The organism is Niveispirillum sp. SYP-B3756, from assembly GCF_009495745.1.
Taxonomy (GTDB): domain Bacteria; phylum Pseudomonadota; class Alphaproteobacteria; order Azospirillales; family Azospirillaceae; genus Niveispirillum.
Window position 1 is genome coordinate 230,687 of the sequence record NZ_WIDQ01000002.1, and the last position, 54,608, is coordinate 285,294.

Sequence of the window (54,608 nt, forward strand, 5' to 3'; positions counted from 1 at the left end):
GTGCTGAAGGCCCAGGCGGCGGCCCTGTCGCACAAAAGCGATGTCGGCGGCGTGGTGCTGAACCTGGACGGGCCGCAGGCGCTGGCCGCCGGTTGGGCCCGGCTGACCGGTGCCCTGGCCCAGGCCCGGCCGGGCCTGGTGCTGGATGGGGTGCTGGTGGAAAAGATGGGGCCGCGCGGCACCGAACTGATCGTCGGGGCCCATAATGATCCCGAATGGGGGCCGGTGCTGCTGGTCGGGCTGGGCGGCGTGATGGCGGAGGCGCTGCACGATGTCCGCCTGCTGCCGCCTGACCTGTCACGCGACGCCATTGAGGCGGAATTGCTGCGGCTGAAAGGTGCAGCATTGCTGCGCGGCTTCCGGGGGGCGCCGCCGGTCGATCTGCCGGCGGTGGCGGATATTGTCACCAAGCTGGGGGCGCTGATGCTGGCCCATCCGGATGTGGCCGCGGTGGATATCAACCCCGTCGTCGCCTATCCGCAGGGCCAGGGGGCGCTCGCCCTGGACGCGCTGATCGTGGTGCGGTGAGGGGGCGTTTGCGCCCTCACCTCCCTATTCTCCCCCGTCACCCCGGCGCAGGCCGGGGTCCAGTCTCGTAGAGCAAAGTGCCTGTGGCCCCTGGACCCCGGCCTGCGCCGGGGTGACGGGGGAGAGAGACTGAGGCTGGAGCCGAAAGCTCCACTTCCTTTCACCCCTCCTCACGCCTCCACAATCGCCAGTTCGCGCAGTTCGGCCAGTTGGTTGCGCAGGATGGGCAGGATCAGGCGGGCGGGGCCGGATTGCGGAGGATCGCGGGAAATGATGCCGCCGGAACGCCGTGTCCCCTGGACCGGAATGGCAAGGGGGCAGAACAGGCCCCGGCGGATTTCATCGGCCACCAGCATGGCCGGCACCGCCACCACGAAATCGGTGGTGCTGGCCAGTTCCCGCGCCAGGCTCATCGAACTGATGCGCAACTGCCGGGCGGGGTTCAGTCGGGCGGCCTGGATGGCGGATTGCACATCCTGTTCAATCCGCTGCGTCAGCGTCGGCAGTACCAGCCCATAACGGGAAATGCCCTCCGGCGACAGGTCACTGTCCGTCAGCAACGGATGCCCTTTGCGCACGATGAAGGAGACGGCTTCATGATAGAGCACCGTGCGGATCAGCCCATCGGGCAGATCGGGCGGATAGAGCCGGCCGATGATCAGATCAATATCACCGGCCCACAGCCGGGGCAGCAGCTCTTCCGTCCGGCCCTGCAGCACATTGACATTCAGGTCCGGTGCCCGGTCGCACAATTCGCGCAGCACGGCGGGCAGCAGACCGGCCGCCGCCACCGGCAGGGCACCAACGGTGATCGACGCACTGCGCGTATCGGCCAGCCGGCTCATATCATTCTGCAACCGCCGGATCTGGCCCAGCACGCCGCGCGCGGTTTCGCACAGCATGGATCCCATCGCCGTGGCTTGCACCCCGCGGGCATGGCGGGTGAACAGCTCCCCGCCCATCAGGCTTTCCACCTCATGCAGGGTGCGGGTCAAGGACGGCTGGCTGACATGCAGCGACCGGGCGGCACCCAGCAGGCTGCCATGCCGGTCAATGGCGTCGATGGCGCGCAAGTGCCTGATCTTCAAGCGTTGTTCCAGATAGTTCGGCGTGGGGCCGCCACTGCCGCTTACCGGGGCCAGCATCATGATGCACCTCCGGGGCAGGCATGGCCGAAACCCTTGGCAAAACCCGTCACCAGCACAGGCGAGATACCGATGCCATTGAGACCTGACGTCACCATCGCCTCCCGTAAGCGCATATTGTTATTTCTCAGAACTATATGGCTTTGGATCCAAACAGGTCAATACGTCCCGTTCATATCGCTGAAAAATGCTGCTCTGGATCCAGTATGGATCCCGGATTCCGGTTTGCCGGGTTTTGTGAAGGGCGATATGATGCAACCGTTCAGCATCCGCCGGCCGGTCAGTGCCGGCGGTTTGCGTTTTTCCGGGGTAGTTGCATGACCAGCCTGACCGTTCCGCCCGTGCCGGCCGGCCCCGCCACCTCGGCCAAGCAGTTGGCCACCGTGGTGTTGCGCATCCGGGAAATGATCCTGCGCGGAGAACTGGCCCCCGGCGAACGGGTGCGGGAGACGGAGATTGCCGACCGTCTCAACCTGTCGCGCACGCCGGTGCGTCAGGCGCTGCCGGCCCTGGCCCAGGAAGGGCTGCTGGTGGCATCGGGCCGGCGCGGCTATGCCGTGCGCACCTTTACCGCGCAGGAAACGGTGGAGGCGATAGAGCTGCGCGCGGTGATGGAGGGGCTGGCCGCCCGCACCCTGGCCGAACGCGGCGCGCCGGAACTGTTGCTCTCAGCCCTGCGCACCTGTCTGGCCCAGGGCGATGCCATCTTCGCCAAGCGCATGATCGAGGAAGAGGACGAGGCGCGCTATGGCGTGATGAATGACCGGTTCCACCGGCTGATCCTGGAAGGGGCGGGGCGGCCGCTGCTGGTCAGCTTTGCTCAGCGCTGCAATATCGTGCCCTTCGTTTCCCCGCTCAGCCTGGCCTTCCAGCAGCGCGGCGGGGAGGGCATGTATAATATCCTGTTTTATGCCCACCAGCAGCATCATGCCATTGTCGACGCCATTGCCAGCCGCGATGGCGCCCGCGCGGAATTCCTGTTCCGCGAACATGCGCTGACCCAGAAGAACAGCATCGATCTGGACCTGACCTGGGCGGATTGGCGGCCAGCCTGAACGGGGTTGGTGGATAACCCAAGCTCAGGCGCGGCGGTTTTCCTGATGGACCAGTCGCACCAGTTCCACGCCGGTGACCTTGGGCCCTGCCACCTCCTGCGCCAGCCGCAGCAGATCGGCCTTGAAGCGGGCGGGTTGGATGCCGCTGGGGGCCAGTTGGCCCTTGGCGCCCTGTTCATAAAGGCTGCTCAACAGCCGGTCGCGCACGGGGGGCAGGATGGTGTCCGGGCTGTTGCCGGGGGCCAGTTCCAGGCGTAGTTCCGTCGCCAGGAAAGCCACCACCTTGCCATGCTGCCAGATCGGCACGATCAACGTGCCCAGATCGCCCATGGCCGGTTTGGCATCGGCATCGGCAACCGTCACGGCGACCTTCTCCGACGGGGCGGTGAGATAGCCGCCAGCAGCCCCGGCAACAAACAGGGACAGCCCGGCCAGGGCGGGAAGGGCAAGCTTTGGCAGGGGCATGGTTTGGCCTGTGGATGGGGGGTGTTGACGATAAGCCTTTAACCGTCATTCCCGCGAAGGCGGGAATCCAAAACCCGCGCTGTCGTATGGATTCCCGCCTTCGCGGGAATGACGGTGGTAAATTGCAGGGAATATCGGTGCGGAAGGGGCCAGGCTTCGGAAGCCGCTCAACCGTAAAACGACCCTAAAACGGCAGCACCGCGTCCAGCACCTGCTGGCCGATGCGCGGCTGCTGCAGGTCGGTCAGCTGGCCGCGACCGCCATAGGCGATGCGGGCTTCGGCGATCTTTTCGTAACTGACGGTGTTGGTGGTGGTGATGTCCTGTGGGCGGATCACCCCGGCGATGCGTAGTTCGCGCAGTTCGTAATTCACCCGCATTTCCTGCCGCCCGGCAATCACCAGATTGCCGTTGGGCAGCACGTTGGTGACAACGGCCGCCACCTGCAACGAGATATTTTCCTGCCGGTTCACCGCACCGGAGCCGCTGGAACTGCCGCTGGAATTCAGGTTCACCAGATTCTGCGGGTCCACCGCGTCGGGCAGCACCGATTTCAGCTTGCTTTCCAGGCCCAGGAAATTGGGCACGCCGGTCTTCTCGCTGCCGGCGCGCGACCGGGTGGTCTGGTTGCTGATCTTGGCCTGCTCGGCCATGTTCACCACCACGGTGACGATATCGCCCACCTTGGTGGCACGCAGGTCGCGCAGGAAGCCGCGCGCATCCGCCTCCCACAAGGAGGCCGGCTGCCGTAATTGGGTGGAGCGTTGCGGCATCGGCATACTGACGCCGGTGGCTTCGGCCTGTTGGCCTGGATTTTCGATCGGCGTCATGCTGGGGGCCTTGCCCAGATGGTCCAGCCGATCGGCACAGCCGGCCAGCAGCAGCGGACCCAGCAGCAGGATGGCCGCCTTTGTCTTCACGTCATGCATCGACTTGCTCCTCAATCCCCTGCGCTGACCGTGCCAGGACCGGTGACGGTGGCGGTGACGGTGCGGTTGCTGTCCAGATTCTGCACCCGCACCAGATCGCCCAAGCCGGCATTGGCCAGGGCGCGGCCACGGGCCGTTACGAGCAGCGGACCCTGGCGGAATTCCACCGTCACCGGCTTGTTGCGCTGGATGATCACCGGCTGGCTGATCGAACTGGCCTGCACCGGTCGGCCGGGGGAGAGCAGGCGCTTGGCCTCCATCCCCACCATGGACTGGGCGCTGGTCAGGGTGCGGCCGCTCACCTGATCGTTGCGCATGGGGATCAGGGTCAGGTCGCCGGCCGCAATCACCTCACCGGCGCTGATGCGGCGGGTCGGAACGGGCACCTGGATTTCCGTCCAGACCTCCCCATCCACGCGGAACCGAACCTCCTGTTCGCCCATTTTGCTGCGCAGCATGGCTGCAAAACGGCGGGTGGCGGGATCGAAATTCATCTGCTCCACCCCGCTGACGGGGCGGGTCACCGGGTCTTTCAGACGCAGGCGCAATTCCCCTTCCCCCAGCGCCTCGCCATAGCGGGCCTGGATTTCCGCCAGCAACAGGCGGGTGGCGCTGTCGGCCTGTTCGGTGCCGGTGGCGGGCTGGGCCAGCACCGGGGCGATGGGGGCCGACAGCAGCAGAAGGGCCAGCAGGGCGGGGGCGATGCGCTTCATCCGGCCCATCCTCAGCGCATCTGGGTCAGGGTGGTCAGCATCTGGTCGCCGGCTTCCACCGTGCGGCTGTTCATCTCATAGGCGCGCTGGGCCGAAATCAGATTGGTGATTTCCGAGACGATGTTGACGTTGGAGGATTCGATATAGCCCTGGCGGATATTGGCAAAACCCTGCTGGCCCGGAATGCCCAGGATCGGCACGCCCGAGGCCGGGGTTTCCAGATAGAGATTATTGCCGATCGTTTCCAGCCCCGCCTCGTTGACGAACATGGCGACCTCAAACTGGCCGACATTCTCCGGATCCTTCTGTCCGTCAATATAGGCCAGCACTTCGCCATTCTTGTTGATGGTCACGCTTTTGGTGTTTTCCGGCACGGTGATGCCGGGGTTCACCTGATTGCCATCCATGGTGACGATGCTGCCTTCGGCGGAAAGTTGGAAATTCCCGGCGCGGGTATAGGCCGTCTCCCCCGACGGCAGGGTGACCAGGAAGAAACCGCGCCCGTCCAGCGCCACGTCATAGGTGTTTTCCGTCTGGCTCAACGTGCCCTGGGCGTGCAGGCGGGACACGGCGGCCGGCTTCACCCCCAGCCCCAGCTGGATGCCCGCCGGCACGATCTGCCCCTGGTCCGACGCGCTGGAACCGGCGCGCAGTTGGGACTGGTACATCAGATCCTGGAATTCGGCGCGGGAGCGTTTGAAGCCGACGGTATTGATGTTGGCGATGTTGTTGGAGATTACCTCCACATTCATCTGCTGGGCCATCATGCCGCTGGCGGCGATATCGAGCGTGCGCATGGGTCGCTATCCTTTATGGGAAGGGGCGGGGGTGGCCGGTCAGGAGGTGGCCGTCCCGCCCAGCTTGTCGATGGCGTTGCTCTGCCGCCGGTTTTCAGAGTCGGTCATGTTGCTGGCCAGGGCATAGGCGCGGTTGATATCGATCAGCCGGACCATTTCCATGATCGGCTGCACGTTCGATCCTTCCAGCGCACCCTGCACGATGCTGGCGCCGACGGCGGGCAACGCCTCGCCTTCGGCCTTCACCAGACCATTGCCATCGCGCTGCAGGCCGGCCGGGTTGGGCAGGGTGAACAGGCCGATGCGGCCCAGCTCCACCGACTGGATCTGTTCCCCCTGGCCACCAACCATATAGGAGAGGGTGCCGTCGGCCCCGATGCTGATCGGGCCGACATCTTCCGGCACCTCCACCGTATTGCCATCGGCATCCAGCACATTATGGCCATCCACCGTCACCAGCATCCCCTCTTGCGAGCGCTGCAGGCGGCCATCGCGGGTGTAGCGGATGCCGCCCGGTGTTTCCACCTGCAGCCAGGCATCGCCCCGGATGGCAATATCCAGCGGGTTGCCGGTCACCGATACCGTGCCTTCGCGCAGGTCGGTATAGGTGGCGCGATCCACCACAAAGGCGGTGGGATCGCCCTGGCTGACACGGGTGACGTAATCGTCAAAGACCGGGCGTTCGGCGCGGTAGGCCGTGGTGTTCATGTTGGCGATATTGTTCGCCGTCACATCCAGCATCCGGCGCAGCGCCATCTGTTGCGACAGCGCGACATAGAGCGCGTTTTCCACGGGCGGACCAGCCTCCGGCAAGGGCCCGCCGGGCCGGTTTCTCCGGCAGGCGGGATGGGCGGTGCGGGATGTGCGGCTTCGGCGCATCCCGGTTTTGAACGGGCTTTAATGTGCAGCGGCTAGGTTAAAGCCACGTTCAAGATGGCTTTGGGGCCTGTCCGATGAAAAAACGCACCGCCTGCCTGCTGGCCTGTCTGCCTGCGGTCGCCCTGCTGGCCCCCGTCGCATGGGCGGCAGTGCCGGTGGCATTGCGGGAAACGGCGGCCGGTACCGAATTGCTGATTGCCAGCGGCGACCGCCGCCCCGTCCGCTTCCAGCGCGGCCAATGCCATGTGGTGCTGGGCTTCGCGCTGGAGGAGGAGATGGAGCTGGGCGCGGTGGCGCGCGGGGCGGGCCATATCAAGGGGGTGGGCCTGCTGGACCCGCACACATTGACCGTGGCAACCGAATGCGGCAGCCGCATCTTGTATCGCCGCGAGGGCGATCACAGCATCCTGACCATCGCCGCCCCGCTGCTGCCGGGACAGAAGCCGACCCCGCCGGAGAAACCCGAGAAGCAGCAGGCCAGGGCGGAGAAAGCAGAGAAGAAAGCGGCGGCCGTCACGCCGGCACCCGCACTGGAAAGCGCGTCCCCCCCGGCCCCGCCACAGCCTTTGGCCCCCCCTAATGCCGCCCGGGATGCGGAATTCGCCCGCAGCGCCATTGCCGAAGGCTTGAAGGAAGCCGCCAAACCGCCGGCGCCCGATCCGGCGGAAAAGGCGGCGGCGCTGATGGCCCCGCGTCCCAGCCAGACCGAATGGGGCACCGAAGGCCCGCTGCTGGACCTGGCCGCCTGGCGCCGCCAGCCCTTCCGCGCCGAACGCGACCGGCTGCGCCAGGCCGAGGCGGCGGGGGAGGCCGTTGCCCCCACGGCGCGGCGGGACATGCTGCGCTTCCTGCTGGCCTGGGGGCTGGCATCAGAGGTGCGGGCCGCCATCAATCCGCAAGGGATGACGGACGACGAACAGCCCTTGCTGGCCGTGGCTGCCGTGCTGGCCGATCCGCGCGATCCGGTGGCTGACTTTCTGTTGACGCCGGCGGCCTTGCGCGCCGCCGATGGCCCGCTCTGGGCTGCCACCCTGCTGCGCCGGCGGGGGGAGATGGCGGATGCGCTGCACTATCTGCCGCTGGCCAACCGCGCCCTGCCGGCGCTGCCCGCCGATCTGGCCCGCCCGGTGGGGCTGGACCTGCTGTCGCTGGCGACGGGCCGGGGGCTGGATGGCATGGCGCGGGAAATCGCCCGCACGGTGGAGGCGACCAAACCGCAAGGGGCCGATCTGGCCCGGCTTTATTATGAGATCGGGCGGCTGCACGCCGCCAACAAACGTGCCGCCCTGGCGCTGACCCAGTGGGACAAGGCGGCCGATCTGCCCGGTCCCCATGCCGCCCTGGCGGCCATGGCCGCCACGGAGCTGCGGCTGGGCAATGGCGCCAGCGATGCGGCCAGCCTGGAACAGGTGCTGAAACGCGCTGTCCGCGACTGGCCGGGGACAGAGGTGGAGATGCAGGCGCTGCGCCGGCTGGCCACGCTGGCGGGTGAGGCCGGGCGGGTGGCGGAGGGGCTGGAATGGCTGCGCCTGCTGCGGCTGCGCTTCCCCGACCGCACGCCGGCTGAACGCGTGGCCGATGATGATCTGGCGGGTCGGCTGCTGCTGGCGCTGACCGGGCCGGATTTCGCCAGCCAGCCGCTGCCGGAGCGGGTGGCGCTTTATGAACGCAACCGCGATCTGATCCCCGATGGCCCCGCCGGCTGGGCGGTACGCCGCCACCATGCCGGCAATCTGGCCGATGCCGGCATGACCACCGGGGCGGAACAGGAATTGTCGGCCTTGCTGGCCCTGGTGCCGGCAGAAGAGAAACTGGCGATCCGGCTGGATATGGCCCGGCTGCAGCTTGCCGGCGGCGATGCCGGTGCCACCCTGGTCACGCTGGACGAGTTGGGTGACAAGCTGGGCAAGCAGGCCCCGCAGGCCGCCTTGCTGCGCGCCCAGGCCCTGTTGCTGACCGGCGATCTGAATGGCGCGCTGGAACAGGTGGCCGATCAGGGCGATGCGGCCAGCCTGCGGGCGCGGGCCAGTGCGCTCTGGCGTCAACAGCGCTGGGCCGACGTGGCCCGCACCCTGCAGGCCCTGGAAAAGCGCGACAGCCTGAGCGGGGAGGAGGCTACCAAGCTGGCCCTGTCCGGCATCCTGTCCGGTGACCGCGATCTGGCCAGCCGCACCCTGGAGCGCCATGGCGCGCAGCTGGGCAAGCGCCCCTGGCTGGCCGGGCTGGGCACGCTGGCCAAACCGGTACCGGGGGAAGAGGCCGGCGATGCCGACCTGCGTGCCCTGGTGGAGGATGCCAGGGTGCTGGGCGGCATCGTCCGGCGCTGAATGTCTGTCCGGAATTTGATGGCGAATTTCGAAACCTTACCCCTTCAACCCCGTCATTCCCGCGCAGGCGGGAATCCATACAACAGCGCGGGTTTTGGATTCCCGCCTGCGCGGGAATGACGGGTAAATGGCTGAAAAAGCGTAAACCTTACCGACGGGCACTCCCCGCACCCGGTATTCTGTTCCTCAATCGCCGGCACCGTTCCCGGTGATCCGGAAACAGCGCGACCCCCCGCAATCGAAAAGCTGGTTTAACCCGAAGCGGGCAGGATGGGCGCAGTCAGGCCCCGCGGCCGAAGCCCGGAGATTCTCGGATGAACTTACTGATCGGCGCTGTCATCGTCTTTGCTTCCGTCCTGGGCGGCTTCATGGCCCTGGGCGGCCATCTGACTGTCCTGTGGCAACCGTTCGAGGCCATCATCATCTGCGGTGCCGCCTTCGGCGCCTTCGTCATCGCCAACCCGTGGGAGGTGATCAAGGATACCGGCGGTTCCGTCGTCGCCATTTTCAAGGGCACACGGCATAAGCGGTCCGATTATCTCGACCTGCTGTCCCTGCTCTACGCAATCCTGCGCACGGCCCGCACCAAGGGCCTGCTGGGGCTGGAAAAGGATATCGAACGTCCCCAGGACAGTGCCCTGTTCCAGCAATTTCCCAAGGTGTTGGACCATAAACGGGCGCTGCGTTTCATCACCGATTATCTGCGCCTGATGTCGCTGGGCGGCGACAAGGCGATGGAACTGGAAGTGCTGATGGACGAGGAACTGCACACCATGTCCAAGGAATTTGGCCGCGCGCCCCGCGCCCTGCACACCATGGCAGAGGCGATGCCGGCGCTGGGCATCGTGGCGGCCGTGCTGGGCATGATCAAGGCCATGGGCGCCATTTCCGAACCGCCGGAATATCTGGGCAAGCTGATCGGCGGGGCCATGGTGGGCACCTTTCTGGGTGTGCTGCTCTCCTATGGGCTGGTCGGGCCGCTGGCCGCAGCCCTGAACCGGATGCGGGAAGATGAGCTGCGCTATTTCCACTGCATCAAGGCGGCGCTGGTGGCCCATGTCGGCGGCTCCGCCCCGGCGGTGGCCATCGAACATGCCCGCAAGATGCTGCATAGCGAAGTGCAGCCGACCTTCCACGAGGTGGAGGAAGTGACCAGCAACGCCACCCAGCGCCTGGGTGGCGAGCGCAAGGCGGCCTGATCATGGCAAGCCCCGGCAAGCGCGGAAGCGGCAATCATCACCCTGTCATTGTGCGCCGTAAATTCATGCATAGCGATTATGAGCCGCATAATGGCGGCTGGAAAATCGCCTATGCCGACTATGCCACCATGCTGATGGCCTTCTTCATGATGATGTGGCTGGTGAATATCACCACCGAATCCCAGCGGGAGGGCATCGCCGATTATTTCAGCCCGATCAATGTCTCGGACAGCAATTCCGGCGCCGATGGCCAGCTTTCCGGCCGCAGCGTCTCGGAAAAGGGCAACCTGACCAGCTCGGTCGCCAGCGCCTGGGAAACCATCCCGGCCGCCCGCGTGCCCGCCCTGTCGCCCCCCGGCCCCTCGCCGCAGATTGTGGAAGAAGGGGTGGGGGATGAAAAGGTGCGCAAGCCCGGTCTGGCCGGTGCCACCGGCGACATGACTTTGGGCGAAATCCCCGCCGGCAGCATCCCGGAAGGGGAGGTGATGGACCCGCTGCTGCGCGAACAGCTGGCCAATGTGGCGGCCGAACAGGCCGCCTTTCAGCGGATTGAAGCGGAGGTGCGCACCGCCATGGCGGCGGCCGGCGATCTGGCCGGGCTGTCGGATAATCTGCTGTTCGAAATGACACCGGAGGGCCTGCGCATCCAGATCACCGATCAGCCGCATTTCGCCATGTTCGAGGTGGGGTCGACCCGCCTGAATGACCGGGCGGACGCGCTGCTGCGCGTGGTGGCGGCGGCGCTGGTGCCCGTCCCCAACCGGATTGCCGTTTCCGGCCATACCGATGGTCGTGGCTTTTCCACCACGGCGCGCTATGGCAATTGGGAATTGTCCTCCGATCGGGCCAATGCCGCCCGGCGTATCCTGTTCGCCGGCGGCATCCCCTCTACCCGCATGGCGCGGGTGGAAGGAATGGCCGACACGCTGCACCTGATCCCGGACAATCCCGGTGATCCCCGTAACCGTCGTATCAGCATCACTGTGCTGCGCCGCGTGCCGCTGCCGATGGGCATGAAGCCCGGCGCGGTGCCGGCCTCCCCATAATACCCACCCATCACCGCTCCGGGCAGAAGTCTGGTTGAACGGGGCTCTCCCCGTGGCGCGTCTCCGGCTCCGGCCGATCCATCGCCGCCATCATCCGCAATACAGGCCGCTTCAACCGTATCCACGCAGACTGGAGAAGAAAGATGACCATTTACAGCGCCATGAATTCCGGTGTGTCCGGTCTGGCGGCACAGAGCACCAAGTTCAGCACCATTTCCGACAATATCTCCAACTCCTCCACGATCGGCTACAAGCGCACGGATGTGCAGTTCTCCACCATGGTGACGGGGGCGTCGATCCCCGGATCTTACTCCGCAGGTGGCCTGCAGAGCGATGTGCGTTCGGAAACGACCATCCAGGGCACGGTGCAGAGCACGGCGACATCCACCGACCTGGCCATTTCCGGCAGTGGCTTCTTTGTTGTCAGCGACACTGTTGCGCGCGACGCTGTCAAGTCGCCGGACATGCTGCTGACGCGTGCCGGCTCGTTCCGGGTGGATGACGAAGGAAATCTGGTCAATGCCGCCGGCTATTATCTCCAGGGCTGGCCGTTGAATAATGACGGGACGGTTGCGGGTGGTGAACCGTCGCGGACCAGCTTCACCAACCTGCAGACCGTCACCCTCACCAGCATCACCGGCATGGCCCAGGCCACCACACAGATTGATCTGGCCGCCAACCTTCCAGCCAGCAAGACGGGGGAAATTCCGGCCACGGCGTTCTCCACATCGGTGGATTATTTCACGCCGCTGGGGTTCACCAGCAAACTGGAGCTGGAATGGGTGCCAACGGCACCGGCGGCACCGCCGGCGGGGGGCACTGCGACACCCACCAACAATTGGACGCTGAATATCAAGGACAATGGCGTTGTCCGGCAAAGCGTCAGCATCAAATTCAATGATGGTATCACCGCCTTGCCGGCGGGCAGGATCGCCAGCATTACCCCAGCGACAGACGGGGTCATCTCCTTGACCACCTCCTCCGGCCAGCCGCTGAAGATCAATATCGGGCAGGGCGGCAACGGCCTGACCCAGTTCGGCAGTCAGTATGTGCCGTCGAAAATATCGAAAGATGGTGCCGCCTATGCCGCCCTTGATCGGATTGAGGTGGGGAAGGATGGCATTGTTACCGCCATCTATGGCAATGGCCTGCGTCAGTCCATTTACAAATTGCCGCTGGCGACCGTCATCAATGCCGATGGTCTGACCGGGGTGGGTGGTAATGCCTATCAGTTGAGCCGCGACTCTGGCGATGTGTATTTGTGGGATGCTGGTGCCGGCTCCACGGGAACGATCAGTGGTGGTGCCCTGGAAGCATCCAATGTGGATATCGCCAAGGAACTGACCAGCATTATTGAGACACAGCGCGCCTATTCTTCCTGCGCCAAGATCATCCAGACGGCGGACGAGATGATGACCGAGATCAGCAACCTGATGCGCTGATCTTGCGTAGCCTTGCTCCATCACCGCCGGACTTTACAGGGGAGCCATCATCATGACGATCAGCGTGGCCTTGCAGAACGCGCTCAGCGGTATGCAGGCGAACCAGTCCAGATCCGCCGTCATCGCCCGCAATATCGCCAATGCCAGCACCGAGGGCTATACGCGCAAGCAGGCGGTATTGACTTCGCTCACCATCGCCGGCGAAGGGCGTGGTGTGACGGTGGCCAGCGTGGAGCGTCAGCTCAACGCGTCGCTGGTGCGTGAAACGCGGGTCCAGTCCTCTGCCTATCAGGCGCAGTCCGCCAAGGCGGATATGCTGACCCTCTATACGGACAGCATCGGCCAGCCAGCCGATGCGCGCAGCATCAGCAGCAAACTGTCCAAGCTGGAACAGGCGCTGGTCGGGCTGGAGGAGTTGCCCGACAGCGCCACCCAGCAACGCGCTGTGGTGGATGCCGCCGTTACGCTGGCCAATGGCCTGAACAGCACCAGCGCGACCATTGCCGATGTGCGCCAGCAGGCCGATTCTGGCATCAATGATGCTGTCAATCAGGTCAATACCGCCCTGAAGCAGATGGAGGATCTGAATCGCCAGATCGCTGTGCGCACCGGCACCGGCCAGGATACCAGCGAGATGGAGGACCAGCGTGACCGGCTGCTGGACCAGATGGCCTCCCTGATCGACATCCAGTATTTTACCCGCAGCGGCAACGAGGTCGTGGTGATGACCGGCAATGGCATCACTTTGCTGGACGATCAGGCACGCACGCTGGAATTCGTGCCCACCGCTGTTATCGGGCCGCAGGCTGCCTATCCGGGCAGCCTGTCGGGTTTGACGGTGGAAGGGGTGGATATCGCACCCGGCGGCAATTCTGCCCAGCCCATCAGCGGCGGGCGCATCGCCGGCCTGTTCGCCGCCCGCGACCAATCCATGCCGGAGGCGCAGCGCCAGATGGACGAGGTCGCCCGTGCGCTGGTCAGCCTGTTCCAGTCGGCCGATGCCTCTGTCACCGGCACCGGCACCAGTACCACTGGCCTGTTCACGTTGGCCAGTGGCGGTTCGCCCCCCGGTGCGGCTGTCGGCATGGCGGATCGCATCCGGGTGAATGACCGCGTATTGCTGTCGGCCGGCGGCGATCCTGCGCGCGTGGTGACGGGGATCCACGCCAGCGGCGGGGATGTCGGTGACACTAAGCAGATCGCGGCCTTCATCGGCATCTTCAGCACCAAGGTCAGCTTTTCCGCCGCCGCCGGGCTGAGCACCAGCAACACCATCAAGAATTTCACCAATGCCGCCATCAGCCAGCAGCATACGGACCGCGCTGCCGCAAAAAACAGTGCCACCACGCTGAATGTGAAGCTGGAAACGGTGAAGGCCAGCCGGGAGGCGGCCGAGGGCGTGAATATTGAAGAAGAGCTGCAGGACTTGATGCTGCTGGAACGCAGCTTCGCCGCCAACGCCCAGATCATGCAGGCCGCCGGTCGCATGTTGGACAAGCTGCTGGAGATCTGACCCATGACCATGATCCGTGTTTCTACCCTCTCCATGGCCCGCCAGACGCGCAATAATGTGGCGCAGATGCAGGGCGAAATGATGAAGCTGCAGCAGGAGCAGGCTTCTGGAACCAAGATGGACGTGGCCGGGGAGAATGGCAGCCGCACCGCCACCCTGATCAGTCTGCGCAACACGATCGACGAGATTAATCAGTTCGACACCAACATGACCGGACAGGCGGCCCGCTTGTCCACCATGCAGGAGGCCCTGACCCAGGCGCGCGCATCGGCACAGACAATTCGTGACCTGGCGCTGGCCGCGTCGGGCAGCCAGTCGCAGACCAGCAATGCCACCATCAAGGGGGCGGCAACTGACGCGATCAAGGCGATTACCAATATGCTGAACAGCAGCCAGTCTGGCCGTTTTCTGTTTGGTGGTACCCGCTTTGACCAGCAGCCCTTGCAGCAGCCCGATGCGGTTGCGGCGTCGGGTCTGTCGCCCAACGCCGCTGTCACCCAGGTGATCAACGCCTTTGGCGGCACCGCCGCACTGACCAGCCCCGCCCAGGTGGATGCGTTGATCGATGGTCCCAACGGTATTGGCGCCCTGTTCAATGATACGCGCGTGCCGGCGGCCGGCAATTATGCCAACACCTTCTTCAATGGCTCCACCGCGCCCGTGGTGGGTCGGGTGGAAGGCAGTGTCACCATCACCTATAACGCCACAGCCGGCGACCAGAGCGTGCGTGACATGATGCAGGGTCTGTACATGCTCTCCGCTGTCCGGGCTGAGGATGTGCCGGACGAGGCCTACCAGCAGCTGGCCGGGCGGGCCATGAAGCTGATCAATTCCGGGCTGGAGAAGCTGACCCAGACGCAGAGCCTGCTGGGCCTGAACGAACAGACCGTGTCGACGACCCAGGAAAATCTGCGGGTTCAGAAGGGGCTGGTGAATAACCAGATCGTCAAGCTGGAGGAAGCAGACCCTTATGAGTCCTCTCTGCGACTGACCGTCTTGAAGACGCAGCTGGAAGCCACCTTCTCCGTCACGGCCAGCCTGGGCAAGCTGTCGCTGATGAATTATCTGTAAGTGTCGGTCTGGAAGGTTATCGCGTCTTTCGAACCCTTGACCTTTCTCCGCCGTCATTCCCGCGAAGGCGGGAATCCAAAATCCGCGCTGTCGTATGGATTCCCGCCTTCGCGGGAATGACGGTTAAGAGATTGGAAAAGAAGTGAAAGTTCTTGGACGGACTCTAAGGGGCCGCAACGCCCCGGCTTTTCATCAGTGACGTAAAAAGGCCGCCCCCGGCAATCGCGGGGGCGGCGGCGCATATAGCAAGGGCCTTGAACCTGCCAACAGGCGGGGAGAGGTGCTGCCGGCCCGTCAGGCCGCCGCACCCCCCATCAGGGCCATGGGAAAATCCTTGGCGGAGGCGGGCGTCAGCTCGCGTTCCTCATCGACCGGGGCTTCGAACTTGTAACCGCGACCATAGACGGTCTCGATATACTTGTCGCCGCCGGTCGCCTCGGCGATCTTCTTGCGCAACTTGCAAATATAAACGTCGATCACCTTGTCCAGCGGATCGGAGCCAGACAGGGTATAGACCGATTCGTAAATCTTCTCCTTGGAAACGACGCGGCCGACATTCAGCGCCAATACACTGAAAATGGCATGTTCGCGGTGGGAGAGGCGCAGGCGCTGGCCATCGACGCAAGGATCGCGCCCGTCCAGATAGACGGTCAGGCGTCCCACGGTCAGTTCCGGTGAACTATGGCCATGGGTGCGGCGGCGCACGGCGTGCAGCCGGGCCTCAATCTCCTGTGGGTTGATCGGTTTCACCAGCACATCGTCGGCCCCCGCCCGCAGATGCTGGATAGTGGAATTGACGCAGCGATGGTCCAGCAGGCTGACGATGATCACTTGGCCCACCAGGGCCCGCAGCCGGGCGATGAAGCCATCCGCATCGCCGATGCCCCCGACCAGGATGGCATCATGGTTTTCCATACTGCCATCGCGTTCGGCCAGGAAACCCTCTGCCTCCGCCTGGGTCTGATGTTCGCAACGGACCCCAACCCGCCCGATGGCCCGGGAGATAGCTCCCGCGATGGTTCGATCGTTCTCGATCAACAAGACGCGCATTACCCCACTCCTGCTTTCAAGTCCAAGCCCAAGGGAAGACTCAGTAGATTCTATTCGAGGAAAATTTATTATGATTTTTGTAGCGTTTTTGATTTGCTCTACACTCAGAAACTCACCTGAAAGAGCAATGACTACCCACAAGGTCGTAGTCAAGTCGGGAATCAAAAATGTCTTAAAGCACCATTAACGCGAAGCCGACCTGAAAACCCGCTTTAACCCTGCGGGCCTATGGTTGGCATCCGATCGGGAATTTGCAGGGGAAGGCCATGGCAGAGCGCCATTACGTCCGCCGTTTCATGGCCATGGCGGCCTGTCTGTGGGCGCTGGCCCTGCCCATGGCGGCATCGGCCCAGATGCGCATCAAGGATCTGGTGGAGGTGGAAGGGGTGCGCGGCAACCAGCTGCTGGGCTATGGCCTGGTGGTGGGGCTGAACGGCACTGGCGATCGGTTGCAGAACTCCCCCTTCACCCAGCAGAGCCTGGAAGGCATGTTGGAACGGCTGGGCGTGAATATCACGGGACTGAACGTGAAGACGCGCAATGTCGCCGCCGTGATGGTGACGGCGACATTGCCGCCCTTCCCCCGCCAAGGCACACGGCTGGATGTGTCGATCTCCACCATGGGGGACGCCAAAAGCCTGTCGGGTGGCAACCTGATTGCCACACCGCTGATGGGGGCCGATGGCAAGATCTATGCGGTGGCGCAGGGGCCGGTGGCCACGGCGGGCTATGCGGTGGAGGGGGCGGCGGCCAGCGTCACCAAGGGGGTGCCAACCTCCGGCCGCATCGCCAATGGCGCCATCGTGGAACGGGAAGTGGATTTCGATCTGGACAGTCTCAGCCGGGTACGGCTGACTCTGCGCAACCCCGATTTCTCCACCGCCAACCGCATCGCGGCGGCGGTGAACCAGACGCTGGGCGGCGGGACGGCGCGTTCCACCGATCCGGCCACCGTGGATATAACTGTGCCCGACAATTATCAGGGCAATGTCGCCGGGCTGATGACCCGCATCGAAACCCTGCCCATCAAGCCCGATCAAGTGGCCCGCGTGGTGATCGACGAACAGTCGGGCACCATTGTGATGGGTGAGAATGTGCGGATCAGTACGGTGGCCATCGCCCAGGGCAATCTGACGGTACGGGTGGAGGAAACGCCGCAGGTTTCCCAGCCGGCACCCTTTGCCACCCAGGGCCAGACAACCGTGGTGCCGCGTACCCAGATCCAGGTGGATGAAGGCCAGGGCCAGCGGGTGAATGTGCTGGAAGGCGGGGCGTCGTTACGCGATCTGGTCAATGGTCTCAACAAGCTGGGTGCCACGCCGCGCGACATCATCACCATGTTGCAGGCCATCAAGGCGGCGGGCGCCCTTCATGCGGAACTGGAGGTGATGTGATGCTGGATGCCGTAACCACCACCGCCTTGCCGCCGGCGACCCCGCCAGTCCCCCCGACCGGGGCGGCGGGGGCCGACAAGGTGGACAGCGTTGCCCGCGAATTCGAGGCGATGATGCTGAATCAGGCGCTGCAATCCATGTTCGAAGGCGTGTCCACCGAGGGTGCCTTCGGTGGCGGTTATGCCGAAGAGGTTTATCGCGGGATGATGCTGGACGCCGTGGCCCGCTCCATCGCCGATGGGGGCGGGCTGGGCATTGCCCCCCAGGTGGCCGCCCAGATCGAGGCCTATAACAAAGCCAAGGAGTCCTGAGCCATGCGCGCTGAGGAGATGTCGCCCGATCTGCGCCTGCATCTGCTGGAGGCGCTAGAGCTGCTGTCTCAGGTGCTGGAGGAGGAGACGGAGAAGGTCGCCCGAAGCCAGACCGATGGGCTGGACCTCTATCTGGCGGCCAAGCGCCAGTTGTTCGAACGGCTGGGCCTGCTGCTGCGGCAGGCTCACCGGCCGGCACCGGCGGCTTCTATGTCAGCAGACGCGGATGGGGAAGATGAAGCGGCCGACGATCCGGCCCCGCCGGCGGCGCTGCGCGCGGCGGGTGACCGGCTGCGTGCGGCCATCGCCGCCAACCTGCGCACCCTGACGGCGGCGCAGGAGGCGGTGGCGGCGATCACGGGTCACATGGCCCGCATCGCTGCCCGCCAGCAGGCCGATGGTGTCTATGGCCGTCGCGGCGACGAGACCCGCCGCGCGCTTCCCGGCTATGGACGGGTGGAGCACCAGTTGTGATGCTCCCGGTCAAAATCATCCTTGCTGGATGGGGAAAGGGTCGTTCCGTGTCAGTCCGGTAAAACCGTTCCGGCGATCAGCGCTTCACATCCAGCCCGCCGCCCGCCATCACCGCCTGTACGTCGGCGATGGAGACCAGATTGGCGTCACCCGGCACGGAATGTTTCAGCACGGCGGCGCAGACGGCGAAATCCAGCGCCGTGGCATCCTCCATGCCGCTGGTGATGCCATGCAGCAGGCCGGCGGCAAAGGCGTCGCCGCCGCCGATCCGGTCCACAATGCCGGACATGCCGCGCACCGGTGTGCGCACCAAGGTGCCGCCGCGGCTGATCATCTGGCCGGCCAGATCCTGGCAATCGACCGAATCATGGGACCGGATGGTGCAGGCCAGCCGTTGCAGCCGGGGGAAGGCCTGGAAGGCGGTTTCGGCGGCGGCCAGGAACTTCTCTTCCGTGCTGGGCTGGTTGAAGCTGGTTTGCAGCATCAAGGCGATATCCCGATGATTGCCCAGCAGCAGATCGGCATGACCCGCCAGTTCCAGCAGGGTGGCGCGGCCATCGGTGCCGCGCGCTTCCCACAGCTTCTGCCGATAATTACAGTCGAAGGAGACCTTCACCCCCGCCTCCACGGCGGCCTTGGCGGCGGCCAGGGCGGCGCGCCCCGCCGTCTCGCTCACCGCCGGGGTGACACCGGACAGGTGCAGCCTGTCGGCCCCCTGCACCAGGGCGGCCCAGTCATAATGGTCGGCATCGGCCAGGGCAAAGGCCGTATCCACCCGATCATAGATGATTTCCGATGGGCGGGACAAAGCCCCGGTGGCCAGGAAATACAGCCCCATCCGCCCCGGCACCCGGCGCACCGCCCGCGTTTCCACGCCCTGGCGGCGCAATTCGCCAATGGCCGCCTCGCCCAGCGCATGGTCAGGCACGGTGCCCACCATGGCGCATTCATGCCCGAAGCGGGACAGCGAAACGGCGACATTGGCCTCTGCCCCGCCGACATTCACCTCAAAGCCGGGGGTTTGCAGAAACATCTGCCGGCCCGGTGCGGACAGGCGCAACAGCAATTCACCGAAAAACACAAAGCGTGCGGCCATATCCTGTTTCCTTACCCTTTGCTTTTGCTGGTTTTTCCCCCTATTCAGGGGGCTGGGTCCGGCGGGGGTGTCAAGCTTCCCGCTACCCTGTTTCTACTCTGCTTAATCGTCACTGTTACCGGTGTCAATTGAGGGTTTCCGCCATTCACGGCGCTCCATACCCCCCGTCCCGGCGGCTTTATCCTGTATCTTTCTCCCCTCCCACCGGCATGGCATTATTTTGTTCCATAAATTGGGAGAATATACCATATTGTGGCGGAATTTAAGGGGGTGGTTGCGATCGCACCCCAGCCCCGCGCCGCATTGGGAGAGTATCTTATGTTTGAGAAGACGTTCCACGCCACGCATCCGGACAGCCTGGAAGCGGCGAATACGGGTGACCTGCGTAACCGTTATCTGGTGACCGGCATTTTCCAGCCGGGCCGGGTGGTGCTGAACTATTCCCATAATGAGCGGTTTGTCATCGGCGGGGCCGCCCCAGTGGATGGCGCGTTGGAGCTGCCCACCCAGACCGAACCCGCCGCTGCTGTCGGCCGCCCCTTCCTGGAGCGGCGTGAACTGGGCATCGTCAATGTCGGCGGGCCTGGCCGGATTGTGGTGGATGGCCAGAGCTTCACCATGGGGCCGCGCGACGGGCTTTATGTGCCGATGGGCTCCGTCTCGGTCAGCTTTGCCTCCGACGATGCCGCCAACCCGGCTTTGTTCTATCTGGCCTCCACGCCGGCCCATGCCGCCCTGCCGATCCAGCATCTGCCGATCGAAAAGGCCAACCCGCTGCAGCGCGGTGCGCTGGAAACCTCCAACGAGCGCACGATCTATCAATATATCGTGCCGGGTGTCTGTGCCTCGGCCCAGTTGCTGCTGGGCGTGACGATCCTGAAGGAAGGTTCGGTGTGGAATACCATGCCACCGCATCTGCATGAACGCCGCTCGGAGATTTACTTCTATTTCGACCTGCCAGAGCAGGACCGTGTGTTCCATTACATGGGCCATCCGGATGCCATGCGCCATATTGTGGTGAAGAACCATGAGGCGGTGATCTCCCCGCCCTGGTCCATCCATATGGGATCGGGCACCCGCGCCTATGGCTTCATCTGGGCCATGGGCGGTGAGAACCTGGATTATACCGACATGAAGGTGCTGGATATCTGCCAGTTGGCGTAAGGGGCAGGGGGCTGCATGGGCCCCCGCCGTCCATCCTGCGGCCTATCTTCCAGAGGAACAAGCCGATGAACCCGTTTGATTTGACCGGCCGGGTGGCGATGGTGACGGGGGCCAATACCGGCCTGGGCCAGTCACTCGCCATCGCGCTGGCCCGCGCTGGTGCCGATATTGTCACCGTGGCCCGCCGCGATGCCGGCGAAACGGCGGCGGCGGTGGAGGCCGCTGGCCGGCGCTGCCTGCAACTGACCGCTGACCTGTCGAAGATGGATGGGCTGCCGGGGTTGGTGGCCGACACGCTGGCCCATTTCGGCCAGTTGGACATTCTGGTCAATAATGCCGGCATCATCCGCCGGGCCGACGCGGTGGATTTCACCGAGGCCGATTGGGATGATGTGATCGATACCAACCTGAAAAGCGTCTTCTTCCTGTCGCAGGCGGCGGCCAGGCACATGCTGGAACGCCGCAGCGGCAAGATCATCAACATCGCCTCGATGTTGAGCTTTCAGGGGGGCATCCGGGTGCCCAGCTATACGGCGTCCAAGTCCGGTGTGGCTGGGTTGACCAAGCTGCTGGCCAATGAATGGGCCGGCAAGGGCATCAATGTGAATGCCATCGCACCCGGCTATTTCGCCACCAACAATACCGAGGCCCTGCGCGCGGATGAAAACCGCAACCGTGACATCCTGGCCCGCATCCCCGCCGGCCGTTGGGGTGAGCCGGACGATCTGGGCGGGGCCGCCGTGTTCCTGGCCAGCCGTGCTGCCGACTATGTCCAGGGCCATATCCTGGCGGTCGATGGCGGCTGGCTGGCGCGTTGATCGATAGACCGGCGGGGGGCGGTGCCCCCCGCCACCGCTTTACGCCGCTGATGCGCGCCGAAAAGTTTGATCGCTCAGGACATAAAACATGATCGCTGAAACCTGTATCGGCGAACCCCCATAAAACCCCCTTCGAAGCCCCTTCAAACGGGGTTCGAAGGGGCCGTGGTTCGGGGCGTTTCAGCCTCAAGGCTGAAGGTTAATCCCTCACTCTTCCCGAGTGAATGTTCCACCTTGGTGATGCTCCACTCCCCATCCGCCGCCGCATCGCATCCGGCCAGCACCACGCGGCCTTCTGCAAACAGGTCCAGCCGGCCCGGCCCTGTCAGTGACAGGGTGGCCGTCCCCCTGGTCAGGGCCGCCAGCTTTCCGGCCGCCGCAGCCCTTGCGGCGGCTTCATTCGGGAAGCTGTTGGGCAGGGTCATTGAGGGCTCTTCCCCACCCGCAATTACCACTTTGCGTTCACCCGCCCCCTGGTCATGCCAGTGCGCCTTCACCGCGCCATACCGCCCCCGGTCTGCGATGGTGGTGCGCCAGCTGCTGATATCCCCAGCCGCATAGGACATGGACACCGTGGCCATCTGCCTGCCGCTGGCCGCCTTGGCCTGCCCGCGCGGAACGAAGATCAGCTTCCCATAGGCGGGCTTGGCTACAGCGTCATATTGCCGGGCAATCCGGGACAGGAAGGCCATATCGCTTTCCCCCGTCTGATCCATATGCGGGATCTGCACCCCGGCCAGTTCGGGCGCGACCACAGGGGCAAGGCCATGTGCGGCCCCGATAGTGGCCACAATGGCCCCAATTGTGGTGTCGTGCCATGACGTGGTTTTCTGCGCCTTGAACGACCGCCGCATATCGGCTGCGTTGGCCGAAATCACCATCGTGCGCGGCATCCCCGATGTGCGGATTTCGTCCACCACATACAGGCCCATATCCACCAGCGCGCCGCCCCGCCACCCCAGAAACACCTGCAGTTCGGCCCCGGTGCGTGGCAGGGCAAGCGCCCCATCCCGGTTATCCAGTTCAATCTCGGCCGTATCGCTTTCGATCCCGGCTTCATCGCTGACGCGCAACCGCAACAGGCGATCCCGCATCTTTGCCGTGGCGTCCACGCCATCGGCCACGATCCGCCAATCCGGGTTCTTCACCGTCACCATTTTCAATCCCACAGCCGGACGGTTGCCGCCGCAACCACTGCCGGCGCAGCCGGCAGCATAACCAACAGCCCGGCCGGCAGCACCGCGCCCACGGCCGCTAAACCCTTATTGGCCGCCAGCACGGCCAGCACCATGTCGTTGCGCCCGTAATGGCGCAAACACACATCGTCCAGCACATCCCCCGCCTTGGTCCGGTACGATGCAGCCATTACGCATCCTCCCCATAGGCCGCCAGTTCGACCTGAAATTCGATGCGCAGCGGCGCGCCATTGCCCATCAAATTACTGTCGCGCTCCCGTACCGAGCGGATCACCCAGACCCCCCAGACGCGCCCCCAGCCATCCACCAAATCCAGCGGCTGACCCTTGGCAGCCTCTGCCCGCATGGCGTCCACCTGCCCCAGGCCACCCCTGTAATGCGGGTAAATCACCCCGGCCAGGGTAATGGTATCGGCCCCCAAACCCACGAACTGATAGGCCGGCCCGCGCCCCAACCGATCCTGTTCAGCCCAACGAAATTCGGTGGACCGTTCCAGGGTCTGATAGGCCGCAGTCCCCAGGCTGAACCGAAAGCCCCCCAGGGCCATCATCACTTCCATCGCGCACCCTTAGTCGTTCAACGCGCGCCGCTGGCGCCGCTGCAGTTCGGCCAGCACCATGTCCGCCAGTTGGCGCGGGTCGGTCACAGTCGCGCCATGGATATGGATATGGATTTCTTCCCTGTGTTCGATCCGGCTCGCTGCCTGCTGGCGCCGTTCTGCCACCGGCTGGCCGGTCGGCACAGACTGCCCGGCTGGCGCCGTCACGTTCACGCGCGGGGCCGGAACTGGTACCACCGTCGCCCCAACCGGGGCTGGGGCTGCCGGCACATTCACCACGGGCGACGGTGCTGCCGGGGCGGGCTGCCCGGCCGGGGCCGTCACGCTCACGCGCGGGGCCGGCAGGGGCACCACCGTTGCCCCAACCGGGGCCGGGGCCGGCGACACATTCACCACGGGCGGAACTGCCGGGATCAACTGCCCGGCCGGGGCTGCCACGCTCACGCGCGGAGCCGGCAGGGGTACCACCGTTGCCCCAACCGGGGCCGGGGCCGGCGACACATTCACCACGGGCGGAACTGCCGGGATCAACTGCCCGGCCGGGGCTGCCACGCTCACGCGCGGTGCCGGCAGGGGCGCCACCGTTGCCCCAACCGGGGCCTGGGCCGGCGGCACATTCACCACGGGCGGGACCGCCGGGATCAGCTGCCCGGCCGGGGCCGCCACGTTCACGCGCGGAGCCGGCAGAGGCACCACCGTTGCCCCAACCGGGGCCGGTGCCGGCGGCACATTCACCACAGGCGGAACGGCCGGGATCAGCTGCCCGGCCGGGGCCGTCACGCTCACGCGCGGGGCCGGCAGGGGCAGAACCGTTGCCCCAAACGGGGTCGGAGCCGGCGGCACATTCACCACAGGCGGAACGGCCGGGATCAGCTGCCCGGCCGGGGCCGTCACGTTCACGCGCGGGGCCGGCATAGGCAGAACCGTTGCCCCAACCGGGGCCTGGGCCGGCGGCACATTCACCACGGGCGGAACGGCCGGGATCAGCTGCCCGGCCGGGGCCGTCACGCTCACACGCGGTGCCGGCATAGGCAGAACCGTCGCCCCAACCGGGGCTGGGGCCGGCGGCACATTCACCACAGGCGGAACCGTCGGGATCAGCTGCCCGGCCGGTGCCGTCACGTTCACGCGCGGGGCCGGCAGGGGTAGAACCGTTCTCCCAACCGGGGCCGGCACTGGTACCGCCGTCGCCCCAACCGGGGCCGGCTGGCCGGCGACGGGTGCGGCACCATTTTCATTCGCGGCCACAGGTACCGGCGCGGGACTGGCGCCGCCGGTCACCCACCGCCATGCATCACCGATCCAGGCCAGCTTGCCAGCCATCCAATCGATGACGCCGCTGATCTTCGCCTTGATCCCGTCCCACAGGTTGCCGATCCATGTTGCGACGGGCTCCCAGGCACGGATTACCAAGCCCAGCGGGGTCCAGCCGGCCAGCGTCTTCAGGCCATCCCAAACCCACGCGGCCCCCCGGCCGATGCCATCCCACAGCCCGGAAAAGAACGGCCCCACCTTGTCCCAATTGCTGATCAGTAGCCCGGCTGCCAGGGCGATGCCGCCCACGACCAAACCAACCGGGTTGGTCATCACCGCCACCGTCAGGGCGCGTATGCCGCCGATCACCATGGGGATGGCCACCCGCGCCATGGACATCAGGGCACTCCCCACGCTGGTGATGCCGCTCAACAAGGCGCCTCCCACCATCGGGGCCTGGGCGGCGACCATGCTGGTCCCCAATCGCATCCAACCGAACGATGTAACAGCCAGGGAACGGGCCTGCGTCCATAAGCCGGCAATTGTGGCGGGGATGGCCACCCGCGCCATGGATAGCAGGGCGCCCCCCACACTGGTGATGCCACTCAACAAGGCGCCCCCAACCATCGGGGCCTGGGCGGCGGCCATGCTGATCCCCAGCCGGACCCAGCCAAACGATGCGGCGGCGGCGGCACGGGCCTGCGCCCATAGGCCGACGCTGGCGGCGGTATTGGCGGCACCACTGGCGGTGGCCGCTGCTGTCATCCCCGTCAAGCGAGCAATCACCGCCGGGATGCCACCCGCAAAGAAGGTGCTGGCATAGCTGGCCACAGTGGCACCCGTGCGAAAGGCGGTCCACCCGACCACCCCCAGAGTTAATGCCTGCACAAGTCCCGGCATTTCGGCGGCAACCCAGGCCACGCCATCAGCAACCTTGGCAACGACTGCACCCACGACATCCAACATGGGTAGCAGCGCTTCACCGATCTTTTCGGCAGCGGCGAACACGCTGTTATTCATCAGCGTGATGCCATTCCCCGTCGTCCCGGCCTTGGCATCAAATTCCTTTTGCATGGAACCGGCATATTTGGCCTTGTCGCCAACCAACCCCAGCGACTTTTCATAGGTGCCCAGGCTCCCCACCAGCTTGGCCATGTCGTCGGCATATTCGGCACCGAACAACTCGGCCAAAACGGTCATCTTGTCGTCGGCCCCTTCCACCGCCTTCAGGAAGGTCATCAGCGCGCCTTGCGCGTCCCGGCCAATCGCGGCCTTCAAATCCGTTGCATCCAGGCCGATGCCGCGCAGCGCCTTCTGAAATTCCTTTGGCTGGGTGGTGGCCGTGGCCAGCTTGCCAAGCAATGCATTGATGCCAGTCGCCGCCACTTCCGGCGGGGTCTTCAACGCCAGAAAGCTGGCACCCAGCGCCGCAACCTGTTCCCCCGTCAGGCCGAACAGCTTGCCCATGCTGCCGACGCGGTTTTCGATGTTCAGGATATCGGCGGCCCGCGCATCCATATTGTTGGAAATATGGTTGATCGCATCACCCAACCCGGTAACGCCATCCTGGGTCAGGCCGAAAATGGTCCGCAGGCCCGTCATCGCCGCACCGGCCTCCTTGCCGGTCAGGTCGAACGCCACGCCCATTTTCGCCGCGTCTTCGGTGAACCGCAGCAACTCCTTGCGCGCGATGCCTGCCTGCCCCGCCGCCGCCGTGATATCGGCCAGCCCCGTGGCCGCCATCGGGATACGGCGCGACAGGTTCAGGATATCGTCGCCCATCTGGCGGAATTCGGCGGGGCTTTCGAAATCGATCACCTTTTTGACGTCCGCCATGGCGCTTTCAAAGGCGATGGCGGGCTTCGTTGCCATGGAAATGGCGGCGGCGGTCGCACCAATCTGCACCGCTTGGCGCTGCAAGGTGGCACCAATTTCCATCCGCTTGCCGGCCCGCTCCGCAGCCGTCCCCAACTGGTCCAGTTCTGCCTGTGCGCGGTCGGCCTGTTGGGCGGTCTGCTGCAATTCGCTGGCCAGCGTCCGCTGTTGGCGGGCAAGGTTGGCCGTATCCACGCCAGCCGCTTGCAGGGCTGTACGCAGTTCCACCACCCGCTGCCGCTTGCGGTCGGCCTCTGCCGCCGCCCGTGCGGTGGCAGCCCGTGCCTGTTCCAGGGCGGCGGCCTGTTCACTGCTGCGCGCGGTGCCGGCGGCAACGGCGGCGGCCAGTTCGCTTTCCCGCGCCTTCAGGGCAGCCAAGGCGCTGGCGGCATCTCGCGCTTCTGCCCCGGCCTGATCCAGCGCCGCACTTTGTTCGGCCAGCCGCTGGCGCGATTGTGCCAGGGTCGCTGCTACCTGCTGTTCAGCGGTGCGCTTCTTTTCCAGCGCCTCGGTCGCCCGTGCCAGGGCGGCCCGCGTCTGGTCAAGGTCGCGTCGCTGTTCGCGCGATGGCGGGGCACCCGCCGCAACGGCAGCCGATGCCTGCTGTTCAGCGGTGCGCTTCTTTTCCAGGGCGTCGGCTGCCTTCCGGGCGGCGTCTGCCGCTTCTGCCAAGGCGGTGGCGGCTTGGTTCTGGGGGATGCGTCCGGCAGCAACGGCATCAGCAACCTTGCGCTCTGCGGCTTGCCGCCTTTCCAGTGAGGCGGCGGCACGGGCCGTGGCGGTGCGTGCCCGTTCCAGTGCTGCAACCTGTTGCGCCGTGGCCGGTCCCCCGGCCGCCACGACACTGGCCAAGGCCCGTTCCCGTTCCGCCAACGCAGCAACCTGCGTTTCGGCGGCTTGCCGGGCACTGGCGGCACCACGCAGGGCCGCTTCACCCGCTTGCACTTCCGCCGTGGTGCGGGCCTGTGCAGCGGCCAAGGTACGTTCCGCCGCTGCTGCTTCCTTGGCCACATTGGCGGCCCCTGTCAGGGCTGTACGGGTCTGTTGCAGCGCTTGGGCCTGCTGCCCAACGCTGGCGCGTGTGGCCTCAACCTGCCGGGCAAGGGTGCCCACCTGTTCAGATGCGGCCCGATATGCCCGCCCGGCGGCCAGCGCATCCTGTCCGGCCCGGCGGTACGTGTCGATTTGCCCCATCTGCTGTTGCAGGCTGGCCGTGCGGGAAATCGCCTCTTGGCTTTCGCGTTGCGCGCGTTTTGTGGCTTCCCCGATGCGCCCGACCTGCGATACGGTTCGCCCTACGGCGGCGGCCATTGTTCCGGCGACGGTCGCGCCGATAATGAGCGAAAGCGAAAGGCTACGGTCCATGTCTGTTCTTTCCGCTGGAGCGCCAGCGAAGAAGCGCCCCCATAAATTCGTTCTCGGGCTGACCGCGTTCTTGACGATTGTGATTGCTTTCGCCGTTCCCGGTATTCCCTGGTGGTACTACCCGTTTTTGGGCCTTCTGGCGGGTACGGCGACAATGATCGTTGTTGTCATCCTGCTATGGATGTTTGGTGTGGGTGGCTTTCTTGTATTTGCCACCACCATCATAGGGGCCATCTGCTGGGTAACGCTCGGCCCCGTGGCCACCATCGCGTTGACAGCAGGGGCGGGTTATCTGCTGTGGCGTTTCCGCTTCGATATCGCCAAGCGGTTTGGCGTTCAGCCCGCTGCGGCCAGTTCCGCCGATACTTCTTCCGCCGCCGCATCCAGCCAGGACAGCAATTCCGGCACTTCCATCTGACCTATTTCGGCCCATCCCCAGCCGGTGAGACGGGCGAACCGGACACATAAGCGCCGCAGCTCGCCCGCTGCAATCATGCCGCCGCGCCCTTGGCCGGCGGCGCCATAAAATCCAGATACGCCCGGTTCAGCCGCGCATAATCCGCCAGGTCAATGGCGGCGATAACCTCCGGCGGCTGTCCGGAGAGGAAGCTATACAGACGCAGCTCAAATTCCGCCGGGTTGTTGGTACCTTCCTGGGCGGCCACCTGATCGCGGACCTTGGGCCGACGCATGGTCAGCTTTTCCACGGTACCCATGGGGCCTTCGACCGGGTAATCCAGCGTGATTTCGACCGTCATTTTTCAGTTTCCTTGTCTTTGGCTTGTGTTAGGCGGGTGTTGAAACTCAGTAACCCAGTGCGGACCGCAAACCGGCCATCTGATCCACCCCGCCGATGATCCGGGTGCCGGCTTCAATATCCACGTTCCACACCTCCCGGCCGCCGATGCTCAGCTTGAAGGCACGCACCACCCCCGCCAGCTTGATGGCGGTCTGGCCGCCGCGCTTGAAGGCGTCGGTTTCCAGCTCATTCAGGGGGCCGCGCATCTGGTACACCACCGCCTCGAAATTGCCGCCCTCCCCCTGGGCCGCCCGCAGGCTGTAGAGCAGGTTGGGCTTGCCCAGAACCGTGTGCAGTTCCGGGGTGAACTCAGCCACCGTGGCGCTGAATTCCAGCTTTTCCAGGTACCCCATATCCAGGGTGACCGTGCCGGACAGGCCGCCGGCCTCCAAATCCTCGGTCTTGATTTTCAGGGCCGGCGGCTTGGCTTCCACCACCTTTCCGGCATAGCCAATGCCATCAACAAACAAGGAAAAGCCGGCAAAGCTCTTGGGCAGTTGCAGCGACATGCTCGTCTCCTCATGCCGCCATATCGGCGACAAGCTCCTGGTAATAGCCGTTATTGCGATGCGCCCGGATTTTCAGGCTTTCCAGCGGGGCTGGCGGCTCCAGGTCCAGATCGACCGTCAGTTTGCCCGCCATCAACTCAACCCCGCTGTTCAGGCTGGGGTCAATCCAGACCTTGCCGCCCAACAGGGCGCCGCGCGTCACCAGGGTGTTGATGTAGGTCTGCACCGTCTCCTGCACATCCAGCAGCAGTTGGCGGCTGAAGGGGCGTGCCATCGCCCACAGCATGGCGGCTTCGAGGCTTTCGTAGACCATGTCGGCGGTGCGGCGGACCGGCAGGAAGGACCATTGCGCGTCCGCGCTGGTGGTGCGGTTACCCCACAGCCGCCAGCCCTCGCGGCGAACAATGACCGCTACCCGCTTTTCGTTCAGCAGATTGGCGGCATTGTTGGGGTTGGACAGGTTGAATTCGATGGGCCGGTCGGTGCCGACGATGCCGTTGATGATATGGTTGCTGGGGCTGTACCAGAAGCCATTTTCCCCATCAACACGGGCCATCAGCCCCGCCACGCGGGGGCTTGCCGGGCGCGGCACATTGGTGGCAGTGGCCTGATCAAATACCAGCACATGCGGATCAACCACGAACAGGCGGGCACTGCCCCAATCACCGGCATAGGTGATGGCAGCGGCATCCGTTGTATTGGGGGCATCAATGACCGCGACGGCCCGCAGCTTGGCAGCCACCCCCTGCAAGGCGGCGGCGGCGGGGTTGGCGGTCCCGCCAGCCCGCGCGCTGGTAAAGCCGGGGGCGATCAGGATACGCGGCACCACCCCGGTCACAGACCCGGCCAGGGGCAGGGCATGGATACCCGTACCGGCGACTTCGCTGCCGATGATATTGGCCAGCGTCGCCGCCGTATCAGCCCCTTCTGCCACGCGGATCACCACCACAAAGGCACCCGCCTGGGAAAAGATACCCTCCACGGCATCCGGCAGCGTGCCGGTGGTGCCCAGGTCGGCCGCCAAGCGGGGATGGCCCGGCAGCAGCACGGGGGTATCCAGGGGGAATGATGCGGCGCTGGCGCCAGGGGCGGTCCCTACCACCCCGATGACAGCCGACCGCACCGTCTCCACCGGCCGGATACCGTCGCTGACTTCTGTGATTTCAATGCCATGGAAGAAAGCCATCTAACACCTCCTCACAGAATAAAGGCCGGGCGAAAGCCGAAGCCGGTGCCTGTGCGACCATTGTTGAAATTCAACGCAAAAAGCCCAGCGCTTCCACCGCTGGACCAATCCCCACCACGGATGGGCAGCCGCTCGCCGTGATTACGGGCCTGGAAAATGTCACCGCCCAGCCCGCTGGTGGCCGCAGGGAACAGCCCCAGCGTTTTCAGGATGGCAGGGGGATTTTGGACCCGCGCGGTGTCGGTGGTCACGGCCTCGAACCCGGTGCTGGTAAAGCCGCCGGCAGTTGCGTCCCCGCTGGCGTTGGAGTTGCCGACGACGGTGCTCAACACGGGTACGCCGACCATGCCCTGCCCGCCCGGTGCGGAGCTGTCATATTTCAGCGTATTGCTGCTGGCGGGGGGCACCAGCGCGCCGTCGATACTGATCGCCCGCCACAGGGCAGACGTTGCCGACTGGTCTTTCCCGCCGTCAGCGCCATCATTGTCGGGCAAGACCTGGAGCTCGCCTGCCACTGTGCGCAAGCCGCCCACCCACTCCCACAGATTGCCGACAAGATCGGATATGCCTGCCGAAGAGTTGTCATGGCACCACGCAGTTGGGCCGGAGCCGGTGAGGGTGCGGCCGGCGCCGCTGGTGATGCCGGGACTGCCGCCATCCGCCCGCCGCCCCGTTTCGTACGGCATGTCAGACGACTTGCCCCAGGAGGTGTTGCCCCTCGGCAAAAAGCCGTTGCGCCAACACCAAAGGGCGACGGCGGACCATGTGGCATTGGTCATCAGATGCCAGCCAACGCCTTTGGTTGTGCACGCCCCCCGGGCCTGATCAAAGGTCAGGCTGTATGACGGGTCATGGGAGGGCAGAGACACAGCGGCACCATCATGGACCACCGCCGGGAACTTCCCGACAAAAATTTCGCTTTTGGCGATGCCGTTGACCGTGAAGGCCGGGTGAAATCCGGCCCCCAATTTGGGGTCGATATCGGTGAGATTGAAACGCGGCACCACCACCATGATGCTGGGGTACCCCTTTTGGTCGTATAAAACCGTGTTCCGGCCGCCCGTCGCGGCCTCAACCGACTGGCGCAAGGCGTCGGGTATCGAGATGGTAATCGGCACGATCAGACCTCATTTAACGTTCACAGAGTGTCAGGCAGGGCCCATAATTGAAGGCTTACGGCGTCGATGTTGAGCGGCTGCGCCACCATACGGGGGCCATCCTCACCCCATTCTTCGGTGTACCGTCGGGGCGGGACCTGGATGACGGCAGCATAGGCACCACCCCTCGCCAGCGAGAGGCGACCCCGGGCGACAAACACCGAAATGACCGTTTCCGTGTCCCGCTCAGCCTCGCCCAGATCGATCGATAGCTGGTGACCTCCACCAGTGCTCAGGGTCAGAACGGCCCCGTCCAGCGCGTGCAGCGGGGGAACGCCAACGGTCATAGGAACGACGTGCATCGTCTCCTCCTCACTGATAGGACGGGTTGATGATGGTCCAGCGAATACTGATATTGTCAGCACTGCCGGTTGCGGCGATTTTGAAGCCGTTCGGCGCCTTGTCATAGGCGGTGATCAGACCGACCGCCGCCCGGCCCATGGTGCCTTCCACCTCCAGCTCCACCCCGTAATCTGCTGCCGGCAGCGCCTCCTTCAGGGCGACGACCGCATAAGGGACGAAATTGGATAACCAGCCATTGTCGGGCTGGATCAGTCGCAGGTCTACCAGGGCGACACCCGTCAAATTATTGGCCGTGTGGCCAGCGGGAACGTCCAGACGATAAAGCGCCAGTGCGTCATCAGGCACTTCGCCATCAGCAATTTCAAGGCCGTGCCCCACCGACTGCCGCCGCAGCACCGCATAATAGGTGCGGGCCACGGGGGTGTCGTTGGTCGGCACGGACAGCGCGTAATCGTCGTCGGGCAGGGACACGGTCAGCCCATCCAGCCGCGCACGCGATACCCCGCTGCCGACGGTACCCGTCGCAGACAAGTGCAACGCTCTGATATCGGACTTGGTGAGCGCATAGCCAGACAGGACGAATTTATTCTTTATCAACACCCGGCCCTGCGCCAGCACCCGACGGCGTATCGCGTCGATGTCGCGTGCATTCGCCCCGGCCATATGCAGGGCAGAAAATACGCCCGCCGCCAACGCGCTCTGCTGGTCCGGTGAAAAGGCGTCATACTGTGCCAGCCGCTCCGCCAGGGTCGCCTTGCCACCTCGCGCGGCCGCCACTTCATCGGCGGTGCCTTTCAGGAAGGCCGTCCGGTTCGCCAGCTGCCTGCCTTGAATATTGCTGATCCCGTCCAACCCACCAACGACCGGGTCGGTCATTTCAATCTGGTACACGCCGTCTTCCCAGCGCGCGATTTCCGGTAGATTTGCCATGCTCACCCCTTGTGTCAAAAGATGATGGTCCAGGAACCATCCAGGCTGATGTCGTCAGCCTTTTCGATGGCCGCCGCCCGCACCTTGCGGGCGAACAGCAGGCCGTCGCTGGTCACCAACCCGAATTCTCGGATAGCCATCCCGTTGGCCTCACCGGTTGAAAGCGCCCACTCGAACCGCACTTGGCCGCGAGCTGGATAGGTGTGGCCGGACAGGGTCTTGGTGTAAGGACTGGTGAGGCTCTGGTCCGCTGGCGTGGGGGGCACCCCGCCGATGCCGAAGCCGATGGCTGTCACCGCCTTGCCGGCACCATCACCGGCGATCAGCCGGGACAGTGCATCTTTGGCAACATCCATGATCATGTTCGGTTCTTTTTGCTCTTCCACCAGTACCCCACCCCGGCGGATACGCAGGATCAACGCACCTTGTATTGTTGTGTCGTCTTTAAAAAACATCGCACGCCTCACAGCAGTTGTTCATCGATACCGGTCGCGGCGTACGTGACGCCGACGAAATAAGTGCGGGCACGGTCATGGCTGCGGCTGCCGTCGTAGCGATCCCCGCCATGGCGTTGCCGCCCGCCATAGGTGCGGTGCCGTGTGACGCGCAGCGTGGTGAGCGGCTCGACCGCCATCACGCCACTGACGCCATATTGGGCGCCTGAATAGGTCAGATGACCGTCATGGCGCGGCGCCAGACGAACCAAGTCACTATCCTGAAGACACAGGGTAAGCGATGCAGGGTCGGCCCCGGCGTCATAGGGCAGGCCGGGTACGTCCCGGCCGTCATATGGCACCTGCCCACCGTGCGTGATGGTGCCATCATGCCGGCGCCAGTCTTTGCGACCCAGCACCCACCCTTGATGCGATACACGGCCATCATGTTGCCTTCGACCGCTATAAGTGCCGCGCATCGCCTGATCATGGGTGATGGCACCATCATGCCGGCGCAGCAGCCATGGCAGCCGGTCACCCAGCATCGTCCGCACGGCCAGGCCCTGGTGTCCGTCCGCCGCAGGCGCTGTATCGGACAGGCCGATACCCGCGCGCACCGCGCCGTTTGCGACCATCCCCCGGCCATACCAAGTCCCAGCGTAGGACTGCCGTCCATCGTGGCGGGTGGACAGGGTGGCGCGCAGGTGGTGCGGGTCCGCGGCGCAACCATGCTCGCCATAGCGGCCGCTGCCATCATGGGCCATCTGCCCATCTGCCAGCATCCGCGCCAGCTGCGCATCGGCCAGTGCAGGCCGCACGGCCAGGGCCGCCGGGTCTTCCTGTCCATCATACCGCGCACCAGTTTTGGGCAGGCTCCACCCGGCATGAGGCAGCGATCCATCATGCGCCGACGCACCATCATGGCGGTGCCGCACAACCCCACCATGGGCCATCCCGCCATCATACCGATGCCCCCAGCGGCGCTGATCAATGACACCGAAATGGGCGGCGGCGGCGAAATGCTGGCCAGTGGCGATATCATCCTGATCTGTTGCTCGCCACGCCATATGACGCAGGTGGGCGCGTGCTGGCGCGGCCGTCACGATGGCCCGGGTCAGCATGGCCTGGATCTGCGGGGTCAACCCCCGCTCCCCCAAATGCAAGATCGCGTCGAACACGGCCCACCGCCCGCCATGTTCTTCCCGCCCATCGGCGTGCAGGGCACCATCGTACAGTGCTGCGGTGGCTCCATCGCGGAGGTCAACGCCATAGCCCAGTGCCGCCACGGCCCGCTTTACCGCCCCTGCCGTCCCCCTCAGGCGGTAGGTGGGAATGGCGGCCAGGACCACTGCCCGCTGCCGCTCTTCCGGCCAGGAAGCGTCCCATTGATCAACAGACAATGCCCAGGCCAGATAGCCCAACAGCGGTGCCGGACAGGTCGTCGCCGACCACAGGCGGTCGATGGGGACCGGCACATCCAGGGCTGCGCCCGCCACCTCCGCCAGCGCCCGTTCCAGCGCCGTGGCATTGGCGGGCAACAACTCGGCGGTCATGGCGTGACTACCGACAGCCGCAGCGACTGGCACCAAGCGGCCTGATCAGCCCGACAGACAATATCACTGGCGGGTGCGGCCAGAAACACGCGGCGCACGCCCGCCACGTGAAGCGCTGCGATAATGCCGCTGACGGCAACCACTTCGCCCAATGCGTGACGGGTGGCCACATAGTCCCGGGCGGCGGCCTCCGCGGTCGCCACAACCGGCACCGAATCAGGCCCGTCATAAAGCTCCAGCCGCGCCACCACGTCATACCGGGTGATCTCTGCCGGCACCACCAGCACCCGGTCCGTCAGCGGACACACATCATCATGCGTCAACAGCGCCGTCACCGCGTCCAGTACGGGGGCGGGGGCGGTGCCATCGCCCGTGGCCGCCAGGATAATGACACGCACCAGCCCCGGACTGGGGCTGTCCACTCCGGCCTGTCGCACCTCCGGATGTGCGCGCATGGCATGGTACCGGTACGCAGCGGCAGGGCCGGCGGTGCTGAACCCTTGCGGGGCTTGCTGTATGCGGGCGCGCAGCGCTGTATCGCTTTCACCCGCCCGCCGCTCCACACCCAGCAACGCGCCCAAATGTTCCAGGGTGCCTTTCTCGGCATAGGCCAGCATCACGTCCCTGGCCGCGTCATTCACGCGGGTGCGATGCAGCAGCGACAGGTACGCCACCAGCTCAATCAGCTTGATGACCGGTTCACTTTCCGTCACCGCGCCAAAATCCGGCCATCGGCGGGTGAAATCGGCGATCAGGGCGGCGCGGATGCTATCGTATTCGGGCTGATCCACTACCTGCGGCGGCGGCAGCCGGGACAGGTCGATACTCATGCGATCACCAGCCCGTCCAGGGTGATTTCCCGCCCATCCGGGCGATACACGCCCACCAGGTCCAAACTCAACTGGCCCGGCCCCAGAACTGCCAGCCGCACGCGGGTCAGACGGAAACGCGGTTCCCATTTGCGCAGCGCCAGGGCACAGGCCGCCGCCACTTCAATCAACAGTTCCGGCCCCACCGGTGCCCCGATCAAGTCCGGCAGGGCGGAACCATAATCACGGCGCATGACGCGGCTGCCCAGGGGGGTGCCCAGGATGTCCAGCACGGATTGGCGCATATGTGCCAATCCGTCCATGGCCTTGCCCGTCTCCCGGTTCATCCCGCGCATCACGCCTCCCTTTCAGGCCCCCATCTGGCCTGTCCGGTCACGGTAGGCGGCGACGCCTCCCCGTTCCATCGGTACCGGTTTCGGCGTCCGGGGCCGGTTCTGGCGGCCCCGCCCCGCCAGGGTCGGCACTGGCAGGTGGCATGTCAGGTGGTTCGGTGCGCACGGGCGCCACCGCCTGCGTCAACAGCAGGAATTGGGCTTGGGTGTCGCTCAGGGCTATGGTCTCGCCAGCGGCACCATAGCCGCGCTTATCCGCCATCAGCACATATTGCTTCATCTTTATCCTCTCAGTGTTTGTGGTGGTTGCTGTTTCCGCCGGCATCCATGACGGTGCCGCTCGCGTTGACATTACCGGTAACGTCCAGGTTACCGGCCTGCGAGAGGTCGCCTTTCACCTTCAGGGTGCCCTCTATGGTGACTGTGGGGGCCTTGATGGTGATGCCGGATGCACTTTCGACATCGATGACACCGTCCGCCTTCACGGTGACGGTCCCCGTTGCGGTCAAGCTCACGTCGCCGGGGATGTTAGCCGTCAACTGGTGGGCTTCCCGGTCATAGGAGATTTCTGCGCCGTCAGGGTAGCGGGTCAGATGTATCGTCGGGCGGTCTGCCGGGGCTGGCTGTGCCGTGGAATAGATGGCCATCAACACCACGGCCTGGGCCGGGTCGCCGTCCGGGCACAGGATCAGCACCTGTTCACCCACTTCCGGCGGCCACCAAGTCACGTCCTTGCCGGCCCGCGTGGTCAACCAGGGAAGCCATCCGGTATGCAGGTCACCCGCCTTCACCCGGACCTTGGGGCCGCCATAATCCGCATCCGACACAGTGCCGATGCGGATCATATTGGCCAGACAGCGCGCCAATTCAGTGATGGCGACGGCATCACCGATCATGGCGCAGATCCACGGCAGTTTCGACGAACCGCCCGTCGTCGTACCGGGCGTCAGCCACGGGCGGGAAATTGATGGCGGGCTCTGCCCACATATCGGCCCCCATCCGCACCGTTTGCCGCCATGTCACGGCCCACAGCGCCACCCCCTTGGCCAGCAGGTCAGCGGTGGAAAGCGTCTCAGCCCGGATCGTGTCATCTTCCACGGGATGCACATCCCCCAGGCCCCATGTGGCGCGCGGCAACAAGCCCAGGATGCCGCCCACCATGGCCAGCGTATCCCCCACATCCAGGCTGCGGGTCGGTTTCGTCACCAGATACACCGCGAATTGGAAGGTGAAGTCGGTCTGGCCGTTCCCTACCGCTTCCGCCGCCACCACGCCGATCGGGGCAACACGGGCGGCGGGGGCGGTGGAAATCAACCGGCCCAACGTCTCCTTATCCAGGGGGCCGGGAATGGCTTCCACGTTCCGGCAGGTCGGCTTTACACCCGCAACGATGGCGTTCAAAACAGCTTCGAAGCTCATTCAAAGCCCCCTCAACCGGTGCCGGCTGAACATCCGCCCGGCGCTGACCAGCCGGGCACCGCCGCTGACCTGCACAGGCGCGCCGCCCGTATCCAGCCCCAAATCAACCTTCCCGGCGGCCAATTCACGCAGCCAGGTCAAAGCCTGATCCCGCTGCTGCTGCACCTGTTCTGTCACCATGTTGCGCTCGCCCTGGTGCAGCCGGTACAGCGCCAGGTCACAGGTGACAGAGACCAGCCGGGCCGGCACGGTGGGCAAAGGCAGCTGGTGCCGGGGCAGCAGATAGCTGTCGATTTCCGCCACCGCATCGGCAATGGCGTTTTCCACCGCCACCGCATCAACAGTATCACCCGTCTCACTGATCAGTTCAGCAAGTCGGCGGGTGCCGAACCGCTTGGTCATGTCGTCCAGGGTTGCGTACATCTCAGCCCCCCTTGCGGCGGCGTTGCACCGTCTCGGCCGGCAGTTGCTGTTCACTGACTTCATCATTGACGGGGACAATCCGCAGATGCGGGTCGGCGGCCAATGTCAGCTGCTGCGCCTCTGTAAGGTCGGCCGCGTCATGGATGCGTCCGCCTTTGGTGTGCCGCAGGCCAGCACGGACATAACCATCGGAAGGGGCGGTGATTTTGATTTTCATGGGGCAACCCCTGGATAGCCCGCCGCCCTTGGCGACGGGGATGGATCAGCCGAACCAGTGCGACAGCATCAGTTCCGCCGTCCCTTTCCAGGGATTGCTTGCCCCGTTCGCGTCGCGTTCATTGATCAGGATTTTCTTGGCCGCCCCTTCGTCGGACGGCGCCACCACCAGCAGGTCGGGCTGCACCCCCAACGGCTGCCCGTGGTCGCCCTTCATGCTCAACAGGGCCGCCCGTGCCGCTTCATAGGCTTCCGGTGTCAGCGGCTGGCGGGAGCCATAGGCAAGCTGCCAGAAGCCATAACCGACATTCGAACGGCCTTTGGTGCCGTAGATATATTCATCGCGGTTGAAGACGTTCTCGTCGGTGGCGGCGTCCAGGCGCACGAAATCGAACTTCTTACGATCCTGGAAAATGATCGGCTTGATGGCGCGGGTTGTGTCCAACAAACACCAGAACCGCCCGGTGCCCCCGCCATAATTGCTCACCAGAACAGGCTTTTCGACTTCCTCGCCCGTCTTTTCATCCGTGACCAGCTCCACGCCGGGATGTTCAGTGTCAAAGAAGTTCTGGCCGTCATAGCACAGATTGCGGTGGCCATTGCGCAGTGCTGGCCAGACCAATTGGTCGGGGAAGATGGCGGTCGTGCGGCCCATTTCGGTGAAGAGCGGGCTGAAGACGCCGTAAGTGTCGTCTTCGATGTCGTCCACCGGCACACCAAGGGTAAATTCCCACTTCTTGTTGGTGATGCTGTAGCTGTGCAGCGCCAGACTGTTGACCACGCGGTCGCCGACCCATTCGCGGATATTGGGCATGGTGCCCAGCCAGCCATATTGTTCGGTCTTGGTGGTGCTGGGGGCGGTCATCGCCACCCGCTTATAGGTGGGCTTCACACCGTCGAAGCCGCCCTGGAAGGCAGTCTTGAAGCCGACATAAAGCCCGGTCAGGTTGGTGGTATTGCGGATCATCGGGGATACTCCTTAACCGATGCGGACCCAGACGCCGCTGGCGTCCACGTCCCAGATGAGGCCGGCGGGGGAACGGGTACCGGCGCCATCGGTGCGCGCGACGGTATGATCGTCCACGATGTAAGCCACCTTGCCGATATCGGCGGCGGTGATGGCATCGGCAGCGGGGGCGGTGGCGCTGTCAAAGCGGAAGGTGCCGGCCTTGACCTTCACCCGGCGGTCACCATCGGCCCCGCCGCTATTGTCAACCCGGCTTTCCGCCCGGCCAGCGGCCACCAGCCCGGTCCCGGTAAAGCCCGGCCGGACCCATCCATCCTTCAGCACCGCCAAGGCGCCAGCATGGATCACAGCGCCACCGGCCAGCCCAAAATCACGGATCGTCGGAGCGCGGCGTTCCACCGTATCCCGGTCGTTGGTCAGCGCCATGGCTTAACCCTCCTTCTTCGTGGCCGCGAAGGTTTCGGGCGCCAAACCCATGGTTTGGCAGATTTCAATCTCCTGCACCGTCAGGCCATGGGCGCCCTTAGCGGGCGGCGGCGGGTTTGCCGGGTCACTGCCGACGATGGCCGGCACCGTTTCCACATATTTGCGGAAGGCAGCCGGGTCCGACTTGTGCAGTGCAATCCCCCATTCCTTCAGGGCCGGGGGCAGCTTGCCTGCCGTGACGGCTTCATTGATTTCGCGGTCGCGCTTTTCCGCCATCAGTTCCTGAACCTGTGCATTCAGGGCGACCACTTGGGTTGCAGGAATGAACTTCGCCGGGTCCGGGGTCTTGGCCGCGTGCAGGGCCACGATGATGGCGTCGGCGCTGGCATCGGCCTTCAGGCCCAATGCATCGGCCACCTTGGACATGGGGTTGGTGGCACCGTCCTTCAGCGCCTTGATGGCTGCCAGGATGGCCGCAATATCGGCATCCGCGCCCAATCCCAATACTTCACGTAGTTGGGCAAGCTGGGTTTCGTCCATTTCCGCTCCGTTCATATGCAGGGCCTTCAGCCCATGCAGGTTGGGATTGTTGGTCAGGGCCGCGCGCAACACGGCGGTGATGGGGCCGCCGCCTTTTTGCGGCGTGACCAGGGCGGGGGACAAAAAGCGGTATTCACCCGCCTCCACCGCCGCCGCCCCTGCGGGCGTCCATTTCACGCGCCCCCAGATGCCGTCCGGCCTGGATTGCAGCTCTTCAATCCAGGCCGCAGCCGGGGCCTTGCCCCCGTTTGGGGCGGCCAGATCAATGGCATGATCGTAATCAATGGGCAGCACGCCCCCCGCCACAGCGGCCAGTGACGTGGCAATCACCTTGTCGGGGGCCGCCAGGGTGAACGGGCCGCGCCCGTCAGCACCGCGAAAGGTGCCGGCAGGCACCAGATGCACCCATTCCGGGGCCGGCTGGCCGGCTTCCAGCGCGATAGCGAGAATACTGATATGTTGGGCGCTGTGCGCCATCCTGCCCCCCATCGTTTGACGATGGTAGAAGACAGGGGATTGCCGTTCCGCATCATCGGAACCGGTATCGCCGCGAAGGGCTATCGGGGGTGGCGCAACACTGCCGGGGGCGGGCCATTTCGTCCAGCCCCAAAATCCGCCCGCCTGATCCGATCAACAGTTGGGGGCTATGGACGGGCGCGGCGCGGCTTCAAATGCGTTCTGAATGCGTTTGAAAGAAATTCACGGGGCATTGGTGCGGGCAGGGTGTTCAAGGCGCTGACGCGCCGTGAACACTGCCTGAAGGTCAGCCCACCCAGCCTTGGCGGCGACAATAGGCTTCGCCCGCTCTTTTTCCTGCTTCCTGACTTTCGTATCGTCCCGGAAGCACCTGCTTTTCACCACGAAAATGAACCGTCACGGACTTCGTGCTTTCGTCGTATTGAACACTCATATTTTCTTCGTATGGCATCAAATCCTCCGCATCACCCCGCCACCGCCCGCCCCACATGGTCGGCGACCACATCCAGTATATCCGCCCTGTCATCATCGGATAGGCCCAGAAAGGGGCGGGCCGGTAGCGTATCGCTGCCAAACTGGTGATGGGCAGCGTAAACCTTGTTGGTGCCGATCTCCACCCCACTGGCATTGGCGCGATAGGTCAGGCTGCCAAACAGGCCGCCAGCCTGTCCCATTTCCCGCAAGATGCCGGGGCCGCGCTTAGTGGCGGCATAATCGGGGTCCAGGGATTTCCAGGGGCTGCCATCCGGGGCCTGCTCTTTGCGGAACCGTTCTTGCGCGCCTTGCACCACCGCCAGCCCGATATTCTTCATGATCGGCGCCATGGTGCCCGGCAGACGGGCAACGCGGTCCAGCAACTGCTGCAGGTCGCTATCATCAATCTTTATCGTCACACCGGCCATGGACTTCCCCCTCTATCAGTCTTACATATAGACTATCTGATCAGTACCGAGCCGTCGGCGGCCTCGTAGGTGCTGGTTGGCAAAGGCGGGGCTGCCGATGGCCCCGCCTTTTTCAATTCGGTCGGCGATAGATCAGGGCGCCCGTGCGCTGGCCTTCCAGGTAATTGGTGTTGGCAGCGGGGAAACCAGTTACACCGGACCAACCAACGCCGGACCATTCAAACACACTCAGCAATGGGGCTTCACCGTCAGTGCCGCTAATCACGCGGATGTAACGCCGCCGCAGGATCACGTCGCCGCTTTTGGCCTGGAACCAGTCCAGCCATATTTCGTCCGGGTCACGGATGGCATCGGCCAACAGCAAAAGACCAGTTGCCCGCCCGCGCTTGCTGGCCTTCAGGGTTCCATCGCGCATCCGAAACAGATCATCACTAATCACAACCCTTGTCCCGCTGGCATCCCGAAACACCACGGGCAACCCGATAGCCCCGCCAAACTGATCCAAAAAGGCAGTCACATAGGCTTCATCGGGCTGGCCGGCCGGCAGGGTGCGGTCCTCCGGTACGGCATGGGGCGGCGGCAATGGGGGCAGGTTGTCAGGTCGTACACCCGCCGATGCCGGCAGGGGCTTTGCCAACTCTTTCGGCATCGTGCCATGCAACCAGCTTTGACCGGGATTATAGGCCCAACCGGGGCCGATGCCGGGCGGCACCAGCCATTTCTCCCCCGTTACCTTGTCTTGCCACGTCACGGGCGGGCCATCGTCGGGGGCCTTATCCGGCCCCGTCATTCCCATCCGCTCCAACTGGCGCTGTGACAGGGCAGTGACATAACACCCACAACCCCAATCGTTGGGCGGATAGTGGGTTGCCCACCAAGGGTTCGTGGCGTCCAGTACCTTGCCATCCCAACTCAGATGCAGCCGGCGGGGGTGCAGCGCGTCGGAATGGTTATACCGCCAGAAGGGCCGATGTTTCAGCACATCCTTGTCCGTCATCTGGGCATAGCGCCCAGCGGAATAGGCGGTCGAAAGGTTGGTCTGATAGATTACGCGGCTGCGCCAATTGCGCCCTCCATTATATTCCCAGCCGTGGGCTTCAACGATCTTATCGAAGTCCTTGCGAAAGGCGGCCAGCGTTGTGCCGTCTTCAAAGGCGGGTGTCAGTGCTGCCTGAAAATCGGCCAGCAGATCGTCCACCATCGCACCCGCGACACTGAACCCGCGCACATGCGCGCCGTGCTGAAGGTCATTCCAACGGGCGGTGGGAAGGCGGACCTTCTGCTGCCAATAGTCGATGGCTTCATCAAAGGGCAGTGACGCCCACTCAGGTTCAGGCGTCGCCATCTTCTTTCCCTTCCTCAACCACGGCATAGCGGCCGGCCAGATGTGCCACCGCGAATGCATCGCCCATGATGGGGGCAAGGGTGCCGATATGCTGTTCCAGCGCAGGGCGCAGTTTGGCCAGCCTTGCATGGAAATCGGCCGCACTGCCGGCGGCCATGAATTCCTGTTTCACCGCCGCCACCATGGCCGAAACCGCCCGATCCGCCTCCTTCCCCAGCCGCTCGGCCATCGGCGCGGTGGTGGCCGTAACCGCTTCCGGCGCAGCGGCCGCGTGCAAGCCGGGTGCGGGCTGCACTTCTGGGGCCTTCAGCAGCATCGCCCCATCGGCCGGCGCCCGCAGCCCGATGATATCGCGGACTTCGCCCATATCGACTTGCAGCCCCATGGGCACCAGCTGGGTGACGGCATCCAGCATCAGCCGCGCATCAACCGCTTCCGGCCGGCCGATGCGGATGCGCGGATAGGCGGTCTGCGGGCCGAAATTCAGGTCGATAATCCACCTGACCAGCGTGTCATTCAGCGTCGCCGCCAGCTGCTTGGCGTCGCCGCGTTCAATATCTTCCTGTACCTGCCGATGTTCCTGCGCCACCGCATGGCCACCAGACACCGCGTCGGTGGTTGTCGTCTGGCCCAAAACCGCCTTGGAAACCTGCCGGTCCCACCAGTCGGCTGCCTCTTGAAACATCGCCGCGTTTGATTGCTGACCTTCCGCCTTGATGAATTCAATTTCCATCGACTTGGGAATTATGGCCCCGCAATCACTGGCGATGTTCATCACCGCGTCAAACAGAACGTCGCGGTCTTCCGGCTTGGCCTCCGGCCCATAGCGGCCAATGCGCAGGGGCTGGCCATAGACCTCCAGGAACACCACCCAATCCTTGACGGTGAACGATTTGAACATCCAGGCCCAGGCCACGGCGCGGGCCAAGCCCCCCCGAATGGGAAGTCCCGATTTGGCCTTATGTTCATGCACAATCCATTTATGGGGCGCCAGATCATCGGCCCCGCCACGATCATTGCGCAGCCGCAGGGTGCGCATGTCGGCTTGGTCCAGTTCGAACCAGCGCGGGTCGGTCCACCGCAGTTCACGCGGCAACCAAAGGCCGCCCGTGGTATCCCACAGCACTTGCGTTACGCTGAAACCCTTGCCGATGGCGTCCAGCATGTCGAACAATTCGGCCTGCATCACGTCGCGGTCCAGCCATTTGGCAACCAGATCGGCATGGGCTTTGTGTGCAGGATCATTCGTACTGGCGGCCTTCACCGATAGGTCAAGCTGGCTGACAGACCGTCGCCGCGTCCCCAGCACGCCCACATAATGCAGGTCGCGCTCCTCCATATCCTCGGCAAGTTCCAGATAGGCGAGCATGTCGCCTTCTTCCGCCGCCCGCAGGATGGATGCCAGCCGCTCAGGCGTGATGTTGGCAGCCGGGTGCCCGGACTGGGTATTGCGCACCCCCGTCAGGCCCGGTTTGGCCTGATCCGTCACCAGCCCCGCCGCCCGCCGCAGCCCGTTGGAAGCCGACACCAAAAGTCGCTGTACCGGGTTCATCTTCTGCGCCCTCTGCCACGCCGCCCACGGCGGTCATCTCTGTCATCTTCATCAAGGGCATTGCGCCGCGCCTTGGCCCCGCCCTTGATGCCGCGATATTCGTATTCAGCCGCTTCGGTCTGCGATGCGTAATGGAACAGGCAGGTGGCAACGGCACTGTCACCATGCCGGGGCTTGCCATCTGTGCCCTTCGTTCTGGCATTGGTTGGCACCTTGGCCACCCCGTCCACCAACTCGATCAAGCCGAAATCCGCGATGATATCCGGGTCTTTCGGCAGCAGCAGCGAATGGCCTTCCAATGCCAGCTTGATCGGCGGCATGTTCACCCGATACCACTCGGTTGACAGTTTCAGTTCTTCAACCCGTTCAGGCCCGTACCGCTGGCGCGCGAATTGCGCCAGGGCCGCGCCATTGCCGCCCGCGTCCAGCACCGCCTTTGAAAGGCGCGGCAAGCGATCAAGAATAAAGAACAGGATTTGCCGCTGCTGATCCACCGGGCATTGCCGCAATTCCACCACGCTGGCGGGCCGTCGAACCAAGTCCCGGCCAACCTGTCCCGGCACGATGGCGGTAAGGTCGGCCTCCATGGCGAAGTCCAGCCCAAGCGCGCTTGTCAGGGCCGGGTCCAGCTTTTCCAGGATGGGGGACAGTTTCGCTTGGCACCATTCCCCAATGGTGTTTCGGCGGGTGTCTTCGGGCAAATCCACAAAGCCTTCAGGGGCAGCCCAGCGCAGTACCGGGATTTCCGCCTGACAGGCTTCAAGCACGGATCGTGCAACCCACCGCCCGCCGCTGGCGCGGGGGATGCAGTTCAGTTCCTCGTTGGCCGCATCGCCATAGGCACCAAAGATTTTCCGCAACCAAGCCTGTTCAGCGGCCGGGGACCATTCTTCCCCCGTCACCATGCAGATACGGCGGTAAAGACCGTCCTTCAGCGCATCTTCCAGCGTTACCCGGACAACGCCGCCATCCCTTTTCCCGGACCGGATATCGCCAATCAACTGGTTGAAGGGGTTCTTGTCGCCGTTATGGGTGGAAATCACGATGACTTTGCCGCCCCACATCAACAGGGCCAGCGCCGCCTTCAGCACCTCGTCCAAATCGTCATGGAATGCGGCCTCATCAATGATCACCAGACCTTGCCGCCCGCGCAGGGAGCGCGGCTTGCTGGTCAGGGCCATGATTTCCTTGCCGCTGGCAAAGGAAATACGGAAAGCCTTGATGGCCTTGTCAGGGTTGTCGCCATCGTCAAACAGCTCGCACGGCTGCACCTCTGTGCAGGTGCCAATGGCGTCTTTGAACAACAGCGCCCATTGCGCGCAGGTGTCGATAAATTCGCGCGCCATGTCCAGCGATGGGCCAAGGTACAGAACGTCCATGCCACCGGCTTCTTTGGTGGCACCCGCCGTCAGCACGGCCAGTGCGGCGGCGGCCCAGGTGTACCCAATGCGGCGCGACTTCTCGATGGCCAGCAGGGCAAATTCTGACACGCTGTTGAAAAGATCGGCCTGATAATTCAGCAGCAGGTCGATATCCGCGTGCTTGGCCAGCCCGGCCGGGCCGGCTTCCGGCATCTTGTGCGCCGCAGGCGTGTGCAGCTTGTGGGTGGACTTGGCCGCTTTCATGCCGCCAGCTTCCCGGCCCAGGCGGCGGGGTCACGCTGCACCAGCGCCAGCCGGTCACACGCCGCGTTGAAATAGCGGGTTTCGCATTCCACCCCGACGTAAGGGTGGTCCATCAGCACGGCAGCGGCCCCGGCTGTGCCCACGCCCATGTACGGGTCCAGGATCACAGCACCCGGTTTCAGGCGCATCATGCGGATGCACCACGCCATCAGTTGCACCGGCTTTTCCGTGGGGTGTTCCCGCCGGCTGCCATGCTGGCCGCAGCGCCAGAAATCGCCACGGCGCACCATGCCGCTCCACATCTGCCGATGCAGCCGGACGGTGTTGCCGGGCACGTTGGTCCAAGCCAGTTCCATGTCGGACTGGCAATTGGGCTTCAGTCCTTCCCGCTTATCCCAGCCCAGCCAACGGCCAGCCGGCAACCGATGGGCGAAGTAGTTCGCACCCCAGAACAGGGTCGGACGCTCGGATAGCCAGGGGTTTGGATCAAAGGGCCGATCATCACCCTTGATGGGGCGATAGCCCTTCTGACGGCGGGTGAAATCACCGGCAAAGGCCGCCCGGCGGATATCGCCTGCGCCGATATCTGTTGCCACGGCGATCCCATAGGGCGGATCACACAACAGGGCATCATGGGCCGGCAGCAGATGGCGCAGGGCTTCGCTGTCACCCAGGTACAGGGTGGCATTGCCGATGCGCTCCACACGACACCAGTTCATGCCTTCACCCCAAGCCATTTGACCTTCAGCGCGCCGATCAATTCGCTGTTCATGCCGGCACTGGTGCCAGCGCTGGCGGCTTCCACATCGGCCAGATGTTGGGCGGCCAGTTCCTTCTTCAGCGCCGCGCGCAGATCCGCGTCGGACTTGGCGGCACTGGTCAGGCTTTGGATGGCTTTCATCACCATCATGACTTCCTGCGGGTCCAGGAAGGTCAGTTCGCCATCGGTGAACATCAGCTTTTGCAGCAGCACATGGCCGATTTCGATATTCAGGCGGGCAACCGAACCGGCCCCGCTGTCACCCAATTGGGCGGCCAGCGCTTCGGCGGCTTGCCGGGACTTCGCCAACTCCTGGCCAAGCGCGTCATATTCCTGGATGTGCCGCCCCAACGTGGACCGGGCAATGGTCACGTCAGGCTGCAATTCCCGCAGCTTGGCAAGGATTTGGTCGATGGTGCAGCCACTTTCCCGCAGGTCGCCGATCAACTCGCGGACCTTGGGTGGCAGCTTGTCGATGGTGGACTTGCGGGCCATTAACGGGCACTCGGCTCGGCGATACCGTGAATGCGGGCCAAACCAGCCGCCACTTCGGCCCCGCGCTCTGTCAGGTCGGCCACAACCAGGCCGCCGATAGTCTCCTGTCGGACGGTGCCCTGGCTTTCCAGCCAATGCAGTTCCGTCCGCACTTGGTCGCGCGTCGCCTTGATCCCCAGCCGATGGGCCGAGTTCGTAATCAGGCTGTCGTTTAGTTGGCGGCCCGGCGCTTCCCGCAACAGGCGCAGGATGGAAAGCCGCAGATGTTCGCGCCACACATCGGCGATGGATGACAAGCTAACCATGGAATGCCCCTCAATGGCCGCGCGCAGCGGCGGTGGCGATGATGTTTTCGTGGCGACGGACGATGTTCAGGATTTCGCCCTGCATGTTGTTATGGCCTTCCATGGCCCCGGCCAGCCGTTCCAGCTTCAAGCCAAGGTCATGCAGGGCGGCGGTGGTCGGCACCTGTTCCAACGCCACTTCGATCTTGACCAGCCGGTCAGACAAGGCGCGCATGTCAGCGGCTACCGGTGCGTGTTCCAGGTCATGTTCGATGCCGGCCAGCCGCTTATCGGCGTCCTGCGTGACTTTCTTAAGCTCATCCAAGTCGGACTTGCTGGCAAAGCCGGCAGCATCGACCTGTTTCGCCAGCTTGCGAACGTAAAGGACCAGCGGGATCAGAACAGCGCTGGTGAAGGTCAGGGCGGGGCTGATCCAGGGGGGCAAGGTGAAATCCATCACCGGCCCCGACTCAGACGTCCCAACAGGGTGCCGGTGGCAATAAAAAGCATCACCGCACCCCCGCCAGCACGGGGGAAATCAGGCGATGCCAGCAGTCCAGGAAGTGCGTAACGGTGCCCTTGCCTGCAACCGTGTTGTAATGCTGCTTCCAGTACGCAGCATAACCCTGCACATCACCCTGACGGGGCAAGGGTGCGGGCGCCCGCCACAGCACCAGACGCGCCACCGCCGCCGCATAGGCGTCATTGGTGGCAATCTGCATGTCGCGGGGCATGGCCGGCACTAGCAGCGCGTCCAGGGCCGCCTTCAGGTCGGGCCGTAGATTGACGAAGTTGCGCAACACATCGTCATGCGTGGCCGGCTCAATCTGGAAATATCCCAGCCCAGGGCCGCCACCGGTCTGGCGCTTGTGGCGCAATTCGCTTTCCGCAGCGGCTATGCCCAGCAGGATTTCTTCAGCGGCGGGGGAATGCAGCCGCTCATAGCCGGGCACTTCGGCCAGATGCATCAGGGCGGGCCGGATGGCGGCCTGCATGAGAAGAACAGCATTAGACATGAAATGACCACCATCAAGGGATTGATGGTGGTCATTCTCGCTTAATCACAGGGTTACTTCCGCCGATACGGGTTTCCCCGTCAGAACAGGGAACGCTGTTTGTCTTCAAACAGGTGGCGGCGCAGCCGTCTCACATAGGCTTCTGTGACGCGGTACTTCATGGCAATGGCGCGATTGCTGCCGATCGCCCGCACGATAGCGGCTTTTTTGGCCCTGGCATAGTACAGCGTGGGCACTTCAATATGCTCGCCCCCACGCGCCCGGCACAGCGTAACCGCCTTATCCCAACCCAATTCGCGCACCAACAGATGGGAACGCGCCAACTCCCGTTCGGTCGGAACGTATAGGCTGATACCCGCAAATTTCTCAACCAGCAACAGGGCCGATGCAGCCCCGATTTCTTCCGCCACATCTAGCAGGCGGGCCGGCCAGCCGGTCGTGTCGATCTCCTGTTCAACATCCTGTTCAGTCGGGGGCGCTTGGTCAGACATGGGCGGCCTCCTTTCCCGTGGCCTTGCGCAGCCAGCCAGCCAGCAGCTTGGCGGCGTCGCGGGCTTGCCCCTGATCCAGCCATAGGAACGCGGAGACGCCAAAGCCCTGCCGCTTCAACCATGTGCCAGGGTCTGCCAGAATGCCGGCTTCCAGCGCACCGCTATGCGCCAGTGCATTCCACAACCCATCGCACAATTTCACAAAATCAGTCCGGCCATCCGGGCCGCGCGCGGCCAGCCGCAGCGGTGCCACCGGGTCGGCCGGCAAGCGCCGCAGCCAGTCTTTCAGCGCCTCAATCATGATGCGCTTTTGCATTGGCCGCGCGAAAGCCAGCGCATCAACCTTGCTGATCCGCTTGGCCCAGGCGGCAAGGGCCGCTTCCCCGGCATCGTCGGTGCCGCCCGCCGTCCAAAGCTGGTGCCACAGGTCACGGATCACCCCATCCTGATCCTTGGTGGGGGTTGGCCGGGCAACCCTTGCCTTTGGTGATGCCGGGGCACCCGCCTGGTGCAGGGCGTCCAGTACCTTGCCCAGCGCCGTGACGTTCATATCCTTGGTGCTGCGATGGCCGCCATGCAGGGCCAGAAAATCACGCCATGCATCATCATCCGACAGGCTGGCCACATGGCGGCGGCAAGCATGTACAGCCTTCTGCATGGCGGGGTAGGGATTGTACATGTCAAGCCCTCCCATGGCTGGCATAGGTGGCCAAGCCTGCGGACTGGCGGCGGCAACCCGACCGATGCAGGCAGCCCCCTTCATCTTCCAACAGGTCGCGCAGATCCGGCTCACTGGCACCGTGCGCCGCCAGAACCGCCGCCGCATCCAAGAACAGCCGGGCCGCCTGTTCACGCCCCATGGGAACCGCATCGCTGGCACCGCGCATATGGGCCACCAACAGGCGGCGGCATTCCGCTATGTCATTCTGGCTTGGATGGCCACGCAGCTTGGTCAGGATCAAGGCAAGGTCCATCATGTCACGCCCCCGGCAGCAAGGCAGGGGCACGCGGGCCAGTCGCAGCCGCCGGGTTGATGCTGACGGTCTGGCCAGCGGCGGAACCGGCTGCCCGGAAATCGCGGGCACGCCGCGACAGGCCTGCCCCCTTGATGGGCCGTGATGATTGCAGGCGGTAACGGCGGCCCATTTCTGCATGGGCGGCCAGGGTGGCGGCCTTGTTCAAAGGGCCAAGATGACGGCGGGCATAATCCAGCACCTTGGCCGCCAGTCGGTCCACCAGACCTTCCGTGAACGAACGCCGCGCCTTGGCGCGGGTGTGCGGCTTGCGCAGCCGCCGATATTCCAACCCGGCACGAAAGCCCGCCGACGCCCGTTCCACCACCCCAAAGCAGACTTGGTGCAGATAGGTCGCCACTTCCGGCCAGGGTGCCCGCCCCAGATAGATCACCTGACGGGGGCCGACGCCGTGGCGGAAGACGGCGCTGCATTGGCAGACATGGGCAATCATCAACCACAGGTCATCTTGCGGGCCGCTGCGCCCCTGGGTGGGTGCGCATTCTTCCTGCCATTCGGGCGCATCGATGGCGGCCTGATCCAGGCCATATTCAGCCATCAACGCCATGACCTTGGCAGCAGCGGCCATGGCTTCTGCTTCCGTGCAGCCATTTTCCGTGGTCAGCGCACGAAGGGCGCGGATGCGGCGGCGGATCGAATCAAGATCGTGTGTCAAAGGACACCTCCAAGCACGGCGATTACAGCCGTGACGACGATGTGAAGGGGGAGAAAGGCCAGGGCGTACAGCACGATCCGCCACCCCAACCCAAGCCGCACCGAAACCGGTTGCGGCGTCTCAGCCGGCGGCAAGGGCCGGCGCTGGCGGGGCAGCCCGGAACCGTGACGGCGCGAAATCGCAGACCGTGCTTTCCGGCTTCATGTCCTGGATCAGGGCACTGCACCGACGCCAATGGACGCATTGACCGCAGGAACGGCCAGCGGGAAGCGCGGGATCAGCGTTGGCGACCACGGCCACCTGCGCGGCCTCAATCACCAGATGGTTGCAGCGTTGCAATTGGCCCAGCGCCGTGGGCGATTTCTGGTATTCCGCAAACGCCCTGTCCGCCGCCCGCATCAACCAGGGTGACACGGTGGCAGTACAGGCGGGGCACAGCAGTGCCCCAACCGAACGGGGCTGACAGCAACCGGGAACGGGACAGGTCAGCATGGCCGTCCCCTATGCCGCATCGGCGGGCTGAAGGCGCGCCGGGTCCGTTACCGTGCTGGTTGTCACGGCCTGTTCAGACGCCACGTCCAGGGGCTTCACATAAAAGGTTTCCACCTGTGCCACCCCAATCCCGGCCAGCCCCTGAATGGTGCCCGGCTCCCGCAGGATGGCTTCCTTGTCGATATTCACCTCACGCCGCAGCAGCCTCCCCAAACCCAGCCGTTCAAACGTGGCAACCACGGCGTCATCCTGCCCCTTGGCGATTTTCACCGTGGGGTTGCCCAGCCGGAAGCCGATGGTGCCCTGTGACAGCGATACGCTCTTGCGCCCGGCGGGGATGATGGTTTCCCGGTTGGCGGTGGCAAAGGCCATCAGGGCCGCGACCTTGGCCTTCACCTGATCCGCCAGCGGCTTGGCATCGTCACCGGCCTGTTTCTTCAGGGCGGCAACCGCTTCGGACAGGTCCAGGTCGATCCGGTCAATCTGGCGCTGAAGGGTGCCGATCTCGCCCACCAGGGCATTCGCCGCTTCCAGATCGGCAGGTACGCCAGCCATGGCAGCGGTGACGCGGGTACGCTTCTTGGTCATGGGTCTTTCCTCAGGATTTGAAGAATGTTCGAAGGGGTTTCAAAGGGCGTTCGAACGCACGCCCTGGGCGATGCCGTGGCAAAGGCCGGTGGCAGCTTGCAGCCCAACCTTCCACCGGCCATCCGGCAGGGGGCTGTAAACAACGACGGTGCCGGTAATGGGCTGGCCATCTTCACGGGGAAGCGTCACCTTCTCCCCCAGGCGGTAAGGGCAGGTGTCAGCAGGATGGGGCATCACAGTTCCCCATCCCGCTGAAGGTCAGCGAACGCGGCGCGGATATGCTCAACCGTGGGCCGGCACGGCGGCACTTCCCCGGCGGCCATCAGCCATGCCTGTTTCAGCGTCTGTTCCAGCAACCCCAGCGCACCAGGGCGCCGCGCGATTTCGCGGGCGATATCCAGTTCGTCCCGCCCATCCAGCTTGAAGGCGGCGGCAATGGCCTGGATATCCGCGTCGGTCGGGCCGTCCAAGCGCACATATTTGCCTATACGGCGCGTGACCTGGGCGAAATCATAGGTGCGCTTTTGGCCGCGAACGCGGGTGTAAAGGACGGTGTTGCCGACAAGCGCCATCCCAACACCCGCGTCGTCATCGTCCAGATCGTCATTCACTGCATCATGGATGGAACGCACGGCTTCAAGGGCACCGTCCGAGAGATGCTGTGCTTCATCCACGATCAGCAGCCCGCCGGTTCCCGCCAGTTTGGCGATAATGGCCTTGCTCAGGCTGGCCGGATCACGGCGACCATCAACAATGCCAAGGGCGGTGGCGATGGCATCCAACAGCGGGTTGGTTTTGGAACGCATCGGGCTTGCCGTCACCACCCACACATTGCTGTGCTTCTTACGGTAATGGCGGATGGTGCGCGTCTTCCCCACCCCGGCAGCACCATAAACCATGGTGATATTGCGGGCGGATTGGGCATAGGCCAGCCCGGCCACGATGCGGCGGGACGTGGGCGTATCCACAAAGGACGGCAGCACCGGCAGCAGTTCCGTAACTTCCGCCGTGACCGTCTGGGTATCCAACCACCGGTTCAGGGCCACCTCTACCGCCGCCACATCACCCGGATAGCGGTCGTTCAGATACTGCGACAGGGTAGACGCCGGGATGCCGGCTTGGCGGGCCACTTCAGCCTGGGAGAGTTTGCCACCCGTGGCGGCCATGGTCTGGCGCACGCGGGCGCGCAGGTCGGAACCAGTCACGGCGGGCATCACATCAACATCGCGGGGCATGGATAGGCTCCTTCAAAGGACGGGTTGGGGATCAGGCCAGCAGCTTCCGGCGCATCTTGGCTTCGTGCTGGTCAGCAAGGCGGGTGATGCTCGCGTTGACGCGCGCATCGATATCTTCCTGGTTGATGGTCGGCTTCTGGCCGCGCCCAAACTTGGGCCGAACCACCTTGGCCGCCGGGGCATCGCTCGGGGCTGGCGCACCCGGCAGCATCGCGGCCACGGTCAAGGCATCAATCCGGGTCAAGGCGTCGGCCTGGGTGCGGACGGCAGCCTTGAAGCGCTTCTTCTCACGCGCCAGTTCCTTGGCGGCGCTGGTGTCATTAAACGCCACCCGGTTAATCAGGCTGGCATCACAGATGAACCGCCCGTCCATCGTGTACAGCGCAGCCCCGGCAGACAGGTTTTCCGGGTCAAACCGAATGGTCAGCTTCTGACGGCGATATTCCGTCAGCGTTTCATGCCAGTAACGCGCGCCATAGATGCTGACGGCACCGTCCATCGCATCCGCCGTCACCCGTTCCGACGCCAGCCAGAACAGACGGCGTTGTTCATCGGTCAAGCGGCGGGGCATCGCCGCCGCATAGCTGGCGGCAAAGGTCTCGGCAAAGCTGCGGCCCCCACAGGTGGCAGACCGGCGGCCTTGGCGGTCATTATGGGCGGCGATCTCCACCGCCACGATTTCCCGCACCAGCGCCATGGGGATGGCGCGGGAACCGTAATTTTCCGGCTTCGCATCCGGTCGGTTGCCCGTATAGGCACCCGCAAAGGCGGGATGCTTGGCGATATATTCGCACAGGTCGCGGAATGCGCGCTCAATGGGCTTCACCTGCCCACGATAGGGCGTTGCCCAATGGATGCGGCAACCGGCGGCGACAAGGCAGCCCGTGGGTTCTTCCGGCTTCACCTTGAACCGGAAGCGCGACACGGTGCCGCCGGTAATCCACTTGGCCGCAAATCCGCGCCCATTATCCAGGTACACGTCGTCCGCCGGCCCAAATCTGCCGAACGCATCGCCAAAGGCCAGCCGCACCGTTTCGGCATTCTCCGCATCGGCCAGCCGATAGCCAACGATCATGCCGCTGAACAGGTCTTGAATGGCCAGGATCAGCGGGCGGAAGGGATGCTTGCCTTCCACATCGTCGTCCGCCTTGGCGAAGATATCCAGCTTGTGGCCGTCTGCGTTCACCGCCTCCATGGCGCGGAACACGGCGCGGTCACGTTCCTGGTGCGGGAACAGGCGGTCCAGGGCTTCGCGGCCTTCCCGCTTCAACACCCGCACCGCTTCCGGCACGTCCCTTTCAACGCGGCGCAGGAACGTCTTGCACGAAGGCAGCGGCCCCCCCCATTCCTTCGTCTTGGCGATGCGGCACAACCGTTCGTAACAGGCGGTCGCCGTGGGTTCTTCCAGCCGCAGATAATCGGCAAGGAAGATATCCCATGCTTCCGCTGGAATGTCCTTTGGGGTGCGGCCCTGAACGCTGTAGCGGGGGGCAAGGATGGCCATCCAATCCGCCCGCGCCTTGCCCTTCACGGCGGCACGCCAGCGGCGCAGGGTGACAGGCGTGCAACCATATGCCGCCGCCGTGCGCGCTTCCGCCTTGCTGGCACCGATGGATGCCGCCAGCGCTTCGCATTCCAGAACCGCCTTCAGGCGGCTGGCCGCTTCGTCCTTATGCTGCTGCGGCAAGCGCTCGAAATGCGCCCACAGCACCGCGCTTTCAACGGTGGCCGGCTCCTGTTTGGGTTCGGCTTGACGGCGCAGCCATGTCTGGGCAGGGGCCGGAAGGCTGTCAATGTGGTACTCTTTGCCGCCGCCGCGCAACGAAGATGTGCGCGCCTTCCAGCCCTCAGAAATGGCGCGGTCACGGCATCGCCGCTCACTGGTAGGTAATCCCGGTAGCTTCAATGCCGCTAAGGCGCTGGCGCTAAACCATTCCTTGTCCGTCATGACCGCCCCCCGAACATCGGC

Annotated in this window: 64 protein-coding genes (2 of these 64 running past the window's edge); 14 read left to right on the forward strand and 50 right to left on the reverse strand. The window is 64.4% G+C overall.

Translation table 11 applies throughout. The features are described from left to right. Positions 1–528 carry the final stretch of an acetate--CoA ligase family protein gene (locus GE253_RS04940; protein WP_153203033.1) on the forward strand. It extends 1,584 nt beyond the left edge of the window, so only the last 528 of its 2,112 coding nucleotides appear in the window; its start codon lies off the left edge, out of view; it ends in the stop codon at positions 526–528. Between the two features lie 170 nt (positions 529–698). Here GE253_RS04940 and GE253_RS04945 read toward each other — a convergent pair whose 3' ends face one another. Next, positions 699–1,676: a LysR substrate-binding domain-containing protein gene (locus GE253_RS04945; RefSeq protein ID WP_153203034.1), complete on the reverse strand. Its 978-nt coding sequence runs from the start codon at positions 1,674–1,676 to the stop codon at positions 699–701. 314 nt (positions 1,677–1,990) lie between these two features. Here GE253_RS04945 and GE253_RS04950 point away from each other — a divergent pair, with 314 nt between their 5' ends. Beyond that, entirely contained in the window at positions 1,991–2,728 is a 738-nt protein-coding gene (locus GE253_RS04950; protein WP_153203035.1) for a GntR family transcriptional regulator, read from the forward strand. 24 nt (positions 2,729–2,752) lie between these two features. Here GE253_RS04950 and GE253_RS04955 read toward each other — a convergent pair whose 3' ends face one another. From GE253_RS04955 to flgF, 5 genes are all read right to left on the reverse strand, one after another. Next, positions 2,753–3,193, reverse strand: coding sequence for a hypothetical protein (locus GE253_RS04955; protein WP_153203036.1), 441 nt, complete (start codon positions 3,191–3,193; stop codon positions 2,753–2,755). A gap of 184 nt (positions 3,194–3,377) precedes the next feature. After that, positions 3,378–4,121, reverse strand: coding sequence for a flagellar basal body L-ring protein FlgH (gene flgH / locus GE253_RS04960; protein ID WP_153203037.1), 744 nt, complete (start codon positions 4,119–4,121; stop codon positions 3,378–3,380). An 11-nt stretch (positions 4,122–4,132) separates the two neighbouring features. Continuing rightward, positions 4,133–4,834: a flagellar basal body P-ring formation chaperone FlgA gene (gene flgA / locus GE253_RS04965; protein WP_173012504.1), complete on the reverse strand. Its 702-nt coding sequence runs from the start codon at positions 4,832–4,834 to the stop codon at positions 4,133–4,135. 11 nt (positions 4,835–4,845) lie between these two features. After that, positions 4,846–5,631 carry a flagellar basal-body rod protein FlgG gene (gene flgG, locus GE253_RS04970; RefSeq protein WP_153203039.1) on the reverse strand — a complete coding sequence of 262 codons (786 nt, stop codon included), beginning with the start codon at positions 5,629–5,631 and terminating at the stop codon, positions 4,846–4,848. Positions 5,632–5,670: 39 nt separating this feature from the next. Further along, positions 5,671–6,423 (reverse strand): flagellar basal-body rod protein FlgF, encoded by a 753-nt coding sequence (gene flgF, locus GE253_RS04975; RefSeq protein ID WP_173012505.1) that lies wholly within the window; start codon positions 6,421–6,423, stop codon positions 5,671–5,673. 161 nt (positions 6,424–6,584) lie between these two features. Here flgF and GE253_RS04980 point away from each other — a divergent pair, with 161 nt between their 5' ends. The 6 genes from GE253_RS04980 (at position 6,585) to GE253_RS05005 (ending at position 15,108) form a co-directional block, all read left to right on the forward strand. Then, entirely contained in the window at positions 6,585–8,837 is a 2,253-nt protein-coding gene (locus tag GE253_RS04980) for a hypothetical protein (RefSeq protein WP_153203041.1), read from the forward strand. Between the two features lie 314 nt (positions 8,838–9,151). Beyond that, positions 9,152–10,036 (forward strand): flagellar motor stator protein MotA, encoded by an 885-nt coding sequence (gene motA, locus GE253_RS04985; protein ID WP_153203042.1) that lies wholly within the window; start codon positions 9,152–9,154, stop codon positions 10,034–10,036. A 2-nt stretch (positions 10,037–10,038) separates the two neighbouring features. Further along, a complete protein-coding gene (locus GE253_RS04990; protein ID WP_153203043.1) occupies positions 10,039–11,082 on the forward strand; it encodes a flagellar motor protein MotB in 1,044 nt (347 codons plus the stop codon). 143 nt (positions 11,083–11,225) lie between these two features. After that, positions 11,226–12,524: a flagellar hook protein FlgE gene (locus GE253_RS04995; protein ID WP_153203044.1), complete on the forward strand. Its 1,299-nt coding sequence runs from the start codon at positions 11,226–11,228 to the stop codon at positions 12,522–12,524. Positions 12,525–12,576: 52 nt separating this feature from the next. Next, positions 12,577–14,037, forward strand: a complete 1,461-nt coding sequence (flgK, locus tag GE253_RS05000; protein WP_153203045.1) for a flagellar hook-associated protein FlgK — start codon at positions 12,577–12,579, stop codon at positions 14,035–14,037. A gap of 3 nt (positions 14,038–14,040) precedes the next feature. Then, positions 14,041–15,108: a flagellin gene (locus tag GE253_RS05005; RefSeq protein WP_153203046.1), complete on the forward strand. Its 1,068-nt coding sequence runs from the start codon at positions 14,041–14,043 to the stop codon at positions 15,106–15,108. 294 nt (positions 15,109–15,402) lie between these two features. Here GE253_RS05005 and GE253_RS05010 read toward each other — a convergent pair whose 3' ends face one another. Continuing rightward, positions 15,403–16,158: a response regulator transcription factor gene (locus GE253_RS05010; RefSeq protein WP_153203047.1), complete on the reverse strand. Its 756-nt coding sequence runs from the start codon at positions 16,156–16,158 to the stop codon at positions 15,403–15,405. Between the two features lie 296 nt (positions 16,159–16,454). On the opposite strand from GE253_RS05010, the gene GE253_RS05015 reads away from it, so the two are divergent. The 3 genes from GE253_RS05015 to GE253_RS05025 are packed head-to-tail and all read left to right on the forward strand — an operon-like array spanning position 16,455 to position 18,337. Beyond that, positions 16,455–17,552 carry a flagellar basal body P-ring protein FlgI gene (locus tag GE253_RS05015; RefSeq protein ID WP_247878512.1) on the forward strand — a complete coding sequence of 366 codons (1,098 nt, stop codon included), beginning with the start codon at positions 16,455–16,457 and terminating at the stop codon, positions 17,550–17,552. Then, the gene (locus GE253_RS05020) at positions 17,552–17,863 is read left to right on the forward strand and encodes a rod-binding protein (RefSeq protein ID WP_153203049.1); all 312 of its coding nucleotides are present in this window, start codon (positions 17,552–17,554) and stop codon (positions 17,861–17,863) included. The genes GE253_RS05015 and GE253_RS05020 overlap by 1 nt, the downstream gene beginning before the upstream one ends. 3 nt (positions 17,864–17,866) lie before the next feature. Next, the gene (locus tag GE253_RS05025; RefSeq protein WP_153203050.1) at positions 17,867–18,337 is read left to right on the forward strand and encodes a hypothetical protein; all 471 of its coding nucleotides are present in this window, start codon (positions 17,867–17,869) and stop codon (positions 18,335–18,337) included. Between the two features lie 76 nt (positions 18,338–18,413). Here GE253_RS05025 and GE253_RS05030 read toward each other — a convergent pair whose 3' ends face one another. Continuing rightward, entirely contained in the window at positions 18,414–19,433 is a 1,020-nt protein-coding gene (locus GE253_RS05030) for a sugar kinase (RefSeq protein WP_153203051.1), read from the reverse strand. Positions 19,434–19,751: 318 nt separating this feature from the next. Here GE253_RS05030 and kduI point away from each other — a divergent pair, with 318 nt between their 5' ends. After that, the gene (kduI, locus tag GE253_RS05035) at positions 19,752–20,597 is read left to right on the forward strand and encodes a 5-dehydro-4-deoxy-D-glucuronate isomerase (protein ID WP_153203052.1); all 846 of its coding nucleotides are present in this window, start codon (positions 19,752–19,754) and stop codon (positions 20,595–20,597) included. Between the two features lie 65 nt (positions 20,598–20,662). After that, a complete protein-coding gene (gene kduD, locus GE253_RS05040) occupies positions 20,663–21,415 on the forward strand; it encodes a 2-dehydro-3-deoxy-D-gluconate 5-dehydrogenase KduD (RefSeq protein ID WP_153203053.1) in 753 nt (250 codons plus the stop codon). A gap of 143 nt (positions 21,416–21,558) precedes the next feature. On the opposite strand, the gene GE253_RS05045 is transcribed toward kduD, so the two are convergent. The 4 genes from GE253_RS05045 to GE253_RS05060 are packed head-to-tail and all read right to left on the reverse strand — an operon-like array spanning position 21,559 to position 27,664. After that, positions 21,559–22,572, reverse strand: coding sequence for a contractile injection system protein, VgrG/Pvc8 family (locus GE253_RS05045; protein ID WP_153203054.1), 1,014 nt, complete (start codon positions 22,570–22,572; stop codon positions 21,559–21,561). A gap of 2 nt (positions 22,573–22,574) precedes the next feature. Beyond that, the gene (locus GE253_RS05050; RefSeq protein WP_153203055.1) at positions 22,575–22,781 is read right to left on the reverse strand and encodes a tail protein X; all 207 of its coding nucleotides are present in this window, start codon (positions 22,779–22,781) and stop codon (positions 22,575–22,577) included. Further along, the gene (locus GE253_RS05055) at positions 22,781–23,170 is read right to left on the reverse strand and encodes a phage tail protein (RefSeq protein ID WP_211101346.1); all 390 of its coding nucleotides are present in this window, start codon (positions 23,168–23,170) and stop codon (positions 22,781–22,783) included. The genes GE253_RS05050 and GE253_RS05055 overlap by 1 nt, the downstream gene beginning before the upstream one ends. A 9-nt stretch (positions 23,171–23,179) precedes the next feature. After that, positions 23,180–27,664 (reverse strand): phage tail tape measure protein, encoded by a 4,485-nt coding sequence (locus GE253_RS05060; protein WP_153203056.1) that lies wholly within the window; start codon positions 27,662–27,664, stop codon positions 23,180–23,182. Here GE253_RS05060 and GE253_RS05065 point away from each other — a divergent pair. Next, positions 27,663–28,082, forward strand: coding sequence for a hypothetical protein (locus GE253_RS05065; protein ID WP_153203057.1), 420 nt, complete (start codon positions 27,663–27,665; stop codon positions 28,080–28,082). The genes GE253_RS05060 and GE253_RS05065 overlap by 2 nt on opposite strands. Before the next feature lie 73 nt (positions 28,083–28,155). Here GE253_RS05065 and GE253_RS05070 read toward each other — a convergent pair whose 3' ends face one another. From GE253_RS05070 to GE253_RS05250, 38 genes are all read right to left on the reverse strand, one after another. Further along, on the reverse strand, positions 28,156–28,422 hold the full coding sequence (locus GE253_RS05070) for a phage tail assembly protein (RefSeq protein ID WP_153203058.1): 267 nt from the start codon (positions 28,420–28,422) through the stop codon (positions 28,156–28,158). Between the two features lie 46 nt (positions 28,423–28,468). After that, a complete protein-coding gene (locus GE253_RS05075) occupies positions 28,469–28,972 on the reverse strand; it encodes a phage major tail tube protein (RefSeq protein WP_153203059.1) in 504 nt (167 codons plus the stop codon). 10 nt (positions 28,973–28,982) lie between these two features. Continuing rightward, entirely contained in the window at positions 28,983–30,158 is a 1,176-nt protein-coding gene (locus GE253_RS05080; RefSeq protein ID WP_153203060.1) for a phage tail sheath subtilisin-like domain-containing protein, read from the reverse strand. Positions 30,159–30,169: 11 nt separating this feature from the next. After that, positions 30,170–31,276, reverse strand: a complete 1,107-nt coding sequence (locus GE253_RS05085; RefSeq protein WP_211101347.1) for a hypothetical protein — start codon at positions 31,274–31,276, stop codon at positions 30,170–30,172. Between the two features lie 20 nt (positions 31,277–31,296). Beyond that, positions 31,297–31,617, reverse strand: a complete 321-nt coding sequence (locus tag GE253_RS05090) for a hypothetical protein (protein WP_153203062.1) — start codon at positions 31,615–31,617, stop codon at positions 31,297–31,299. A 10-nt stretch (positions 31,618–31,627) separates the two neighbouring features. Next, entirely contained in the window at positions 31,628–32,548 is a 921-nt protein-coding gene (locus GE253_RS26020) for a hypothetical protein (RefSeq protein ID WP_211101348.1), read from the reverse strand. Between the two features lie 14 nt (positions 32,549–32,562). Then, the gene (locus GE253_RS05100; RefSeq protein ID WP_153203063.1) at positions 32,563–33,003 is read right to left on the reverse strand and encodes a hypothetical protein; all 441 of its coding nucleotides are present in this window, start codon (positions 33,001–33,003) and stop codon (positions 32,563–32,565) included. Between the two features lie 8 nt (positions 33,004–33,011). Continuing rightward, a complete protein-coding gene (locus GE253_RS05105; RefSeq protein WP_153203064.1) occupies positions 33,012–34,535 on the reverse strand; it encodes a phage tail protein I in 1,524 nt (507 codons plus the stop codon). Beyond that, positions 34,532–35,365 carry a baseplate J/gp47 family protein gene (locus GE253_RS05110; protein WP_153203065.1) on the reverse strand — a complete coding sequence of 278 codons (834 nt, stop codon included), beginning with the start codon at positions 35,363–35,365 and terminating at the stop codon, positions 34,532–34,534. The genes GE253_RS05105 and GE253_RS05110 overlap by 4 nt, the downstream gene beginning before the upstream one ends. Continuing rightward, a complete protein-coding gene (locus GE253_RS05115) occupies positions 35,362–35,700 on the reverse strand; it encodes a GPW/gp25 family protein (protein WP_153203066.1) in 339 nt (112 codons plus the stop codon). Before GE253_RS05115 ends, GE253_RS05110 begins: the two co-directional genes overlap by 4 nt. Positions 35,701–35,737: 37 nt before the next feature. Beyond that, positions 35,738–35,977 (reverse strand): hypothetical protein, encoded by a 240-nt coding sequence (locus tag GE253_RS05120; protein WP_153203067.1) that lies wholly within the window; start codon positions 35,975–35,977, stop codon positions 35,738–35,740. Positions 35,978–35,987: 10 nt separating this feature from the next. Beyond that, positions 35,988–36,593 (reverse strand): phage baseplate assembly protein V, encoded by a 606-nt coding sequence (locus tag GE253_RS05125; protein WP_153203068.1) that lies wholly within the window; start codon positions 36,591–36,593, stop codon positions 35,988–35,990. After that, positions 36,583–37,116 (reverse strand): phage protein Gp37, encoded by a 534-nt coding sequence (locus GE253_RS05130; protein WP_153203069.1) that lies wholly within the window; start codon positions 37,114–37,116, stop codon positions 36,583–36,585. The genes GE253_RS05125 and GE253_RS05130 overlap by 11 nt, the downstream gene beginning before the upstream one ends. Further along, positions 37,117–37,539, reverse strand: coding sequence for a DUF1320 domain-containing protein (locus GE253_RS05135; protein WP_173012506.1), 423 nt, complete (start codon positions 37,537–37,539; stop codon positions 37,117–37,119). A 1-nt stretch (position 37,540) separates the two neighbouring features. Beyond that, positions 37,541–37,756, reverse strand: a complete 216-nt coding sequence (locus GE253_RS05140) for an HI1506-related protein (RefSeq protein WP_153203071.1) — start codon at positions 37,754–37,756, stop codon at positions 37,541–37,543. A gap of 45 nt (positions 37,757–37,801) precedes the next feature. Then, the gene (locus GE253_RS05145; RefSeq protein ID WP_153203072.1) at positions 37,802–38,722 is read right to left on the reverse strand and encodes a Mu-like prophage major head subunit gpT family protein; all 921 of its coding nucleotides are present in this window, start codon (positions 38,720–38,722) and stop codon (positions 37,802–37,804) included. A 12-nt stretch (positions 38,723–38,734) separates the two neighbouring features. After that, positions 38,735–39,148 (reverse strand): hypothetical protein, encoded by a 414-nt coding sequence (locus tag GE253_RS05150; RefSeq protein WP_153203073.1) that lies wholly within the window; start codon positions 39,146–39,148, stop codon positions 38,735–38,737. 3 nt (positions 39,149–39,151) lie between these two features. Further along, complete coding sequence (locus GE253_RS05155; RefSeq protein WP_173012507.1) at positions 39,152–40,165, reverse strand: phage protease; 1,014 nt, start codon at positions 40,163–40,165, stop codon at positions 39,152–39,154. A gap of 286 nt (positions 40,166–40,451) precedes the next feature. Beyond that, complete coding sequence (locus GE253_RS05160) at positions 40,452–40,616, reverse strand: hypothetical protein (protein WP_153203075.1); 165 nt, start codon at positions 40,614–40,616, stop codon at positions 40,452–40,454. A gap of 13 nt (positions 40,617–40,629) precedes the next feature. After that, complete coding sequence (locus tag GE253_RS05165) at positions 40,630–41,067, reverse strand: phage virion morphogenesis protein (RefSeq protein ID WP_153203076.1); 438 nt, start codon at positions 41,065–41,067, stop codon at positions 40,630–40,632. A gap of 112 nt (positions 41,068–41,179) precedes the next feature. Then, positions 41,180–42,412: a PBECR2 nuclease fold domain-containing protein gene (locus GE253_RS05170; protein ID WP_153203077.1), complete on the reverse strand. Its 1,233-nt coding sequence runs from the start codon at positions 42,410–42,412 to the stop codon at positions 41,180–41,182. After that, on the reverse strand, positions 42,399–43,964 hold the full coding sequence (locus GE253_RS05175; protein ID WP_153203078.1) for a DUF935 domain-containing protein: 1,566 nt from the start codon (positions 43,962–43,964) through the stop codon (positions 42,399–42,401). Before GE253_RS05175 ends, GE253_RS05170 begins: the two co-directional genes overlap by 14 nt. Beyond that, on the reverse strand, positions 43,961–45,589 hold the full coding sequence (locus GE253_RS05180; protein WP_211101349.1) for a hypothetical protein: 1,629 nt from the start codon (positions 45,587–45,589) through the stop codon (positions 43,961–43,963). Before GE253_RS05180 ends, GE253_RS05175 begins: the two co-directional genes overlap by 4 nt. Beyond that, entirely contained in the window at positions 45,586–46,308 is a 723-nt protein-coding gene (locus GE253_RS05185) for a DNA methyltransferase (RefSeq protein WP_173012508.1), read from the reverse strand. Before GE253_RS05185 ends, GE253_RS05180 begins: the two co-directional genes overlap by 4 nt. Continuing rightward, positions 46,305–46,844 (reverse strand): phage protein Gp27 family protein, encoded by a 540-nt coding sequence (locus GE253_RS05190; RefSeq protein WP_153203080.1) that lies wholly within the window; start codon positions 46,842–46,844, stop codon positions 46,305–46,307. Before GE253_RS05190 ends, GE253_RS05185 begins: the two co-directional genes overlap by 4 nt. Next, a complete protein-coding gene (locus GE253_RS05195; RefSeq protein ID WP_153203081.1) occupies positions 46,844–47,149 on the reverse strand; it encodes an ArsR family transcriptional regulator in 306 nt (101 codons plus the stop codon). The genes GE253_RS05190 and GE253_RS05195 overlap by 1 nt, the downstream gene beginning before the upstream one ends. A 10-nt stretch (positions 47,150–47,159) precedes the next feature. Next, positions 47,160–47,585, reverse strand: a complete 426-nt coding sequence (locus GE253_RS05200) for a hypothetical protein (protein WP_153203082.1) — start codon at positions 47,583–47,585, stop codon at positions 47,160–47,162. 52 nt (positions 47,586–47,637) lie between these two features. Then, positions 47,638–48,144 carry a hypothetical protein gene (locus GE253_RS05205; RefSeq protein ID WP_153203083.1) on the reverse strand — a complete coding sequence of 169 codons (507 nt, stop codon included), beginning with the start codon at positions 48,142–48,144 and terminating at the stop codon, positions 47,638–47,640. A gap of 80 nt (positions 48,145–48,224) precedes the next feature. After that, positions 48,225–48,635, reverse strand: a complete 411-nt coding sequence (locus GE253_RS05210) for a hypothetical protein (protein ID WP_153203084.1) — start codon at positions 48,633–48,635, stop codon at positions 48,225–48,227. After that, a complete protein-coding gene (locus GE253_RS05215; RefSeq protein ID WP_173012509.1) occupies positions 48,628–49,314 on the reverse strand; it encodes a regulatory protein GemA in 687 nt (228 codons plus the stop codon). The genes GE253_RS05210 and GE253_RS05215 overlap by 8 nt, the downstream gene beginning before the upstream one ends. Position 49,315: 1 nt before the next feature. Continuing rightward, entirely contained in the window at positions 49,316–49,612 is a 297-nt protein-coding gene (locus tag GE253_RS25775) for a hypothetical protein (protein WP_173012510.1), read from the reverse strand. A 1-nt stretch (position 49,613) separates the two neighbouring features. Next, entirely contained in the window at positions 49,614–50,324 is a 711-nt protein-coding gene (locus tag GE253_RS05220; RefSeq protein ID WP_153203086.1) for a DUF2786 domain-containing protein, read from the reverse strand. Between the two features lie 120 nt (positions 50,325–50,444). Continuing rightward, positions 50,445–50,816, reverse strand: coding sequence for a hypothetical protein (locus GE253_RS26025; protein WP_211101350.1), 372 nt, complete (start codon positions 50,814–50,816; stop codon positions 50,445–50,447). 9 nt (positions 50,817–50,825) lie between these two features. Further along, the gene (locus tag GE253_RS05230) at positions 50,826–51,404 is read right to left on the reverse strand and encodes a host-nuclease inhibitor Gam family protein (RefSeq protein WP_153203087.1); all 579 of its coding nucleotides are present in this window, start codon (positions 51,402–51,404) and stop codon (positions 50,826–50,828) included. A 39-nt stretch (positions 51,405–51,443) separates the two neighbouring features. Then, a complete protein-coding gene (locus tag GE253_RS05235) occupies positions 51,444–51,638 on the reverse strand; it encodes a hypothetical protein (RefSeq protein ID WP_153203088.1) in 195 nt (64 codons plus the stop codon). Next, the gene (locus tag GE253_RS05240; protein ID WP_153203089.1) at positions 51,638–52,639 is read right to left on the reverse strand and encodes an AAA family ATPase; all 1,002 of its coding nucleotides are present in this window, start codon (positions 52,637–52,639) and stop codon (positions 51,638–51,640) included. The genes GE253_RS05235 and GE253_RS05240 overlap by 1 nt, the downstream gene beginning before the upstream one ends. Positions 52,640–52,670: 31 nt before the next feature. Then, entirely contained in the window at positions 52,671–54,587 is a 1,917-nt protein-coding gene (locus tag GE253_RS05245) for a transposase domain-containing protein (RefSeq protein WP_153203090.1), read from the reverse strand. Beyond that, a protein-coding gene (locus GE253_RS05250; RefSeq protein WP_153203091.1) for a hypothetical protein crosses the window boundary here: on the reverse strand, positions 54,584–54,608 show its 3' end. It continues 485 nt past the right edge of the window; only the last 25 of its 510 coding nucleotides appear in the window; the start codon falls outside the window, past its right edge — the gene reads right to left on this strand; it ends in the stop codon at positions 54,584–54,586. Before GE253_RS05250 ends, GE253_RS05245 begins: the two co-directional genes overlap by 4 nt.

Coding starts and splice junctions, on each gene's coding strand:
- GE253_RS04945 (WP_153203034.1), bottom strand. CDS start 1,676: ATGATGCTGGCCCCGGTAAGCGGCAGTGGCGGCCCCACGCCGAACTAT.
- GE253_RS04950 (WP_153203035.1), top strand. CDS start 1,991: ATGACCAGCCTGACCGTTCCGCCCGTGCCGGCCGGCCCCGCCACCTCG.
- GE253_RS04955 (WP_153203036.1), bottom strand. CDS start 3,193: ATGCCCCTGCCAAAGCTTGCCCTTCCCGCCCTGGCCGGGCTGTCCCTG.
- flgH (WP_153203037.1), bottom strand. CDS start 4,121: ATGCATGACGTGAAGACAAAGGCGGCCATCCTGCTGCTGGGTCCGCTG.
- flgA (WP_173012504.1), bottom strand. CDS start 4,834: ATGAAGCGCATCGCCCCCGCCCTGCTGGCCCTTCTGCTGCTGTCGGCC.
- flgG (WP_153203039.1), bottom strand. CDS start 5,631: ATGCGCACGCTCGATATCGCCGCCAGCGGCATGATGGCCCAGCAGATG.
- GE253_RS04980 (WP_153203041.1), top strand. CDS start 6,585: ATGAAAAAACGCACCGCCTGCCTGCTGGCCTGTCTGCCTGCGGTCGCC.
- motA (WP_153203042.1), top strand. CDS start 9,152: ATGAACTTACTGATCGGCGCTGTCATCGTCTTTGCTTCCGTCCTGGGC.
- GE253_RS04990 (WP_153203043.1), top strand. CDS start 10,039: ATGGCAAGCCCCGGCAAGCGCGGAAGCGGCAATCATCACCCTGTCATT.
- GE253_RS04995 (WP_153203044.1), top strand. CDS start 11,226: ATGACCATTTACAGCGCCATGAATTCCGGTGTGTCCGGTCTGGCGGCA.
- flgK (WP_153203045.1), top strand. CDS start 12,577: ATGACGATCAGCGTGGCCTTGCAGAACGCGCTCAGCGGTATGCAGGCG.
- GE253_RS05005 (WP_153203046.1), top strand. CDS start 14,041: ATGACCATGATCCGTGTTTCTACCCTCTCCATGGCCCGCCAGACGCGC.
- GE253_RS05010 (WP_153203047.1), bottom strand. CDS start 16,158: ATGCGCGTCTTGTTGATCGAGAACGATCGAACCATCGCGGGAGCTATC.
- GE253_RS05015 (WP_247878512.1), top strand. CDS start 16,455: ATGGCCATGGCGGCCTGTCTGTGGGCGCTGGCCCTGCCCATGGCGGCA.
- GE253_RS05020 (WP_153203049.1), top strand. CDS start 17,552: ATGCTGGATGCCGTAACCACCACCGCCTTGCCGCCGGCGACCCCGCCA.
- GE253_RS05025 (WP_153203050.1), top strand. CDS start 17,867: ATGCGCGCTGAGGAGATGTCGCCCGATCTGCGCCTGCATCTGCTGGAG.
- GE253_RS05030 (WP_153203051.1), bottom strand. CDS start 19,433: ATGGCCGCACGCTTTGTGTTTTTCGGTGAATTGCTGTTGCGCCTGTCC.
- kduI (WP_153203052.1), top strand. CDS start 19,752: ATGTTTGAGAAGACGTTCCACGCCACGCATCCGGACAGCCTGGAAGCG.
- kduD (WP_153203053.1), top strand. CDS start 20,663: ATGAACCCGTTTGATTTGACCGGCCGGGTGGCGATGGTGACGGGGGCC.
- GE253_RS05045 (WP_153203054.1), bottom strand. CDS start 22,572: ATGGTGACGGTGAAGAACCCGGATTGGCGGATCGTGGCCGATGGCGTG.
- GE253_RS05050 (WP_153203055.1), bottom strand. CDS start 22,781: ATGGCTGCATCGTACCGGACCAAGGCGGGGGATGTGCTGGACGATGTG.
- GE253_RS05055 (WP_211101346.1), bottom strand. CDS start 23,170: ATGGAAGTGATGATGGCCCTGGGGGGCTTTCGGTTCAGCCTGGGGACT.
- GE253_RS05065 (WP_153203057.1), top strand. CDS start 27,663: ATGTCTGTTCTTTCCGCTGGAGCGCCAGCGAAGAAGCGCCCCCATAAA.
- GE253_RS05060 (WP_153203056.1), bottom strand. CDS start 27,664: ATGGACCGTAGCCTTTCGCTTTCGCTCATTATCGGCGCGACCGTCGCC.
- GE253_RS05070 (WP_153203058.1), bottom strand. CDS start 28,422: ATGACGGTCGAAATCACGCTGGATTACCCGGTCGAAGGCCCCATGGGT.
- GE253_RS05075 (WP_153203059.1), bottom strand. CDS start 28,972: ATGTCGCTGCAACTGCCCAAGAGCTTTGCCGGCTTTTCCTTGTTTGTT.
- GE253_RS05080 (WP_153203060.1), bottom strand. CDS start 30,158: ATGGCTTTCTTCCATGGCATTGAAATCACAGAAGTCAGCGACGGTATC.
- GE253_RS05090 (WP_153203062.1), bottom strand. CDS start 31,617: ATGCACGTCGTTCCTATGACCGTTGGCGTTCCCCCGCTGCACGCGCTG.
- GE253_RS26020 (WP_211101348.1), bottom strand. CDS start 32,548: ATGGCAAATCTACCGGAAATCGCGCGCTGGGAAGACGGCGTGTACCAG.
- GE253_RS05100 (WP_153203063.1), bottom strand. CDS start 33,003: ATGTTTTTTAAAGACGACACAACAATACAAGGTGCGTTGATCCTGCGT.
- GE253_RS05105 (WP_153203064.1), bottom strand. CDS start 34,535: ATGACCGCCGAGTTGTTGCCCGCCAATGCCACGGCGCTGGAACGGGCG.
- GE253_RS05110 (WP_153203065.1), bottom strand. CDS start 35,365: ATGAGTATCGACCTGTCCCGGCTGCCGCCGCCGCAGGTAGTGGATCAG.
- GE253_RS05115 (WP_153203066.1), bottom strand. CDS start 35,700: ATGCGCGGGATGAACCGGGAGACGGGCAAGGCCATGGACGGATTGGCA.
- GE253_RS05120 (WP_153203067.1), bottom strand. CDS start 35,977: ATGAAGCAATATGTGCTGATGGCGGATAAGCGCGGCTATGGTGCCGCT.
- GE253_RS05125 (WP_153203068.1), bottom strand. CDS start 36,593: ATGATCGGTGATGCCGTCGCCATCACTGAATTGGCGCGCTGTCTGGCC.
- GE253_RS05130 (WP_153203069.1), bottom strand. CDS start 37,116: ATGAGCTTCGAAGCTGTTTTGAACGCCATCGTTGCGGGTGTAAAGCCG.
- GE253_RS05135 (WP_173012506.1), bottom strand. CDS start 37,539: ATGTACGCAACCCTGGACGACATGACCAAGCGGTTCGGCACCCGCCGA.
- GE253_RS05140 (WP_153203071.1), bottom strand. CDS start 37,756: ATGAAAATCAAAATCACCGCCCCTTCCGATGGTTATGTCCGTGCTGGC.
- GE253_RS05145 (WP_153203072.1), bottom strand. CDS start 38,722: ATGATCCGCAATACCACCAACCTGACCGGGCTTTATGTCGGCTTCAAG.
- GE253_RS05150 (WP_153203073.1), bottom strand. CDS start 39,148: ATGGCGCTGACCAACGACCGGGATACGGTGGAACGCCGCGCTCCGACG.
- GE253_RS05155 (WP_173012507.1), bottom strand. CDS start 40,165: ATGGCGCACAGCGCCCAACATATCAGTATTCTCGCTATCGCGCTGGAA.
- GE253_RS05160 (WP_153203075.1), bottom strand. CDS start 40,616: ATGCCATACGAAGAAAATATGAGTGTTCAATACGACGAAAGCACGAAG.
- GE253_RS05165 (WP_153203076.1), bottom strand. CDS start 41,067: ATGGCCGGTGTGACGATAAAGATTGATGATAGCGACCTGCAGCAGTTG.
- GE253_RS05170 (WP_153203077.1), bottom strand. CDS start 42,412: ATGGCGACGCCTGAACCTGAGTGGGCGTCACTGCCCTTTGATGAAGCC.
- GE253_RS05175 (WP_153203078.1), bottom strand. CDS start 43,964: ATGAACCCGGTACAGCGACTTTTGGTGTCGGCTTCCAACGGGCTGCGG.
- GE253_RS05180 (WP_211101349.1), bottom strand. CDS start 45,589: ATGAAAGCGGCCAAGTCCACCCACAAGCTGCACACGCCTGCGGCGCAC.
- GE253_RS05185 (WP_173012508.1), bottom strand. CDS start 46,308: ATGAACTGGTGTCGTGTGGAGCGCATCGGCAATGCCACCCTGTACCTG.
- GE253_RS05190 (WP_153203080.1), bottom strand. CDS start 46,844: ATGGCCCGCAAGTCCACCATCGACAAGCTGCCACCCAAGGTCCGCGAG.
- GE253_RS05195 (WP_153203081.1), bottom strand. CDS start 47,149: ATGGTTAGCTTGTCATCCATCGCCGATGTGTGGCGCGAACATCTGCGG.
- GE253_RS05200 (WP_153203082.1), bottom strand. CDS start 47,585: ATGGATTTCACCTTGCCCCCCTGGATCAGCCCCGCCCTGACCTTCACC.
- GE253_RS05205 (WP_153203083.1), bottom strand. CDS start 48,144: ATGTCTAATGCTGTTCTTCTCATGCAGGCCGCCATCCGGCCCGCCCTG.
- GE253_RS05210 (WP_153203084.1), bottom strand. CDS start 48,635: ATGTCTGACCAAGCGCCCCCGACTGAACAGGATGTTGAACAGGAGATC.
- GE253_RS05215 (WP_173012509.1), bottom strand. CDS start 49,314: ATGTACAATCCCTACCCCGCCATGCAGAAGGCTGTACATGCTTGCCGC.
- GE253_RS25775 (WP_173012510.1), bottom strand. CDS start 49,612: ATGATGGACCTTGCCTTGATCCTGACCAAGCTGCGTGGCCATCCAAGC.
- GE253_RS26025 (WP_211101350.1), bottom strand. CDS start 50,816: ATGCTGACCTGTCCCGTTCCCGGTTGCTGTCAGCCCCGTTCGGTTGGG.
- GE253_RS05230 (WP_153203087.1), bottom strand. CDS start 51,404: ATGACCAAGAAGCGTACCCGCGTCACCGCTGCCATGGCTGGCGTACCT.
- GE253_RS05235 (WP_153203088.1), bottom strand. CDS start 51,638: ATGCCCCATCCTGCTGACACCTGCCCTTACCGCCTGGGGGAGAAGGTG.
- GE253_RS05240 (WP_153203089.1), bottom strand. CDS start 52,639: ATGCCCCGCGATGTTGATGTGATGCCCGCCGTGACTGGTTCCGACCTG.
- GE253_RS05245 (WP_153203090.1), bottom strand. CDS start 54,587: ATGACGGACAAGGAATGGTTTAGCGCCAGCGCCTTAGCGGCATTGAAG.